This window comes from Variovorax stachyos (genome assembly GCF_051400855.1).
Taxonomy (GTDB): domain Bacteria; phylum Pseudomonadota; class Gammaproteobacteria; order Burkholderiales; family Burkholderiaceae_C; genus Variovorax.
The window spans coordinates 217,081-272,758 of sequence record NZ_JBLFFN010000005.1 but is presented as its reverse complement, the minus strand read 5'-3'; the positions used below and the strand labels follow the sequence as shown (position 1 = coordinate 272,758).

The window sequence follows — 55,678 nt, the reverse complement described above, 5'->3', positions numbered from 1 at the left end:
GCGCGCACGATCTCGGTGGCATAGGCGCCGCAGTTCACCGACATGCCGATCAGCGCGGCCTCCACCGGATCGAGCCGCACCCCGATCGAGGGAAGCCCGAAGTAGATGAGGAACAGCTGGATCAGGAAGGGCGTGTTGCGGATCGACTCCACGTACACCGATGCGGGCCAGTGCAGCCAGGCTCGGTGCGACGTGCGAGCCAACGCGCAGAGGATGCCGATCAGCAGCCCGATGCAGATCGTCGCCACCGACAGGCCGATGGTGAGCTTCGCGCCTTCCGCCAGCCGCGGGAGCGCAGTCCATACCGAACCGAACTGGAATGTGTAGTCCATCGAGCTCAGGACGTCGGATAGCGCGAGAAGAAGTCCGGACCTGCGTCCGCCAGTTCCACACCTGCCGAGAACGCCTTGCATGCGGTCCACGGGGTGCCGTGCTGCTCCAGCAGCCGGTGCAGGCTTTGCGCGTAGGGAATGCCGTCGCGGTGGATGCCTTCCCGCATGGCGGTCCAGTCCGGAAAGGTCGACTCGAAGATCTGCCACCAGATCGCGCGCCCGGCCAGATAGCCGCTGGCGCCCGCGCGAACCGCGTGCGTCACGATGCGCCGGAACGGCTCCATGCCGGCACCGGCCGAAAGCATCACCCACGGGCGATCGAGCGTGCGGCCCAGTTCGTCGAACCAATGCTGGCAAGCCGCGGATTCGCTGCCGTCGGGGTCGGGCACCGCGTTCGCGGCGATCGGGCTTTCCATCTTGAAGATATCGATGCCGTAGCGCTCGTCGCGGAACTCGCGGGCCGTTTCGATCACCATCTCCGGGCGCTTGCCGGCGTCCTCCTCGTAGCGGGCGGACGAGCCTTCGCTGCCGAGCGGATAGAGCAGCGGCTCGAGCAGGAAGGCGATGTCGTGCCTGCGGCAGTCGCGGCCGACCTGCTCCACCAGCGCACGCTGGTGCGCCTTCACGGCCTCGCTCGCATCCGGGCGCCACCACAGCATGAGCTTCACGCCGTCGGCACCGAGGCGCTTGATCTTCTCGACCGACCAGTCGGGGTACGCAAAGGTCTTGCGGCCGCCCGGCGTTTCCTCGCTGTCCCATTGCTCGTAGGTCAGCAGCAGGCCGCGCCTCGGATCGAGCTGCAGGGCCGCGTAGGGATAGGCATAGCCCGGGTCCAGCAGCATCGCGGTCGACCAGGGCGACAGCGTTTCGATCAACACCCGCTTGGCCTGACCGACATCTTCGAAGGATGCGGCAGCTACGCCTCGCCGGCCCCGCACCAGCGCCTCGACGCCCGGCCGCTGGTCGACGGCGGTCATCATGAAGAAGCCACGCTCGTCGGCGAGGCGCCGCATCGACCACAACTTGCCGGCGGAGATTTGCATGGGACCTTCGGTGGAATGTTTATGTCACCGAGAAGGTTATCGGAATTTTCATTTCAGGCCGATGCGCGCTTACCCAGTTGCCATCTCCCGCAAATTGCCCTATGCGCTGCGACGGCCGATAGGCGCATGCAGCGCCATCAGTTCAGCCACCCAGTCGATGAACACGCGCAGCTTGGCGCTGACATGCCGGTTCGGCGGGAACGCCACGTACAAGGGCATCGGGTCGAGGCGCCAGTGCTCGAACAGGCGTACCAGCTCGCCCGACGCCACGTGCGCCTTGGCCATGTAGTCCGGCAGCCAGAGGACACCCAGGCCGGCCAGGCCGGCCGCGAGGTAGGCATTGCCGTCGTCGACCGCGAACGCGTAGCGGCCTTGCACCTCGACGCGCTCGCCGCCGCCATGCATGGCGTAAGGAAAGGTCCTGCCGGTGCGCGCCCACAGGAAGCCAACGATGCGGTGATGCGTGTCTTCGAGATCCCGCGGGTGCGAGGGCGTGCCCGCGCGTTCCAGGTAGCTCGGCGCCGCGTAGACCCCGAGTTGCAGATCGCCGATGCGGCGCGCCACGAGCGATGGGTCGGTGAGCTCACCGCCGCGCACGACGCAGTCCACGTTCTCGCCGATGACATCCACCGTGCGGTCGCTCACGCCCATGTCGAGCTGGATGTCCGGGTAGCGCCCGTGGAACGCAGGCAAGGCCGGCACCAGGATCATGCGAGCCAACGGGCTGGGCACGTCGACCCGCAGCCGGCCCCGCGGCGACGCCGAGGCGGCGGACAGGCTGGTCTCGGCATCGTCCATGTCGGCAAGGAGGCGCAGCACGCGCTCGTAGTAGGCCGCGCCGTCGGCCGTGACGTTGACCTTGCGCGTGGTCCGATTGAGCAGCTTGACGCGCAGGCGCGTCTCCAGCTGCTGCACCAGTTGCGTCACGCTGGTCTTGCTCATCCGAAGCGTCTCGGCCGCCTTGGTGAAACTGCGCGCCTCCACCACGCGAGCGAATGCCTGCATCGCATCGAAACGGTCCATCTCTGCTCCTGTGCCCGGAAGATTGTTTGGGGATCGCAAAAAGTGATTATTGGTGCCGCCCGTTTATCCGGGCCGCACGAATGCCTAGAGTCCTCACATCGTCCACACCGGGTCGGCTTCGACCCCTTTCAGGAAAGCACCCATGACCCAGCGCAACGTCGTCTTCCCACCCGGGCGCCAGGCCCTCTATGAAAAGAATCGCTATTCGCCGGCGATCAAGTCCAATGGCTTGCTGTTCGTTTCGGGGCAGGTCGGCAGCAGAGAGGACGGCTCGCCCGAGCCCCACCTGGAGGCGCAAGTCAGGCTCGCATTTGGCAACCTGAACGCAATCCTGAAGGCAGCAGGCTGCACCTTCGACGACGTGATCGACGTCACCGTCTTCATGGTCGACCCCCAATCGAAGTTCGAAACCATCTGGAAGGTGGTGCCGGAGTATTGGGGCAACGCACCACACCCGACGCTGACGGCCGTCGGCGTGACGTGGCTCTACGGCTTCGACTTCGAGATCAAGGTGGTGGCGAAGCTTCCGGAGACCAGCGCCGGCTGATCGGCGCCTCGCCCCCGGCTCACTGGAGTACCTTCGCCTTCGGCTGCGGTGCTATGAGCCTTCGGAGCGGCCGGTGCGACTCATGCCGGCGCCCGGCCCAGGCGAACGAGCGCGTCGCGCGCCAGCGCACCGCTTCGTCCGCGTTCGAGCGGGCGTCCCAGCACACGTACAGGCGATAGGTCGGCAACTCGAAGGGCAGCGGCATCGCCTCCAGGAGCTGGGCGTAGCGGCTCGCCACCCGCTGCGGGAAAACCGCGACGGCATCGGTGCTCGCCAGCAGGTCCGTCATCTGGCTGAAGGTGATGGCAGCCTGCACGTGGCGGGCGAGACCCCGGCGCGCCAAGGCCTGGTCGATGGTGTCGTCGAGCACCGAGCGGCTTTGCCCCAGCACCACGTGCGGCATGGCGCAGAAGGCTTCGAGGTCCATGCCGCCCGTGTAGCGCGGATGGCCGCGGCGCGCCACGGCCACGTAGGCGTCCTCGTAGAGCAGCTCGGATTCGACCCCCGCGGCCGGCGCCATGCGCGGCAACAGGCCGAGGTCGATGTCGCCCCTGCGCAGCCTCTCGGGCGACTGGCTGTAGTCGGCGAGCTCCCACGCCAGCCGGATGTGCGAGCCGCAGGCGGCGAGCTCGCGGCACAGGAGAGGCAGCATGCCCCGGCTGCTGTGATCGCTGCCGGCAATGCGCAGGATGCGCTCCGACTTCGCGGGATCGAAGGCGCCGTCCGCGCTCAGCAGTCCCTGCAGGTCCACCAGCACCGCCTCCACGCGCGGCGCCAGCGCCAGGGCACGCGGCGTGGGCACCACGCCGTGCGCGGTGCGGGTGAAAAGCGGGTCGTCGAAGGTCTCGCGCAGGCGCTTGAGGGACGCGCTGACCGCCGGCTGGCTGAGGAAGAGGCGGGAGGCCGCGCGGGAAACGCTGCGCTCGCGCAGCAGGGCGTCGAAGGTCCGAAGCATCGCGAGATCGACGCCGCGGATATCAGGGCGGCCCATATCAGTTATCCAAACGTTCGAATTGATCCGGCGCAAGGGGGCTCCTATCGTAGGGCACCCCACAAGATGAAGGAGACAACCATGTTCGCCTGCACCCGCCGAAGCGGCTTCCGCGCGCACCGGCGCGCCTGCGTCACCGGTCTTGTCGCGCTCGCGGTGGCGGCTGCCGCGCCGATGGCCTCGGCCCAGGCGCAGGCCGCCTTCCCGGCCAAGGTGATCCGCATCGTGCCCTTCGGCACCGCCGGCGGGCCGATCGACGTGATCGCGCGCACCTACGCCGAGAAGCTGCAGCAGCGCTGGGGCCAGAGCGTGATCGTGGAGCCCCGGCCCGGCGCGAGCGGGATCCTCGCGGCCGACGCCGTGGCCAAGGCGCCGCCCGACGGCCACACGGTGTTGTTCACGCTCCCGCTGACCCACATCAACAACGCGATCCTGCAGTCCAGGCTGCCCTACGACCCCGTCAAGGACTTCGAGCCGATCTCGCAGCTGGCCACCGGCGGGCCGATGCTGGTGGCGCGCGCCGACGCGCCGTACTCGAACCTGAAGGAGTTCGTCGCGCATGCGAAGCAGCATCCCGGCCTGACCTACGGCACCTGGGGCAATGGGTCGCAGGCGCACCTGATGGGCGAACTGCCGAAGCGACAGAGCAGCATTTCCCTGACGCACGTCGCGTACAAGGCGGAAGCCGCGGCGCACAACGACATGATCGGCGGCGTGCTCGACTTCGCCTGGGCCAACCCCGCCACGGCACGCACGCAATCCCAGGCCGGCCGCATGAAGGTGCTGGGCATCGCCGGCAGCCGGCGCGTGTCGACCTTGCCGAACGTGCCGACCTTCGCCGAGCAGGGCTTCGCCGGCTTCGACCTCGACAGCTGGATCGGTGTGTACGCCCCGGCGAAGACGCCATTGCCCGTCATCGAGCAATGGACGCAGGCCCTGCGCGAGATCACGCGCATGCCCGACGTGCAGGCCAGGCTGAGCGGCTTCGGCTTCGAGCCGCTCGGCAACACGCCGGCCGAATTCAAGGCCAGCTACCAGGCCGACTTTCCGCGGGTGGCCGAGCTGATCAAGGCCGCGGGCGTGACCGCCGAATGAACACGCAAGGAGCATCGATGAATTCCACGACCACCGAGGAGGTGATCCCCATCGCCGTCGACACGGGCACTGCCTACGGCCGCAAGCCGGGCACCCACAACCCGGCGCTGACCGAGGTCGGCCCCGGCACGCCGATGGGCGAACTGCTGCGCCGCTACTGGCACCCGATCGGGCTGGCCAGCGACGCCGCCGAAACCCCGCGCAAGCTGCGGGTGCTGGGCGAGGACCTGATCCGCTTTCGCGACAAGAGTGGCCGGCCGGGGCTGTCCATCCCCACTGCGCGCACCGCGGCAGCTCGCTGTACTACGGGCGCGTGGAAGAGCGCGGCATCCGCTGCTGCTACCACGGCTGGCTGTTCGACGTGGAGGGCCATTGCCTGGAGCAGCCCTGCGAACCCGAACTGGGGCGCACGCGCGAGCGCATCCGCCAGCCCTGGTACCCGGTGCAGGAGCGCTACGGACTGGTCTGGGCCTACATGGGACCGCCGGAGAAGAAGCCGGTGCTGCCGCGCTACGAGGCCCTGGAAGACCTGGACGCCGGCGAGCTTCTCGAAGCCAACGACGCCAGCATCGGCGGCGGCGGGCCGCAGGTCATCCCCTGCAACTGGCTGCAGCACTACGAGAACCTGGTCGATCCCTTCCACGTGGTGGTGCTGCACTCGAGCTTCAGCGGCACCCAGTTCGTGGAGCAGATGGCGCAGATGCCGGAGGTCAGCTGGGACACGGTCGAGCTGGGCGTGCGCACGACCTCCGTGCGGCAGCTGCCCGACGGCAAGGTGTTCCGGCGCATCAGCCAGGCCGCGATCCCGATGCTGCGCGTGATCCCGAGCCCGCGCGTCGGCCGCTACGGCCGCGTCGAATCGCTGGGCTGGATCCTGCCGATCGACGACCACAGCTTCCGCATCTTCGTGGTGGGCCGCGTGCGCGAGCGGGGCGAGCTCTCGCGCATGAACGGCAAGCTGTGGGAGGAGCTCACCGAAGAAGAGCACCAGCGCATGCCGGGCGACTACGAGGCGATGGTGAGCCAGGGTGCCATCGCGCGGCATTCGGAGGAGCACCTGGCGACGTCCGATCGCGGCATCGTGATGCTGCGCCGCTACCTGAAGGCGCAACTGGAGCGTCTGGAGGCCGGCGAGGACCCGGCCGGCGTGAGCTTCGACGAAGACGCGCCGCCTGTGGTGTTCGACGCCGGCAACTATCTCGAGGATCGCTGAGGCGCCGAGGATTCAGGGAATCCACATGCTCACCGACGGCTCCGTCAGCCCGGCCGGCGTACCGTTCGGCAGCGTGAGCAACTCGTAGTTCAGCGTGTAGACATTGCGCCAGTAGTCGACGGTGAGCCGCGCGGCATTCACGTTTGGCGTGTGGGAGATCGGCTGGTTGCCGCTTTGGTTGGGGTGATAGATGTCCAGCCGGTAGCTGAACGAGTTGGCGTTGTACGAGAGCACATACAAATAGCCCGTGTACTCCACCGCGAGATCGAGATACTGCCAGCCCTGCACCGGATCGGTGGCTCCCAGGGTCAGGCTGTAGGGAGAGGTGCCGGCACCGGTTTGCGCCGGAAAGTGGCGCACCGGGTTGCCGCCGAGATCGAAGGCCTGGATGCGGTTGTTGCCCGACTCGAGCACCAGGATCACGCCGTCGGTGGACACGGCAGCCGCCACCGGCTCGTTCATGAGCCCGGGGCGCGAGCCCTTGCCGCTCTGGACCTGGGCCAGCGCCAGCCGCTGCGCATCGGCGTCGGTCAGCGACGCCGGCGGAATGCGAAGAGTCTCGATCTGGTGGCGTGTTCGATTGATGCTCACCAGGAAGCCGGCCGGGTGCAGCAACAAGCCGTCCGAAGCAAAGTTCAGCGCGCCCCAGGCCCGGCCCGAGAGCGGGCTGACGAACACCGGCTGCTTCTGATCGAGCATCACCTGTCGCACCATCGGTGCGTCGGGATTCGTCGTGTCGAGGTAGAAGTTGTGCGTGCCTTGCGCCAGCAGGCTGTAGGCCACCCTCACCCCATGGCCACCGATGCCGCAACTGCCGTTCGCATACCCGGCTTGCGCGCTTGAGCCGTCCGCATTCAGGTTGGCCATCTGATCGAGTTGCCCCACGACATTGCCGATGCAGCTCGGCGCGATCTGCGGATCGAGATTCTGCGACTCCCACGCATAGCCGAGATAGCTCGGCGCGTTCGGGCCGGTCCCCTGGCGCACGGTGATGCTGCGAAAGCCACAGGCGGTGCCGCCGCCACCGCAGGTGGTGTTGCCCTGGTTGGCGGTCGGCGCCGCGGCCGCCGCCCACAGATGGTGGCCGTTGGCATCCAGCGTGGTTTTCTGCTGGTGCTGGTACTGCGTATTCGCATTGATCGGATAGCGGATCTGGTCGATGCGGATGGTCGGCGCCGTATTGGCGTCGTTCGCGACCAGGCCGGTCGAGCCCTTGGCGAGCAGGATGTCGGGTATGCCCGGCAAGCTGCTTTCGCGCACGAAGGCCACGGAGACGTTGACGTTGCCGCCGAGCGGAACGCCCTTGAAGGAGACCACCGGCACCGTCGGCGGCGGGTGCTGCGGCAGGTCGAAGGACTGCAGGTAGGGCGTGCCGCTGTCGAACATGGCGGTCACCGTGTAGCGGGTGGCCCCCTCGGGGAAGGTCGGGTCACCCTCGGCCCTGAGGATCGAGACGTTCAGGTCGTGCGTGAACACGAGGTCGTCCACGTAGGTCCACGGCGCCACCGCGAGCGCGACGTCGGTCTCCAGCACGTTGGCCACTCCGATGGCCACCGAGATCGCCTGCATGATCTGCCCGACCACCGGGATCGAGTCCTCGGCGACCGCCTCGGTGAGCGCGCCCACCACGAATTCCACCAGCGCCTTGATGTTCTCGGTGGCGACCCGGGTGATGAGGACCTTGGCGAGGATCAGCGCCTGCGATCCCCAGAAGCCGGCCGTATCGATCTGCTGAGACAGCGGTGCCCCGTTGTTGATGGCGTTGCTCAGCATCTGCACGAGCTCGAGCGAGAGCGCCCGCGCCACCGGGACCACGACGATCTTGTACATGGCGGGGACCACAGGTCCGGCCCCCACGGCCGCCAGCATCATCGTCAAGCCATAGTTGACGATGCCGGTCATCACGGCACCGGGCACGGTGGTGTCCGCGTAGACATTGCCGCTCTGCAGCGACAGGGTGCTCGAGAGGACGCGCACCGTGTCCGCCTTCTGCGGCACCTCGAACACGACCTGGAAGCTGCCCGGAATGACCGGGATCGCGAGCACGGTGAAGGTCGGGCCGACCAGCGACACGAACATGGCCGTGGCCGTGTCGCCCTGCTTGTCGTGGCCGCTGATGATGGAACCCTGCTCGTACTCGGGGACGTCCTTCAGCGTGAGCACCGCTGCGTTCTGCAGGAACTGCAGCCAGACCCCCCGGAACTCGAGGAACCAGTTGGTGAATGTCAGCGTCACCTTCGTGCCCGACCCCGAGGCCGCGGCGCTCGCCGACACCTTGAAGGCGACCTGGCCGTTCTGCTGCTTGAGCACCATCTTGACCGCCCCGGCGATGGGCGCGAGCCGCCCGGGGCTCTGGTCGACGGAGGTCTGGCCGTCATGGCGCATCCACATCGTGCCGGTCAGGCGCAGGTCCAGCGGCTCGCTGGGCGCGAGGCTCGTCGCGTCCATCCCGAGTTGGACATCGTCCCTGGCGCCAGCGGTCGCGCCGAAGGCGCCAGCCTTGGCGAGGGGCGCCAGGTCAGGGTTCAGGCTGGGCAGGTACTGGATGCGGCCTGCGTGCTGTCCGTTCTTGTTGCGAAGCGGTACGCCATCGTCCCCGAGGACCGGCACCAGCGTGGCCCAGCCGCTCGGCTTGCTGCCCGGCTGCTGCGGCAGCGCAGGCCCGTACTGCGGGCTGGCCAGCATCAGACCGAGGTTGTAGACGTTGATGTCGAGATCCACATGGTTGGAGTGGATCGTGTGGGCCGCACCGGCGTCGAGCGACATCAGGTCCGGCTGAAAGCCCACCATGGTGGAGGCCTGGCTGACCGGATCGAGCAGCACGCGTTCGTCGCGCAGGTCCTGCTCCGTGAGCGACGCCGGCGCACCGTAGCGCCTGCGCTTGGCCGACATGGGCAGCGGCCCGCTCGGCGTGGACTGCCGCGCTGCCGCATAGGCGCGCGCGGCCCCTGACGGCGGGATGTACAGCTGCACCGACGACATGGACCAGGTGCCGCTGTCCGGGCCGCCGAAGTCGCTGCTGACGTAGCACACCGTCGTGACGCCGTTCGCGAAGGTGGCGGAGTCGACGTGGTGGGTGATCTGGTCGTCCGGCACCACGCGCAGGAAGGCGTTGGACTGTCGTGCCCGCCGCAGCACATGAGGCTGGTCCGCGACCGGCGTCAGCGCAATGCGCTGCCCGCCGCCGGTCAGGTAATAGGTCTTTCCGGCGTGCGCTTCGTGCGAGAGGTTGAAGAACAGGGTTGCGCTGTGCTTGCCGGTCGACGAGCCCAGGCTGCTGGCGGGTGTCATCCACGGCGCGCCATCTCCGCCGCCGCCGCATCCGGCGAGCAGCGGCGGCAGGCCGAGGCCCAGCCCAAGGCCTACTCCTTGCGTCAGGAAGCTGCGGCGGTTGACGGTGCCGGGATGGCCGGCGATTTCGATCCGCTCGTCTGTCATGGCGTTCTCCTCATGCGATGAGGCGGATCGGCCCAGTTCGGATCCGGCTTGGTGCAAGTGGGCGGGTTGCCGCCTGCCTTGTCGTAGGTGGCGTCCAAGGCGTACCAGCCGGGCACCGGCGTGTTGGCGCTCATGGCGATGCCGCTCTTCCAGTACGCGATCGACCCGGGCGTGCTGCCGTCGCCGCAGACGGCCGAATTGCCGTTCGGGCACGTCATCACCGCGGTGGACGGCACGGCGGAAAGGCTGTTGTAGCTCGCGAGCACGCACGGACTGGCGGTGGTGCCCTGCCATCCCCGGAAGCGTGTGTAGTCGGCAGGGAGCTGCAGGAGCAGGTCGTTGCCGGTGCGGCTCGAACCGGGGGTACCGAGATCGACGAAGGCATCGAGGAAGACGGCGTTGACGAGGTTGGCCGTGGAATCGAAAGTGGTGCCCTGCAACGCTGCCTTGGTGAAGCTCGGCGCCGCACCGCCGTTGAACTGGAAGCGAACGCCGGTGAAGCTCGCGCCGGTGAGGATCGCCGAGCCGAACTGCGTGCCGTTGACGATGGTCGTGCCGGTGAAATCGACACCGTACAGGTAGGCGTTCGAGAAATTGGCCCCGGTCAAATCGGCGCCTGACGCCGTCGCGCAGGCGCAGGTGAAGCCCTTCGCGCGGCAGCTCGTGTGGCAAGGGATCTGCGGCGTTGCGCCGCCGAACGTACCGTAGAAGGCGGTGAACTGGAACGACGCACCCTGCAGGTCCGCATTGGCGAGATTGACATCGCGCAGGTGGGCGCCGTCGAACACGGCCGCGCCCTCGATCGGTGGTGTCGCGGCCGTGTTGGCCTGCAGCGAAGAGCCCGCAAGACTGGAGTTGCTCAGGTTGGCATTGGTGAACTGCGCGCCGTACAACTGGGCGTGGCTCATGTCGACGTTGCGAATGCTCGCGTTGTTGAACTTGGCCCCGCCGAGGCGCGACATCTGAGTGGGTGAAGCACCCGCCAGACCGGTGGCGTTGTCGAGCGTGGCCCCTTGAAAGCTCGCGCGCTCGAGCACCGCGCCGGTCCATTTGCTGCCGGTCAGGTCGAGCCCGTCGAAGATCACGCCTGAATAGATGCCGCCGGAGAAGTCGTGCGCGGACTGCAGCGCGCCGACGCATGCGGCGATGCTGGCATTCGTAAGGTCGAGCTGGTCCCACTGGGCCACGAATTCGCAGTTCATCGTGGCGTTGTGGAACTTCGTGCGGCAGTTCTGGTTGGTGGCGATGTTCAGCGGCTGGTCGCCGAAGATCGCGTTGCCCGTGTCCAGGTGCGTGTTGGAGAAGTCGGCGCACGCGAGATTGGCGTGGGTCAGGTAGGTCGGGCCGTCGAAGCGCGCGCCGGCGAAGACGGCACCGCTCAGGTTCGCAAAGCTGAAGTCGTTGGGAAAGGTGGCATTGCCGCTGTCCCCGAACACCGCGTTGTCGAAGCGGGCGCCGGTGAGATCGGTCTTGATGAAGACGACGGCCGTGAGTGTTGCGCCCTGGAAGTTGGCGCCGCTCAGGTCGAGGCCGGTGAAGCTGCAGCGGGTCAGCGTCAGGCCGTTGTAGTCATGGGCGCCCGCCACCAGGCTGGCCGGACAGGCACCCGCGGTGGGTGCCTGGGCGGAACCCGGCGTGCCTGCGACGGTGGCCGTCAGCGCCAGCACGATGGCGGCGAGCCGCTTTGCGAGGGTGCCGGGAACAACAATCATGAGTGACCGAGCTTTCGCCTAGCGCGCGCCGACGGCGGCACCCTGGTCGAGGTTGACGATGCGTGCAGCGCCACCCCCCACACCCGAGCCGCCCGGCGCGCCGGTGCAGTTCGGGTTGACGCCGCCGTCACTCGGACCGCCGCCCAAGCCGGGCGTGCCGGCATAGATGCCGCTGCTGCTGTCGGGTACTGGCGATGCGCCGCGCAGGGCGATGCCGATCGACGGGCCGCCATTGCCGCCCGCGCCACCACTTCCGGCACCACCGGCGCCGCCCGCGCCGCCCGGCCCGCCGCTCCCCGGCGCAAAGGTCGTGTGGCAGGTTCCCTTCACGTCGAAATACTTTGAGCCGTCCACCATCCCGGCACCCCCGCTGCCGCCGGGTCCGCCCAAGCCGCCCCGCCCTCCGGGGCCGCCGTCGCCTCCCGGCCCGGGCACCAGGCTGTTGGCGCTTGCGACCTGCGTCACCGCCGAATCGACCAGCAGCAAGGCGATGGACGCGCCGCCCTGCTGTCCGCCCGCACCGCCCGTGCCGCCACAGCCGCCGCCACCGCCGCCGCCGCCCGGCAGCCCGTCCCGGTCGTCGCCGTCCCAGGTGGAGAAGCCGCCGGCGCCGCCTCCGCCGCCGCCCGCGCCGACGCTCCCGGTCGCCCCCGCACCGCCAGTCCCCGGTATCCAAGCCGTGCCCTGAGCTCCGGGCGCGCCCCACACCAGGCTGCTCGCGGTGCCACCCTGCGTGCTGCAGGCGCCAGGCTGCGCAGTGCCGCCGGTGTTTCCGGTGCCGGGATTCTCCAGGCCCGTATCGCCCACGGCCGCCACTTCGGCGCTATAGCAACTGCATCCGATCCCCCCCGGATTCCCACCCCCGCCGCCGATGGCAGCGCCGCTGTTCTGCCCGACTAGGCCCAGGCTGTCAGACACGTTCTGGGCGTTCTGGTCGCATCTGCAACGGCCAATGCATTGGAAGCTGTCATAGACGTTGCTCGCGGCGCCGGCACCGCCGTCACCCACGCCAGCCGGTGGAGGGTTGGAAGGACACGCGGCGCCCGGCATGCCGCGGCAGGTCGCGCATGTCGGCGCGAAGCCCGGGCCGCCCGCCAGCCCGTTCGAGCTCGCGCCGGTCGCGCCCTGGCCGCCCCGGCCGGCCACGAGCACGGAGTTGGCGAGGACCAGGCCCCGGCTCCCGCTGACGGCCATGGCGATGCTCGGGCTGCCGCTCGCGGCTTCGTCCCTGCCGATGACCACCAGCCCCTGCACCGTGGTGGCCGACTGGATCCCCGAGGCCACGATCACCGGGCTGCCGGCGGTGCCGGTGGGGCTGGCCTGGATGACGGTGCGGTACTTGCGGTCCGGCTCGCCGCCGAAACGGCAGCTGCCGTAGACGCTGACGCCTTCCTTGAGTTCGATGGGGGTGGTGGGGGCAGGGGTGGTGGGGGCATAGAGCCCATGACGCATCAGCACGGCACAGCCTTCCGAAGTGCAGCGCTGGATGCCCTGCTGCACGCTCTTGCAGGTGGCCGTGATGGTCGTGCCGCAGTCCGGGTCCTCGGTGCCCTGGGGCGACACGTAGATGGCAGTGCGCACGCCGGACAGGTCGGCGCCGCTGCACACGGCAGCGCCGGGCGCGGCATGGAAGAACGCGTGCGGATGCCCCGTACCGAGCGCGCCCGGAGATGAGGGCATCGCACCGTTGCCGGACCCGCTGCCGCCGCCGCAACCACCGGCAGCGAGGACGCTCAGGCCGATCAGCACGCCTGCAAGACGCCCTGGCCACTGGCGGCGAACCGGCATGGCAGGTGCTCGGAGCAGGCAGCGCATGGACGTCTGCTACCGAGCCGACTCGCCGGACGGCGCATAGAGGGCGCCGATCAGCGCCGCGGCAATCGTGGTGGCTGGCGCACGCCCGTCCGCGGCCGGCGCCGAGTTGGCCCAGACCACGACCGTGATGCCGCGCTTGGGGTCGTGTCCCGCAAAGGTGTTGTACCCGGGCAGTTCACCGGTGTGGCCATACAGCTCGCCGAATTTCGCCAGGTGCCAGCCGTAGCCCGGCGAAGCCGGGTCGGACGGATCGATGAGCCGCACGCTTGCCAGCCGCCCGGCCTGCATGACCGGACCGAGGAGGCGGCCCTCGACCATCGCCGTGATGATCGTGACCAGGTCGTTGGCCGTCGAAATGCCCGCGCCGGCCGCCCATGCCCACGAGGGATTCGCATCGGTCTGGTCGCCCGGCGCCAGCGTGCCGGCCCGCGCGGCCGCCACCATCTCGGGCGGCAAGGGCTCCCGGGTCTGGACATTGGTGCCGTACATGTAGCCGCGGGAATACGGCGGGGGAATCGCATTGGACGTGATCGGCGGAAACGACGTGTCCCGCAGGCCCAGCGGCGTCCACAGCCGGTCGCGCAGGATGTCCGCGAGCGGCTTCCCACCGTCCAGCTTCTGCGCAATGAGGCCTAACAGGACGGAGTTGGTGTTGGAGTAATGAAATCCCTCGGGATACGGCGGCTGCGCAAACGCGAGCGCCAGCAACTCCTGCTGCGTCCACACCTTCTGCGGCTCGCTGTCGAGCGTCTGGTCGAGCACGAGCAGCTCGGTGTAGTTGAAAAGGCGGCTTCGCATCGTGAGCAGCGCCTCGATCGTGATGTTGTCGCCGTTCGGCACGCCGGGCCAGTGTTTCGAGACCGGGTCGGTCAGCGCGAGCTTGCCTTCTTGCGCCTGCTGGAGGATGACCGTTCCGACCCACGACTTCGTGACCGAGCCCACGCGGATCTTCTGGTCGTAGGCCGTGGGCGTCGTGCCCTTGTAGCTGGTGACGCCGTACGTGGTGCCGAAGCTGCCGCGCGGCGTCTTGACGATGGCCACCACGCCGGGGAGCTGCATGTCCTTCGCAAGCGCTTCGACCGTGCTCTTGAGGGCTGCCTCGTCGAGTGCCTGCAGCCCAGCGCTGCCGCCGCTCCCATTGCCTGCGTAGCCTCCGCCGCCGCCGCCGCAACTCACCAGCATCGGTGCCGCCAGGAGCAGGCTTGCCGCCAGGAGGGCGCCACGAAGGTCGACGTGTTGTGCCGAACGCCGCAAGAACGGCCGGCCGCGAACGAGGCTCGCTGTCAAGCTCATCGAACTCTCCTTGTCGAAGGCAAGACAGAGGAGGCGTCGGCACGAAATTCATGCCGATGCGCGGAACCGTCCAGCACGCCGCTTTGGCGCGAGCTTAGCCAGCTTCTGGCGCTTTGACCATATGCCTGTCGGGAGTCATTCGTGCGAAGCGACCCAGTCCCAGACGCGCCCGGGCGCCTCGACCATCACGTTGTGGCCATGCGGGCCGAGGTCGGAGGCACCCGGATCGAGCGAGCGGGTCTGCGCCATCGTCACCAATGCGTCGTCGCGCCCGCGGCCGAGATGGACCGGGCAGCGAGCCAGCGCCACCAGGTCGGACATCGGCGGCTTGCCGACGCCATGGGCTCGAGGATCCATCGCGAGGCACCAGCCATCCGTCTCGCCCCGGACGCCGCGGGCAATGACGGGTGCCGCTGCGTCGGCGATCCCGGCAAGGCCCGAGACCTTCAGGTATCTGTCCCACGCCTCTTCTTCCGTGGCAAAGCGCCTGGCGGGCTGGGATGCCAGCGTCTCCATGCGCCGGAGTTCGTCGTCGCTCCACCCGAGCTTGATGCCCGCGCCGAAGACCCGATGCGGCGCGACGCCGAACCAGCCTGTGGCCAGGGCCAGCGCGATCACGCCGCCCAGCGAATGCCCAAGGACCACCAGCCGGCCCGAGGGATCGACATGCGGCAGCACGGCACGCGCCACGGATGCGGCGTACTGCCCGATGGCATAGGAATCCTGACGATCGGATCGGCCGTGGCCAGGCAGGTCCATCACGACCCAGCGGCCGGGCCAGCGCGCGTTGGCCATCGCGCACATGGGCGACCAAACGGCCCCGGTCGCGCCCATCCCGTGCAGCAAGAGGAGCAGGTCGGGGCCTTCGCCGCCTTGTTCCATGTACATGTCCAGCGCCTTCGTCTCATCTTCGATGGGGCGAGATTACCCGAGCTGCCACGTCGCGCGCAGCGCCCCCGGAGACTCATCCGGCCTTGCCGCGCGCGCCCTTCTTGCGGCCGTCCGTGCGCGAAGCCTCTGCGGCCGGCGAGGCACTGCCCGCATTCGCCCGGTCGAGCCACAGCAGCGCGTCGACGTGCGACATGAAGCGATGGAGGTACTCCGGCGACAGCTCGCGCATCAAGGTGAGCGCGCGATGCACCAGCTGGTGCGAATTGAGCGGGCCGGCGTTCTCCGGCACGGCGGCCAGCGCCTGCGTGAGCCGCCGGTCGGCGCTGAGCCGCGACCAGGTGCTCCTGAAGTAGCCGAGGGTTTTCAGCTCGCCAGGCGCGGCAGGAAGACCTGGCACCGCCTCACCCGCCGACGGGGCTTCTCCCTCCGGCGCCGCATGCCGGGCGATGTGGTCGAGGAGGCCCGCGAGCGGACTCGCGTCAGGTGGATCGTCCCGCTTCAAGGCGGCCGGAGCGACCGGTGCGTCCCGCCTCTTCTCGAGATCCTCGCCATAGGCCGCCAGCAATTGCAGCAGCTTGTCGTCCAGGATGCGCCGCGCTTCGCCATGGTGGGTGGCCGCGCGCCGGGCCAGGGCCTCGATGAAGCCGAAGCGCACGGGATCGAGGCGGTCATCGCCACGCTCGCGCCAGGCCCCGAGGGTTGCGCCGGGCTCGATGGCCGGAGCCTCGGGCGCCATGCCGCCTACGGACGTTTCGCTGCCAGTCACGGCTTCACGCCGGCACCGGGCTGCCGGGGCGTCGGCGCCATTTCCACGCGCCGGTTCCTGGACCGTCCGTCGGCATCGGCATTCGACGCGACCGCCTGCTCCGAACCGAATGCCGCGGCAAACACCGAGCCCGAAGGAATGCCCTCCTCGATCAGCGCGCGTGTCACGGTCAAGGCCCGCTGGGCGGAGAGCTCCCAGTTGTCGGCGAAGCGGCGATTGCCATCGCGCAGTTGGCGGTCGTCCGTGAAGCCGCTCACCATCAGCACTTCGTCACGGGCCTGGAGATAAGTAGCCAGCGGTGTGCTCAGGCTCTTCAGCAGTTGCCGTCCCTCGGGCTGCAGTTCCGCGGAGCTCGACGCGAACAGCACGCTGCCGCTGATGCCGATGCGCCCGTTGCTGAGCGTCACCCGACCCGCCGCCAGCGGGACCGCGAGGGCTTTCTCGAGGGCCTGCAGCCGCTGTGCCTGCGCCTCGCGCTTCTTGATCTCGGCCTGCAGCTGGGTCGAGAGTTCCAGCTGCATGCCGATTGCAAACACGAGGATCAGCACGAAGGCGCCCAGCAGCGCCGACATCAGATCGCCGAACACCGCCCAGACCGGCACGCTCGGCTCCAGGCCGGCGTCGAGCTCCTCGCGCATCACGCTTCGCTGCCCACGGCTGCCCGGCTGGCGGCGAGCTGCTGCAGGTCTTCGACGATCTGCTTCTGCGACATGATGCTCAGGTCGATGACCTCCCTCGCCTGCGCCACGTAGTAGGCCAGCTGCTCGTCGCTGCGCGCAATGGACTTGCCGAGGGTGGCTTCGATGCGCTGCAGGTGACCGACGAGCTTGTCGTTCGACTGGCTGAAGAGCTGCACGGCGAGGCCGAAGGCTTCGCCCAGGCTCGCCACCTCGACGGCACTGCCGGTGAGCTGGGCCGCGACCTCGGCCATCTTGCCGGCTTCCGCATCGACCTTCTCGGTGAAGCGGGTGCCGACGCGGTCGAGCAGATCGGCCGAGGCAGCGACCAGCGCATCGATGGCTGAACGCTGCTCCGCGGAGGCATGGTTCACAGTGTCGAGCAGGGTCGCGAGCGTTTCAAGGATGCGGCTGCGTTCTTCCAGCATTTCGTTGTCGCGCGCCATGCCTTCGGAAAGCTTCTGGCGCAGCTCGCCGATGACCTCGGCGGCGGCGCGCGGGGCTTCCGAGGCGGCTTGCACGAGCTGCGTGATCTCTGCGATGGTGCGGCTGGCCTGTGCTTCGGCCCGCTCGGAGATGTCGCGGGCGGTCTCTGCCAACGTCGTGCAGATTGCTTGCTGCTGGCCTTCGGCGCGGGCGCCTGCCTGCTGCCATTCGTGCTGGAGCGACACGGCCATGGCCTGGAGCGCATCCGTCCAGGCTGCCAGGCGTTGTTCGTCGCGCGAGGCCACCTCCGCCCGCAGCGCCACATGGGCCTGATCCACCGTGCGCAGTAGCGAAGCCGAGTGTTGCTCGAAGGTGGCCGCGGCGGCGGTCAAAGCCTGCTGCGTGTCGCCCGACAGCCGCTCGCTGGCGCGCTCCTGCTGGGCGAGCGCATCGCGCCAGTTTTGCGACACGCTGCTTACCGTGGTCTCCAGGCGGGCAGACACGCTCTCCACCAGGGAGGCCGAACGCTGCTCGAAGGTCTGGGCGAACTGGTCGAAGGTGCCGCGCAGATCCTGCGACAACGCCTCGCTGTCGCGGCGATGCCCGGCGAGTGCGTCCTGCCACAGCCCGGCCATCGTGTCGGTGGTGGTTTCGAGGCGCGTCGACAGGCCGTCCAGTTGCCGCTGCACGCTGTGCTCGATGGTGCCGTGCAGCGCGGCAGCCTCGCGTACGATCCCGGCCATGGCGGCTTCGACGACGGGCTGGAAGGTGGCGCCGGCCACGCGGGCGCTTTCGGTGAGGCTTTCGTTCAGCGAACGGCCGACCGACGAAGCGAGTTCCGCATACGCGGCCTCGGCCTTGCCGTGGAAGCTGTCCTGGCTGGAGATGAGCCGCTCGCTCAAGGCCTGGCTCTGCCGTTCCATCATCGCCATCATGGCCTGCAGCCGGTCGACCAGTTCGGGCATCCCGTGGACCTGTTGCTGCAGCAGCTTGAAGGACTCCTCGCGCTGATGGGCCCGCGACCAGGGGCGCAGGGCGGTCGCGATCCGGGTGTCGAGCATCTGGCCGGCCTGCAGGCGCTCGCGCCGGCACAGGGCCGAGGCGAGGCCCAGCATCGCGGACGCTGCGACGCCTGCGACCGAGGTGCCGAAGGCCAGGCCCAGACCCTTGACAGGCGCCGACAGCGAGGCGCGGATGGCCTGCAGGTCCGTCGCGCCCTCCAGCGCCGCGCCGGTGCCGTTCAGCGTGACGACCATGCCCAGGAAGGTGCCCAGCATGCCGAGCAGCACCAGCAGGCCGGCGAGGTACGGCGTCAGGGCCGGTCCGGGCAGGCCGACGCGCTCGCCCTCGATGCGCAGGCGTACGGCGTTGCGCAGGGACGGATGCAACTGCTCGAGCCATGGGCCCAGGCTCGGAGGCGCATCGGGCAGGTCCGCCACGGCACGTTCCAGGGTCGACGTGGCCTGCTGGAAGCGGTGCAGCTCCAGCGCGCCAATCAGGTAGAACGCGCCGACGAGCAGCGTGATCGCCAGGGCGAGCGGACTCGATCCGATGTACCCGGCGCCGACCCAGCACACGGCGGCCAGCCCGACGAAGAAAACGAAGTAGTGAAGTGATCTGTTCATGAGCTCTTGCGAAGGGCCTCGAGCAGCCCTTCGACCGGTTCCAATCGAATATCCAGTTCGGCGAGCAGCACGGCTTGCATGTCCTTGCGGAACACGTCCTGCCACGCCACCTGCGGCACCCCGCCCTCGGGCTCGTCCGGCACCGCCTGGTGCGCCTGCCGCAACCGCCTGAAATGCTTTTCCAGCAGTCCGGGCACCGTTGCGAGCAGCCTGTATTCCTGCGCGCTCAAGGCCTGCTCCATCACGGCGTCCAGGGCGGCGAGCTGCGCCATCGCTGGCGACCGGGCCGCCAGGCTCGCCCGCAGGCGCTCGCGCAAAGGGCCGATGGCCATTTCCATCGTCTGCTGCCTGGCGACATAGCGCCTGCGGTAAGGCGAGAAGTCGGCGGCCTTGCCCGGGTTGTCCGGGTTGTCCGGGCTGTCCGGGTTGCCCGGCTGCTCCTTCTCGGCGGCGAGCAGCGCGCTGTCGTCGGCAATGGCCTTCGCCAGCACGCCGCGCAGGCGAACGCACTCGTCTTCTTCGCTTGAGCCTCGAGCAGTGCGAAGGCCGGCCGGCACCACCGCCGGACTGCCGTTCAGCACCCCGGACAGCGAGATCGCATCCGTCCAGCCGAGCCACTGGCTCAGCCGATCGGCGAAGGCATGCCTGGACTCTGGAACGTCGATGTCGGCCAATCGGGCGAGCAAGCGAGTGAGCGCCGAGCCGGTGAAAGCTGTGCGCGTTGAGACTTGCGCCATACCGCCGGATGAAAAACCCGGCAGTCTACACGGCTCGCACGTCGGGGCCGGCCCGCGCCGCCTGCGTCACGGCGTCCCAGAAGCGCTCCGCGGCCCTGGGGAGCTTGCCCGGCGTGCGGAACAGGCGGATTTCGAGCGCCACGTTCCACCGGCCCTCCCCGACCGGCAGGAGCGCGCCGTCAGCGAGTTCGGCCTGGATCAGGCTGGCAGGCAGCCAGGCGATGCCGCGGGCTTCGAGCGCCATGGTCTTGAGCACCGTCGCCAGGTGCGCCGTCAGGACCACCTGTGTCGCCAGCTCCTCGAGCCTGGCGCCCAGCACGGCACGCACGATACGGCCCAGCCCGGACTCGGTGCTGTAGGCGAGCAAGGGGACGCGCGCCGAAGCCGTGCCGCGCAGCGAATGGGACGGCCGACGCCGTTCGCCGGCCGCGCAGACCGGGATCAGTACGTCGGCGCCGACCACGCACGAGGGAAATCCGCCGCCCTCCAGCCGTCCGGGCGCCTGGGCATGCCCGTGGCACAGCAGGAATTGCGTGCGTCCCTGCAGCATGAGGGCCTCGCATTGCTGCATCACGTCGGACACCAGTTGCATCGGCCCGGCCGGCGCACCCGATTCGAGCCCGCGCAGCCACGCGGGCATGAAGGTCAGCGACAAGGCGTGCGTCGCGGCGATCCGCAAGGTGGCCGAGCTCGCATCGGCGACGGCGCGCGCCTCGTCGGGCAGGCGCGCCACGCGCGAAAGCAGCTCCTGCGCGAGGGAGCGGAACCATTCGCCGGGTTCGGTGAGCGTCGCTGGATGGGTGGTGCGATCGATCAGCACGACGCCGAGCCACTCCTCGAGCGCGCGAATGCGCCGGCTGAAGGCAGGCTGGGTCATGTGCCGCTCTTCGGCGGCGCGCGAAAAGTTGCCCGTGGCAGCCAGGGCGAGGAAGTCTTCGAGCCACAGGAAGTTCATCGGCGGTGCTTTGGCGGCATACAAGAAGAGAAAACGGGCATTGGCCTTCGGCGCGTCGGGCAACGACCATTGGGACACTCGCAAGCGCCTGCCGGCGCGCCAGGATTTTCAACCCAGGAGACATCATGCCGACCATCCAGAACTACCGCGGGATCATTCCCGCCATCGCCTGCCCGTTCACGCGCGACTTCCGCATCGACGAGGCAGAGCTGCGGCGGCATGCATCCTGGCTTGCGCAGCAGCGCGGCGTGGTGGCGGTGATGACCAACGGCCACACGGGCGAGGTGTTCTCGCTGACGGCGAAGGAGCGTGCCGAGGTCACCCGCATCGTCGCCAGCGAGCTCGAGGGCCGTCTGCCGGTGATCTCCTCGATCGTCTGCGAAGGCCTCCTCGAAGCCAAGGAGCACGCCAGCATGGCGCGCGACGCCGGCGCTCGCGCGCTGGATGTCATGCCGCCGCACCATTGGCTGCGCTTCGGCTTCCGCGCCGGACATGTCATCGACTACTTCGAGGCGATCTCCGAAGCGGGCCTGGACTTGGTGGCCCACGTGTACCCGGCCTGGACGCGCGCCGCGTATTCGTCCGCCACGCTGGCGGAACTCGCAAAGCTGCCGTACGTGCAGGCCTTCAAGGTCGGCCAGCGCGACATGAACAAGTACGCCAGCGACATCAAGGCGATTCGCGAGGCCGATGCCTCCAAGTCGATCCTGACCTGCCACGACGAGTACCTGCTGGCCACCATGGTGCAAGGCGTGGATGGCGCGCTGGTCGGTTTCGCGACCTTCATTCCCAGCCTCATCAACGACCTGTGGGAAGCGGTGAAGGCCGGCGACCTGAGGAAGGCGATGAAGGTGCAGGCCCTGATCACGCCGCTGAAGGACGCGGTGTACGGCGGCGGCGAGCCCACGGGCGAGGCCCATGCGCGCATGAAGGCGGGGATGTACCTGGCCGGCGTGATCAAGGACCCGACGGCGCGGCCGCCGACCGAAGCACCGAGCGAGGCCGAAATGCAGGCCCTGCGCGCGGCGCTCGACAACGCCGGCCTGCTGCCGCGCTGAGGAGGACCGCCATGCAACGCAGGACTCTCGCGCATTGCGCGCTCTCCGCCGTGCTGCTCGGCCTGGCCGGCAGCGCCGGGGCCCAAGCCTGGCCCGCCAAGCCCATCACGATGGTCATTCCCTTCCCGCCCGGCGGCACGCTCGACACCGTGGGTCGCATGCTGGCGCAGAAGCTCGGCGAGCAGCTGGGCCAGAGCGTGGTCGTCGACAACCGCGCGGGCGCCGGCGGTGCCATCGGCTCCGCAGCGGTGGCCCGCGCCGCTCCCGACGGCTACACGCTGCTGTTCAGCCCCTCGACCTTCACGACCACGCCGATGGTGGTCAAGTCCACCCCCTACGACGTCAACAAGGACTTCCAGCCGGTCGCGCTGGTCGCGAAGGCGCCGCTCTCGATCGCGGTCAACAAGAACCTGCCGGTGAACGACCTCAAGGGGCTGATCGCGCACGCGAAGTCCAACCCGGGCAAGCTCAGTTTCGCCATCGGTTCATCGGCCTCCGCCGGCCACCTGTCGACCGAGCTGCTCAAGCGCGCCAGCGGCATCGACTACCTGGTCGTGCCGTACAAGGGCTCGGGCCCCGCCTACCAGGACCTGATCGGCGGCCAGATCGACGGCTTCGTCGATCCGGTGCTGGGCTCGGCCCAGTACGCGAAGAGCGGCATGCTGAAGGTGCTGGCCGTGACCTCGAAGTCGCGCATCCCGAGCATGCCCGACACGCCGACGGTCGGCGAGACGCTGCCGGGCTACGAGTTCTACAGCTGGTACGGCCTGTGGGCGCCGGCGAAGATGCCGCAGGAGATCGCGCAGCGCCTGAACGCCGAGGTCAACAAGGCGGTGAACGCGCCCGACTTCAAGGACAAGCTCACCGTCCAGGGCCTGCTGCTCACGCCGGGCAGCATCGCGGATTTCGCCGCCTTCCAGAAGGAGGACATGGCCCGCTCGGCCAAGATCATTTCCGAGGCGAGCATCCGTGCCGAATAGCCCGCACGCACTGGTGACCGGCAGCAGCTCCGGCATCGGCCTCGCCATCGCGCAGCATCTGCTGACGGGCGGGTGGCGGGTCACGGGCTTCGACCGCGCGGCGCCGACGATCACGGACCCTGCGTTCGCGGGCGTCGAGGTCGACCTCTCGAGCGCGGCGGCGACCGACGAGGCGGCGCGGCGGGTGCAAGGCATCACGGCCGTCGTCCACGCGGCCGGCGTGCTGCGCGTCGGCGCCGTTGGCAGCCTCGACCTCGCCGACGGCGAACTGATGTGGCGGCTGCATGTCGATGCGGCCACGCGCATCGCCAACGTGCTGCTTCCGGCGATGGCGCAAGCCGGGCAAGGCCGCGTCGTGCTCGTGGGAAGCCGTGTCGCGCAGGGCAAGGCCGGCCGCAGCCAGTACGCCGCCTCGAAGGCTGCACTGGTGGCGCTGGCGCGCAGCTGGGCCGCGGAAGTGGCCGCACGCGGCGTCACTGTCAACGTGGTGTCGCCGGCGGCGACGCAGACCGCGATGACCTGCGACCCCTCGCGCGCCGCGCAAGCGCCCGTGCTGCCACCCATCGGCCGCCTCATCCGGCCGGACGAGGTCGCAGCGCTCGTCGCCTTTCTCCTTTCACCACAGGCCGGCGCCATCACCGGCCAGGACATCCAGATCTGCGGCGGCTCCTCGCTGCCGCGCTAACCCTCGAGTGCCACCATGAAGATCATCGACATCAAGGAAGAGACCAAGCCCATCAGGTCGAACATCCGCAACGCCTACATCGATTTCTCGAAGATGACCCTGAGCCTCGTCGCCGTGGTCACCGACGTGATCCGCGACGGCAAGCCGGTGGTGGGCTACGGATTCAACTCGAACGGCCGCTACGGCCAGGGCTCGCTGATCCGCGAGCGCTTCCGCCCGCGCATCCTGGAGGCCGAGCCGGCCTCGCTGGTCGACGACGACCGCGACAACCTCGATCCCCACAGAATCTGGGCCACCATGATGACCAACGAGAAGCCCGGCGGACACGGGGAGCGCTCGGTCGCGGTCGGCACGATCGACATGGCGGTGTGGGATGCGGTGGCGAAGATCGAGCAGAAGCCGCTCTACCAGCTGCTCGCCGAGCGCTACGGCACCGGCAAGCCGAACCGCAAGGTCTTCGTCTACGCCGCCGGCGGCTACTACTGGCCGGGCCAGGGCCTGGAGGGCCTCGAGCGCGAGATGCGCAGCTACCTGGACCGCGGCTACTCGGTCGTCAAGAAGAAGATCGGCGGCGCCTCGCTGGCCGAGGACTGCAAGCGCATCGAAGCGGTGCTCAGGCTGCTCGGGCCGGGCCAGAAGCTGGCGGTGGACGCCAATGGCCGCTTCGATCTGAAGACCGCCGTCGAGTACGCGAAGGCGCTGTCGGCGTACGACCTGTTCTGGTACGAGGAGGCTGGCGATCCGCTGGACTACGCGCTGCAGGCCGAGCTCGCCGAGCACTACAGCGGCCCGATGGCCACCGGCGAGAACCTGTTCTCGATGCAGGATGCGCGCAACCTGATCCGCTACGGCGGCATGCGCCCGGATCGCGACTACCTGCAGTTCGATTGCGCGCTCAGCTATGGCCTGGTCGAGTACCTGCGCACGCTGGACATGCTGAAGGACAACGGCTGGTCGCCCTCGCGCTGCGTGCCGCATGGCGGCCACCAGATGTCGCTGGCGATCGCGGCCGGGCTGGGGCTGGGCGGCAACGAGTCCTACCCCGACCTGTTCCAGCCCTACGGCGGCTTTCCGGACGGGGTCAAGGTCGACAACAGCCATGTCGTGCTGCCCGAACTGCCGGGCATCGGCTTCGAGGGCAAGGCGGACCTCTATGCGGAGATGAAGCAGCTGGCGTCCTGAAGAAGCCGAGGCGCCGGAGCGCCATCAGTCGGCTGCCACGGACCGTTCAGCCGGCATCGGATTTGGATGACAACAGGTGCACGCCAACGGGCGCATCGTCGAGTCCCCTTCACTCGCGAGGTGATGTCATGCTCGACCACCCTGGATCCGGAAAAGCGCTGCGCCGCATCGGTGCGCAGGTCGCGATGGCGCTTGGCGCCCTGGCCGCCCTGCCCGCCGCGGCGGAGCCCATCTTCAAGTGCGGCAAGGCCTACACCAACGTGCCAGCCGACGCCCGGGCCGCGAAGGCGCGCTCGGGCGACTGCGTGCTGGTCGAGACCAGCAGCCAGCCCAAGGGAAAGAGCGAGAACATCTCGCTCGATGGGTCGAGGTCGATCACCGTTCCGATCGGCCAGGACGGCCGCTTCTGGATTCGCGGCACGGTCAACGGCTTTCCGGTCCAGTTCGCGATCGATCGCGCAGCAACGGTCAACACCGGAGTCGCGGTGAGCGAGGACTTCGCGGCGCGGGCGAACCTGATCGGCGGTGCCCCCGCCTATATCCAGACCGCCGGGGCTGGCACGGACGCGCGCCGCATCGAACGCGTGCCCATGACCTTCGGGCCCTTCCGGGTGCCGCAGGCGACCGTCGTGGTCGGCCAGCACCTCGGCAGCAAGTCGACGGACGCCGTGCTCGGCCCGGAACTGCTCTCGCTCTTCGACGTGACGGCGAATGACCGCGAGCTGACGATCGTCGGCAAGTAGGCTCAGCCGCCGGCGATCCGGCTCACCAGCGCCTTGGTGAAGGCCGCGGTCCCGGCGCTGCCGCCCAGGTCACCGGTGCGCACCTTGTCGATGTTCAGGGTCTCGTCGATGGCCTTGCGCAGGCGCGTTGCCAGCTCCGGCAGCCGGCAGTGGTCGAGCATCAAGGCGGCAGCCAGCAGCAGTGCGGTCGGGTTCGCGATGCCCTTGCCCGCGATGTCCGGCGCGGAACCGTGCACGGCCTCGAAGATGGCTGCTTCGGCGCCGATGTTGGCGCCGGGTGCCATGCCCAGGCCACCCACGAGACCCGCGACCAGGTCGGACAGGATGTCGCCGAAGAGGTTGGTCGTGACCAGCATGTCGAACTGCCAAGGGTTGAGCACCAGCTTCATCGCGCAGGCGTCGATGATGACCGTGTCGAGCTCGAACTTGCCCTTGTACTTGCGCTCGTAGAGGTCGAGGCCGGTCTCCAGGAAAAGGCCGGTCAGCGCCTTCATGATGTTGGCCTTGTGCACGAGCGTGACCTTCTTGCGGCCGGTCGCGACGGCGGTGTCGAAGGCGAACTCCAGCAGGCGGCGGCTGCCCTGGCGCGTGTTGATGCCGGTGGCCATTGCCACCGCGTGGGGATCGCCGTCGATCGGTACGTAGTGCTCGTGGCCGATGTACAGGCCCTCGAGGTTCTCGCGGACGACCACGAGGTCGATGTTGTCGAAGCGGCCGCCTGGGATGATGGTGCGTGCCGGGCGCAGGTTGGCGTAGAGCTTGAACTCCTCGCGCAGCCGCACGTTGGAGGAACGGTAGCCGCCGCCGGATGGCGTCTCCAGCGGCCCCTTCAGGGCTAGGCGGGTGCGGCGGATGCTGTCGAGCGTGGCCGCTGGCAGCGGGTCGTCCGCCTGCTGCACGCCGGCGAGCCCGGCAATCTGGCGATCCCAAGCGAAGGGCGCCTTCAGGGCGTCGAGGGCGGCGAGCGTCGCATCGACGATCTCGGGGCCGATGCCGTCCCCGGCGATCAGGGTTGCGGGAATGACATCGGACATAAGGTGACTCCAGGAAGTGGGAACGCGCTCGACGAGAGCGCCGCGAAGGGCAGGATTATGAGCGGACAATCCGGGGCTCTTCACCTTCGAGCGAGCCGCCGCCAGCCCCATGGGCCGCACGGCCGTTCCGAAGGCGAATAGCAACGCAGCCGAAGGCGAAGGTACTCCAATGACCCGACTTGACGACCCCCTCCACGATGCCGAGATCGGCTCCCGCGACAGCACGCTCGATACCACCCGCATCGACGACGTGCGCATCGGCGCCGTCCGCCCCTTGATCACGCCCGCGCTGCTGCAGGAGCGCGTGCCGGTGCGCGACAACACGCTCGCGCTGGTGGAGGCCAGCCGCGCCGCGATCGCAGACGTGCTGCACGGCCGCGACGACCGGCTTGTAGTGGTCGTCGGGCCCTGCTCGATCCACGACCACGAGCAAGCGCTCGAATACGGCCACCGGCTGAAGGCCGTCGCCGACGAGCTGCACGGCGCCCTGCTGATCGTGATGCGCACCTACTTCGAGAAGCCGCGTACCACGGTGGGCTGGAAGGGCTACATCAACGACCCGCACCTGGACGGCAGCTTCGCGATCAACGAAGGGCTGGAGCGCGCGCGGCGCCTGCTGCTGGCGTTGACGACGATGGGCCTGCCGACCGGCACGGAGTTCCTCGACCTGCTGAGCCCGCAGTTCATCGCCGACCTGATCTCCTGGGGCGCGATCGGCGCACGGACGACGGAGAGCCAGAGCCACCGTCAGCTGGCCTCGGGGCTGAGCTGCCCGGTGGGCTTCAAGAACGGCACCGACGGCAGCATCCGGGTGGCTGCCGACGCGATCCTCGCCGCGCGGGCGCCGCATGCCTTCATGGGCATGACGAAGATGGGCATGGCCGCCATCTTCGAGACCCGCGGCAACGACGACTGCCACGTCATCCTGCGCGGCGGCAAGACACCCAACTACGCGGCCGCCGACGTGGCAGCGACCTGCGAGGTGCTGCGCGGGCTGGGCCTGCGCGAGCAGGTGATGATCGATCTGTCCCACGGCAACAGCAGCAAGCAGCACCGGCGCCAGGTCGAAGTGGCGGACGATGTGGCAGCGCAGATCGCGGGCGGCGAACGCCGCATCTCCGGCGTGATGATCGAAAGCCACCTGGAGGAAGGCCGGCAGGACCTGGTGCCAGGCGTGCCGCTGAAGCACGGCGTGTCGATCACCGACGCGTGCATCGGCTTTGCGCGGACGGTGCCAATGTTGCAGAAACTCGCGGAGGCGGTGCGCAAGCGGCGGGCTTGTCGATAATTCGCCTCGATGAAGCCCTTCGTCTTCCGTCGGGCACCAATGCCCCGCCGAGCTCCTCATGAAACGAACTTCCAAAGGCGATTCCCCGTTCTCACTTGAAAGGCAGGGCTGGTCCAAGACCTTCCAGGGCATGGCGCTGTCGCAGCAAACGGTCGGGGTCTGGTTTGCCCACTACCTCAACGAGAACAAGCTCGCGGCCGTGCTGGAACTCCTGATTGCCATGAAGCGCCAATCCGTCGTTGTGTTGGACCTGAGCACTCAGACCGTCAACCCGCAAGGAATGGCGTGCCTGGCCAGGCTGCTCAAAGAACACAAGGCGATCCTGGAGGAGCACCACATCCAAGGCATCGATCTGAGCGCAGGGCGGGCCGATGAGATCGGATGCGTGCTGGACGCACTGTGTGAGCCCGGCGCTCAGGCTTCCGCTTCGCTCGCCGAGCTCAAGCTCTCGCGCTGTGGCCTGCAAGCCGATCGCCTGCCCACATTGGTGACACTGCTGGCCCAACGTCCCTGTCTGCGAACCCTCGATCTGTCGGACAACCCCGGACTGTTCAGCGGTCCGCAAGATCTGGCGGATTTTTTACAAGCCATCAAGGGGCATGGCGGGCTGGAGCAGCTCATCTTGCCGGAGCAAGTGCTGCCGTTCTTCGAACAGGAGGTGATCAGCGGCGCAACGATGCCGCTGTGGCGTGCCTTCTCCGCTGTCATGACGTCGATGCCCAAGCTCGAGAGCCTGTCTCCGACGGACGCGCGCATCCAGGACATGCTCGCCCGCAAACCGATTGCGGATTGCATCAATTTACAGAATGAGCACAAGTTCAAGGCGCTGGTGGCCACGCAACCGCATGCCCTGGACCTCAGGTACCAGACGTACATGGACGCCCCCTTTGCCAAGCTCTCAATGATGACGACTCGAAGGTAAAGATTGCACCCGTACATTCGGACTCTGGTTGCAGCTTTGAGCCGCGGTCCCTGATGGGATGAGCTGGTTGACGCCTCGATCGCTTACACGCACTTTGTGTGCCTCGTCCGGCGCGGGCTGTGCCAACCACGGTCTGACCTGTCTTGCCATCACTTCATGATCGCCTGAGCAATCGGTGGTCGTTCTCCCTGAGTGTTGATGCCGGTGCGACGTTCTAGACCGGTGCTATCTGGCGCACATAGCCGGCATCGAAGTGGCGATCGTGCGCCAGAAGCGCCCATACGATCCGGGCGTTCTTGTTCGCCAGCGCCACTGCTGCCACGTTCTTGTTGCGCCGGTTAACCACGGCGGCAATCCATCCACATGACTCAACCTTTTGGCTGACTCGATAGATCACCGAGCGTGCGCCATGTATCAGCAGCGTTCGAAGGTAGGTGTCGCCTCGCTTGCTCATGCCCAGCAGGCTGGCTTTGCCGCCCGAGGAATGCTGTTTCGGTACAAGTCCCAGCCACGCTGCAACCTGGCGACCGCTATCGAAGTTTTTGGCGTCGCCGATCGACGCGACCAGCGCGCTGGCGGTGATCGGCCCGATCCCCGGAACCTGAGCAAGCTTGCGACCGAGCTCACTGCCGCGGTGCCAAGCCTGGATCTTCCCCTCGAGTTCCTCGACCTGACGATCCAGTTCCTTGAGGTGATCGAGCAAGCGTTGCACCAGCAGCCGAAACGCGCCGGGCAGTTCGTTGGCAGCGTCTTCGATCAGCCCCGGAACACGCGTGGCGATGTAGCCGATGCCCTGCGGGATGATGATGCCGAACTCGCCAAGCAGGCCGCGAATCTGGTTGGCTTGCGCCGTGCGCGCCTTGACGAAGCCTTGGCGTACGCGGTGGAGGGCCAGCACCGCTTGCTGCTCGACATTCTTTACCGGCACAAAGCGCATGTTGGGCCGCCCAACAGCCTCGCAGATGGCTTCCGCATCGGCGGCATCGTTCTTGTTAGTCTTGACGTACGGCTTGACGAACTGCGGCGCCATCAGCCGCACGGTATGACCCATCGCCACGAGCTTGCGCGCCCAGTGGTGGGCACTGCTGCACGCTTCGATGCCGATGACGCACGGAGGGAGGTTGACGAAGAACATGGCCATCTGATCGCGCCGGAGCTGCTTTCTCAGCACGGCCTTGCCATGCTCATCGACCCCGTGCACCTGGAACACGTTCTTTGCCAAGTCAATGCCGATAGTCGTAATCTTCATGGTGGACGCCCCTCTCGGTTCAAGTGGTTGGTGACACTTCCACTCTGGCACGTTGATGCCGCCACGGGTGGGGGCGTCCATCCCATTGCTTACCGAGGCCGGGCTGAACTTCCTGGCCGCCCTGATCGAGAAGCAGCCCACCCTGTTGGGCACCCTCATCACGCGCATCGACCTGGGACATGCCACCCTGAGCGGCATCAGCGTTCTGCTGGATGCGCTGATCAAGGCCGGTGAGCAAGGCGCCAGGCTCGAGGAACTGAATCTGTCGTACCTCAAATTTCCAAGGGTCCACAAGGATGGCTCCGCCAAGTTGGTGCGCTTGGGAGCCACGCACATCCAGACGCTTTGTCGTCTGGTCAAGGGGCTGCCCCACTTGAAACGCTTGGGCCTGGGCGACCACCCCCTGGACCAAGCCTTGCCCGAATTGGCGCCGGCGGTTGCAAGTTCGAACATTGTTGAGTGGGACCTGCAGTCCTGCGGCTTGACGCCGGCCCCTCTGCTGGCCAACAAGGCTTGGCTGAACCCACCCGGGCGCGAATTGGCAATCAACCTGTCCGACAACTTGGCGTTGGCAAGAGCCAACAGGACAGACCAACTCGAACTGCTCGAAACCTTCGCTCACCAAGCCTCGCGTCAACAGATGCTGCCTCATGCCACGCTGGATTGGGCAGCAGTCGTGATAAATGCAGACGATGTCAGAGGACTGGTCGATCTGTTGAACAAGCACCCCGCCGTGCTGCGCGAACTGCGGTGCATCGACCTGAGTGGCGCGCGGCTTGAGGTGGACACCTTGAAGACATTGCTGCAGGTGCTGATGGAGCAGCAGGGCGGCGGCGTGAGGGTGCTGGATCTGTCGAGCACCCGGCTCAGAATCAACGATGAGTGGGAGCCCATTCCTTCTGCCGACTTCCCTCTTCTGGGACAGACGGTGCAGGCCTGCCCTGCGCTGCGTGTCCTTCGCTTGGCCCGGCAGACGGGGCCGTACGATCTGCGTAAGCAGCGAGGCGAGGCCAAGCGCCTGGGAAAATCAATGTGGGATCGGCATTCAAGGACGCCGCAGACGGATTTCAGCCGATTCATGGCGGGCGTGGGCAGCAGCGGTATCACCCACATCGACCTGTCTGAATGCCAGCTATGCGATGACGACTTGAGGAACGTGCGGGAGTTGCGGTTGCCTAAAAAACAGTACCAATATTCCCAACATGCAACATTCGAACCCCGTCCTGCTGAAGAAGAAAAATTCGCTCACATCTTCGATGCGGTGAATGCCCATGCCTGCATCGAGGTGCTAAGCCCTATTTCGGACAACGGGGGCTTGTGGCAGCCAATTCGCGAGAAGCTGAGTGCCAATGCCGCGCGGCGACAGGCCGAAGAGAACCGCCTGATGGAACTTCCACTCGTCCTTAGCGCCTATGACGTTCCAAAAGAAGTGGTCGGCAAAATCATGAATTACGCAATGAGGCTCTGAGTCGAACAGGGCTGGACTTCCGCGAACCGAGCGGCTTTTCGGGACACCACGCCGGATCGCCCTCTAGCGAATCAACTCCAACACATCCTTGAAGCGCGGGTGCTCGGCCGTGCGCACCCACTCGAAGCCGACCATCTCGGTGGTCACCAGCTCGGCGCCGGCACCGGCCAGGCGATCGAAGGCCGCATCGCGGTTGCGCTCGGTGCGGGAGCCGCAGGCGTCGGTGACGACCCACACCTCGAACTCGTCCTCGAGCAGGTCCAGCGCGGTCTGGAGCAGGCACACGTGGGCCTCGCAGCCGGCGATCACGATCGTGTTTCGCTCCTCGGCGGGCTGCTGCGCCTTCTGAAGATGTTTGGGCAGGCTGCGTGCATTGCCCTGCGGCGCCTTGGCCGGCGCGCGCAACCAGTCGGCCAGGCCCTCTTCCACGCCGCTGAAATGCATCTTGGGCAAGGTGCGCTGGCACAGGGCGCGCAGCTCGGCCACGTTCTCGCCCAGCTTCGACGGGTTCTCCTCGGTACCGAAGACCGGAACCTCCAGCAGGCGTGCCATGCGGCCCAGCCGCACCGCATTCGCGAGCACGGCCTGCGCCTCGAAGATGGCGGGCATGAGGCGCTGCTGGTAGTCGACCAGGACCAATTGGGATTGCGAGGCGTCGAGCAGCATGGGAGCAAATCTTTCGGGAAGCAGCAGAGGGTGGGAAAGCTTCGGACCGTACCACCGAACGGCCGGCCTGATCGGGCTCGCGTGCTTCGCCGGCCGTCGCGGTGGGCCGCGACGGGCATCGGGTTGCCGAACCGACTCAGTCAGGCAGCAGGCGGATGAGCTTGCCGTCGGATTGGTCGGTCAGCACGTAGAGGAGGCCATCCGGCCCCTGCTTGACGTCCCGGATGCGGGCTCGGCTATCCAGCAGGCGGTGCTCCGCCACGACCTTGCCGTCGCGCAGCTCGATGCGATCGAGGTAGCCGAACTTGAGCGAGCCCACGAACAGGTTGCCCTTCCACGCCGCGCCGTAGCGATCGCTGGTCAGGAAGGCCATGCCCGAAGGCGCGATCGAGGGCACCCAGTAATGCAGCGGCTGCTCCATGCCCTCCTTGCGCGTGATGCCCTCCCCGATCTTGCCGCCGCCGTAGTTCTCGCCGTAGGTGATCACCGGCCAGCCGTAGTTGCGGCCCGGCGCGGGAATGTTGATCTCGTCACCGCCCTGGGCGCCGTGCTCGTGCATCCACAGCTTGCCGTCCGGCGCCAGTGCCGCGCCCTGTCCGTTGCGGTGCCCGTAGCTCCAGATCTCGGGCAACGCGCCGGGCCGGCCCACGAAGGGGTTGTCCGCGGGCGCCGCGCCGTCCTTGGAAATACGCACCAGCTTGCCGATGTGGTTGTCGAGCGCCTGGGCGTCGTCCTTGCGGCCGAAGCGATCGCCCAGGGTCAGGAACAGGGTGCCGTCCTTGGCTTCGACGATGCGGCAGCCGAAGTGGGCGCGGCTGGCGACCTTGGGGCGCTGGCTGAAGATGATGCGCAGGTTGTCGAGGCGGTTGCCGTCCGCCGAGAGCTGCGCGCGCCCCAGCGCCGTGCCGTTCGCCGAACCGCCTGCTTCGGGCTCGGAGAAGCAGAAATAGAAGGTGCGGTTCTTTTCGAAGTCCGAATCCGCCAGCACGTCCAGCAAGCCGCCCTGGCCACCGGAAGCCACCGTTGGGACGCCTGCCAACGGCGCGCCCAGCTTCCCGTCGGCTTCCACCACCCGCATGCGACCGGCCTTCTCGGTCACGAGGAAGCGGCCGCCCGGAAGAAAGGCCACGCCCCAGGGATTTTCCAGGCCGGAAGCGACGACCTGCGGCCGCGGTGCCGCCGCGGCCGTACCCGCGGCGGCAGCCAAAGCGCCCGTGATCAGAAGCGTGATCCGCAAGAACGATGCGTACATGGGAACCCTTTCGAACTCAGTACTAGAAAAAATTCGTACAACGGCGGGTCATCAATTCAAAACTTTTGGATTACAGCCTCGTAAAAACTTATCCCGCATAACTTGAACTTTACAATTCACGCCATTTCGATTTCAAGAAAGCCCATTTGCGACAATAGGTTACAGGCATAATCGCGAATTCGCATGAAATTGACACCGGTTTTTGTCGTCCATATCCTACGCGCCATGCGATTTTTCCTCTTGCCCGCCTGCCTCCTGATTGCTTTCGCGGCCCATGCCGTGCCGCAACAGGACCAGCCCGAAGAACTGGAAGCGATGGTGACCGACAAGGGCGTCATCAGCCAGCTCCACCAAGTCCGGCAGACCGTGGTGGCTCGCACCTCCGACCTCGTCGTGACGGCCATTGGATTCCTCGGCGTCCCCTATCGCCGCGGCGGCAACACGGCTGAGACCGGGTTCGACTGCAGCGGCTTCGTCCGCGCCATGTACAACCAGACGGTGGGCCATCTGCTGCCGCGCCGCGCCGAAGAGCAGGCCGCCGCCACGCAGAAGATCGACCGCAACGACCTCAAGCCGGGCGACCTGGTGTTCTTCAACACCATGCGCCGAGCCTTCAGCCATGTCGGCATCTATGTCGGCGACGGCAAGTTCATCCACGCGCCGCGGACCGGCGCCGAAGTGCGCGTCGAAAGCATGAACGGCAGCTATTGGCAGCGCCGCTTCAACGGCGCGCGGCGCGTGCTGTCCACGCAGGACGAGGCCAAGGCCGGCAGCGGCGACTGAGCGCCTCGGGCACCACATGAAAAACCCGCCGCTGGCGGGTTTTTTGTTGCTGCGCTCCCAGGCCCCGCCTAGCTGCTGCGCTTGACCGGCGGCAGGTCGGTGCAGCTGCCGTGCGCCGCTTCCGCGGCGAGGCCGATGCTTTCGCCCAGCGTCGGGTGCGGATGGATCGTCTTGCCGATGTCGACGGCATCCGCGCCCATCTCGATCGCCAGGGCGATCTCGCCGATCATGTCGCCGGCATGGGTGCCGACGATGCCGCCGCCGACGATCCGGTGCGACTCCTTGTCGAACAGCAGCTTGGTGAAGCCTTCGTCACGGCCGTTGGCGATTGCACGGCCCGAGGCGGTCCAGGGGAACAGGCCCTTCTCGACCTGCACGCCCTCTGCCTTGGCCTGGTCCTCGGTCAGGCCGACCCAGGCCACCTCGGGGTCGGTGTAGGCCACGCTCGGGATCACGCGGGCGTTGAAGGCAGCGCTCGCGAGTTCCTTGTCGCCCTTCTGCTCGCCGGCGATCACCTCGGCCGCCACATGCGCCTCGTGCACCGCCTTGTGCTCCAGCATGGGCTGGCCCACGATGTCGCCGACGGCAAAGATGTGCGGCACGTTGGTGCGCATCTGGATGTCGACCGGAATGAAGCCGCGGTCGCTGACGGCCACGCCGGCCTTCTCGGCGCCGATCTTCTTGCCGTTGGGGCTGCGGCCCACGGCCTGGAGCACCACGTCGTAGAGCTGCGGTTTCTTCGGCGCCTGCTCTCCTTCGAACATCACGCGGATGCCTTCCTTGGTCGCCTCGGCGCCGACCGTCTTGGTCTTGAGCATGATGTTGTCGAAGCGCGGCGCATTGAGCTTCTGCCAGACCTTGACCAGGTCGCGATCGGCGCCGGTCATCAGGCCGTCGAGCATCTCGACCACGTCGAGCCGCGCGCCCAGCGTCGAATACACCGAGCCCATCTCGAGGCCGATGATCCCGCCGCCGAGGATCAGCATGCGCTTGGGCTCGAAGCCCAGTTCCAGCGCGCCCGTGGAGTCGACGATCCGCGGGTCCTTGGGCATGAAGGGCAGGTGCACGGCCTGCGAGCCGGCCGCGATGATGCAGTGGCGGAACTTGACGGTCTTTGCGCTGCCGGTGGCGTCCTTGCCGTCGCCCGAGGTTTCCTGCACCTTGGCGTGGTACGGATCGACGAACTCGCCGATGCCGCGCACGGTGGTCACCTTGCGCATCTTGGCCATCGCGGCGAGGCCGCCGGTGAGCTTGCCGACAACCTTGTTCTTGCGTGCCAGCAGCTTGGCGCGGTCGATGACAGGGTCGTTGTAGGCGACGCCGAAGTCGGCGAAATGCTTGACCTCGTCGATCACCGCAGCGACATGCAGCAGCGCCTTAGAAGGAATGCAGCCGACGTTGAGGCAGACGCCGCCGAGGGTCGCGTAGCGCTCGACCAGCACCACCTTGAGCCCGAGGTCCGCCGCGCGGAAGGCGGCCGAATAGCCGCCGGGGCCGGCGCCCAGCACCAGCAGATCGCATTCGAGATCGACCGCACCGGTGTAGCTGCCTGCAGGCGCCGGGGCCGGTGGCGGCGCAGCGGCCTTGGGTGCCGATGCGGCCGGCGCTGCCGCCGGTGCAGGCGAAGCGGGCGCGGCTGCCGGCGCGGCAGCGCCCGCCTCCGCTGCATCCACCGTCAGCACGACCGAGCCTTCGCTCACCTTGTCGCCCACCTTCACCGCCACCGACTTGACGACGCCGGCATGCGAGGACGGGATCTCCATCGATGCCTTGTCGGACTCGACGGTGATCAGCGACTGCTCGACCTTGATGCTGTCGCCCGGCTTGACGAGCACCTCGATGACCGCGACCTCCGCGAAATCGCCGATGTCCGGAACCTTGACTTGCACTTCGCTCATGGTCGGCACCTCAGAGAAGGACACGGCGGAAGTCCGCGAGGACCTGACCGAGGTAGGCGTTGAAGCGCGCCGCGGATGCGCCGTCGATCACGCGGTGGTCGTAGGAGAGCGACAGCGGCAGGGTCAGCCGCGGCACGAACTGCTTGCCGTCCCACACGGGCTTCATCGCGCTCTTGGAGAGGCCCAGGATCGCGACCTCCGGCGCGTTGATGATCGGCGTGAAATGCGTGCCGCCGATGCCGCCCAGCGAGCTGATGGAGAAGCAGCCGCCCGTCATGTCGGCCGCGCCGAGCTTGCCGTCGCGCGCCTTCTTGGCGAGTTCGCCCATCTCCTGGCTGATCTGCAGCACGCCTTTCTTGTCGGCGTCCTTGAGCACCGGAACGACCAGCCCGTTGGGCGTGTCGGCGGCAAAGCCGATGTGGAAATACTGCTTGTAGACGAGCTGGTCGCCGTCGAGGCTGGTGTTGAATTCGGGAAACTTCTTCAGGGCCGAGACCACGGCCTTGATCACGAAGGCCAGCATGGTCACCTTGACGCCGGACTTCTCGTTCTCCTTGTTGGTCGAGACGCGGAAGGCCTCGAGCTCGGTGATGTCCGCCTCGTCGTTGTTGGTGACGTGCGGGATCATGACCCAGTTGCGGTGCAGGTTGGCGCCGCTGATCTTCTTGATGCGCGACAGGTCCTTGCGCTCGACCTGGCCGAACTTGGTGAAGTCGACCTTGGGCCAGGGCAGCAGGCCCAGCGCTTCGCCACCGCCGGCCGGCGCCTTGGCCGCGGCGGCCTTGGTGCTGGCCGCGCCGCTCATCACCGCACGGGTGAAGTTCTGCACGTCCTCCTGGGTGATGCGGCCCTTGAGGCCGCTGCCCTTGACCTCCTCGAGCGGCACGCCGAGCTCGCGCGCGAACTTGCGCACCGAAGGGGAAGCATGGGGGAGCTTGCCGCTGGGCGCCGCGGTCGGGTCGTGCGCGGGCGCAGTTGCCGGCGCGGGCGAAGCGGCCTGCGCTGCGGAAGGTGCCGCGGCGGGAGCACTCGCAGGTGCGCTCGCCGGTGCGCTCGCCGCTGCCGGCGCAGGCGCTGCGGGCGCGGTGCCGCCCGCGGAACCTTCGAGGATCGCGACCAGATCACCCACGTTGACCTTGTCGCCGACCTTGACCTTGAGCTCCTTCAGTACGCCGGCCGCGGATGACGGGATCTCCATCGAGGCCTTGTCCGACTCGACCGTGATGAGCGACTGCTCTTCCTTGATCGTGTCGCCGGGTTTCACCAGCACCTCGATGACGGCGACGTCCTTGAAGTCGCCGATGTCGGGCACCTTGACTTCCACCGGCCCGGCCGCCGCGGCGGGAGCGGCCGCAGCGGGCGCCGGTGCGGCGGCCGCAGGCGCGGGTGCCGCTGCCGGCGCGGGGGCAGCCGCGGCGCCCTCGCCTTCCAGCACCAGCACGACCGAGCCTTCGCTGACCTTGCTGCCGACGCCGACCTTGAGTTCCTTCACCACGCCGCCCGCGCTCGAGGGGATCTCCATCGATGCCTTGTCCGACTCCACCGTGATCAGCGACTGCTCGGGCTTCACCGCGTCGCCGACCTTCACCAGCACTTCGATCACTGCGACTTCATCGAAATCGCCGATATCCGGCACCTTCACTTCCACTATTGCCATGTCGTGTCTCCCGCCCTAGAGGCGCAGATGGTTGTTGCTTGTTGTTTACGCGTAGAGCGGGTTGATCTTGTCGGCGTCGATGCCGTACTTCTTGATTGCCTCCGCCACCTTGGCGGCCGGGACCGCGCCGTCGTCGGCCAGCGCCTTGAGCGCGGCCAGCACGATGTAGTGGCGGTTGACCTCGAAGTGCTCGCGCAGCTTGTTGCGGAAGTCGCTGCGGCCGAAGCCGTCGGTGCCCAGCACGCAGTAGGTGCGGCCCTTCGGGATGAAGGGTCGGATCTGCTCGGCGTAGGCCTTCATGTAGTCGGTCGACGCGACCACCGGGCCGGCCGTCTTGGACAGCTGTTCGGTCACGAAGGGCACGCGCGGCGTCTCGGCCGGGTGCAGCAGGTTCCAGCGGTCGGCGTCCTGGCCGTCGCGCGTGAGCTCGTTGAAGCTCGGGCAGCTCCACACCGAGGCGGCCACGCCCCACTCCTGCGCCAGCAGCTCCTGCGCCGCGATGCTCTCGCGCAGGATGGTGCCGCTGCCGAGCAGCTGCACGGCCGGCGCTTCCTTGCCCTTGGCAGCCTTGACCTCGGGCGCCTGCTTGCACAGGTACATGCCCTTGATGATCTGCTCCTCGGTGCCGGGCTGCAGGCCGGGCATCGCGTAGTTCTCGTTGAGCAGGGTCAGGTAGTAGTAGACGTTGTCCTGCTTCTCCACCATGCGCTTCAGGCCGTGATGCAGGATCACGCCGACCTCGTGCGCGAAGGTCGGGTCGTAGCTCACGCAGTTCGGGATCGTGTTGGCGAGGATGTGGCTGTGGCCGTCCTCGTGCTGCAGGCCCTCGCCGTTGAGCGTGGTGCGCCCCGAGGTGCCGCCCAGCAGGAAGCCGCGCGCCTGCATGTCGCCCGCGGCCCAGGCCAGGTCGCCGATGCGCTGGAATCCGAACATCGAGTAGTACACATAGAAGGGCACCATGATGCGGTTGTTGGTGCTGTACGAGGTGGCCGCCGCGATCCAGCTCGACATGCCGCCCGCCTCGTTGATGCCTTCCTGCAGGATCTGGCCCGCCTTGTCCTCCTTGTAGTACATGACCTGGTCCTTGTCGACCGGGGTGTACTGCTGGCCATCGGGGTTGTAGATGCCGACCTGGCGGAACAGGCCTTCCATGCCGAAGGTGCGCGCCTCGTCGACCAGGATCGGCACCACGCGCGGTCCCAGCGCCTTGTCGCGCAGCAGCTGCGTCAGGAAGCGCACGTAGGCTTGGGTGGTGGAGATCTCGCGGCCCTCGGCCGTGGGCTCGAGCACAGCCTTGAAGGTGTCCAGCGAAGGCACGGCGAAGCTCTCGTCGGCCTTGGTGCGGCGATGCGGCAGGTAGCCGCCCAGCGCCTTGCGGCGCTCGTGCAAGTACTTCATTTCCGGCGTGTCGTCGGCCGGCTTGTAGAAGGGAAGGTCGCTGACCTGGCTGTCGGGGATCGGAATATTGAAGCGGTCCCGGAAGGCCTTGATGTCCTCGTCGCCGAGCTTCTTGGTCTGGTGGACCGTGTTCTTGCCCTCGCCGATCTTGCCCATGCCGAAGCCCTTGACGGTCTTGATCAGCAGCACGGTCGGCTGGCCGGTGTGCTTGACGGCTGCTGCGAAAGCCGCATAGACCTTCTGCGAATCATGGCCGCCGCGGCGCAACTGCCAGATGTCGTCATCGCTCATCTTGGCGACCATCTCCAGGGTGCGCGGATCGCGGCCGAAGAAGTGCTTGCGCACGTAGGCGCCGTCGTTGGCCTTGAACGACTGGTAGTCGCCGTCGTTCGTCTCCATCATGATCTTGCGCAGCGCGCCGTCCTTGTCGCGCGCCAGCAGCGGGTCCCAGTTGCTGCCCCACAGCAGCTTGATCACGTTCCAGCCGGAGCCGCGGAACTCGCCCTCCAGTTCCTGGACGATCTTGCCGTTGCCGCGCACCGGGCCGTCGAGGCGCTGCAGGTTGCAGTTGATGACGAAGATCAGGTTGTCGAGGCGCTCGCGCGCCGCCAGGCTGATGGCGCCCAGCGACTCGACCTCGTCCATTTCGCCGTCGCCGCAGAACACCCAGACCTTGCGGTTCTCGGTGTTGGCGATGCCGCGGGCATGCAGGTACTTGAGGAAACGCGCCTGGTAGATCGCCATCAGCGGGCCGAGGCCCATCGAGACGGTGGGGAACTGCCAGAACTCGGGCATCAGCTTCGGATGGGGGTAGCTCGACAGCCCCTTGCCGTCGACCTCCTGGCGGAAGTTGAGCAGTTGCTCTTCGGTCAGGCGGCCTTCGAGGTAGGCGCGGGCATAGATGCCGGGCGAGACGTGGCCCTGGATGTACAGGCAGTCGCCGCCGTGGTTCTCGCTCTCGGCATGCCAGAAGTGGTTGAAGCCGGCGCCGAACATGTTGGCCAGCGACGCGAAGGAGCCGATGTGCCCGCCCAGGTCACCCCCCTCGGGCGGATGGTGCCGGTTGGCCTTCACCACCATGGCCATCGCGTTCCAGCGCATGTAGGCGCGCAGGCGCTCCTCGATCTCGAGGTTGCCGGGGCAGCGCTCCTCCTGGTCCGGCTCGATGGTGTTGACGTAGGCCGTGTTGGCGGAAAAGGGCTTGTCGATGCTGTGCTGGCGTGCGTGCTCCAGCAGCTGCTCGAGCAGGAAGTGCGCGCGATCGGGCCCCTCGCTTTCGATCACGGCGGACAGGGCGTCCATCCACTCGCGGGTTTCCTGGGCGTCAGTGTCGTTCGCAGCGGAACCGAAGCGGTTCTCGGGAATTGCCGACATGCTTGTCTCCTTTTTTGAGGGGTGTGGCTGGGTAATTTAGTGCCGGATCCGGCAGCGCGCGGGAGTTTCTCACAGAAATATCGCAATTTCAAATAGTGCTTGTCGTTTTCTTAATGCGAAATTCATGGGATTTCATAAGTGGAGAACTGAACACTCCCGGCCCCATTCCAAGCCATGTCACTGCAACCCCTGCCACGCCCGTCGAGGGCCTTCCCCTACACTCGCGCGATGCCCTTCTCCTCCCCGATCGCGGTGGCGCGCAGCGCCGTCAAGGCGTCGCCGCTGTCCTGGTGGCGGCGCTGGTGGCGCCGGCAGACGCCGGTGCTGCAGGACGCGGTGGCGATGCTGGCGCCGCTGGCGGCGGTGCTGCTGTTCCTGGCCGCCATCGTCTCGGCCTTCTGGTATCTCCGGGCGGAGGAGTTGGAGCGCGAGCAGGAGTCGGTGAAGCGCGACGTCGAGTACGCCCAGCAGCGCGTGCGCCTGCGCCTGCTGGAGCGGCAGGAGCAGCTGATGCGGCTTGCGCGCGACGCATCCAATCGCGAGATCGACGCGACCGAGTTCGCGAGCCGGGCGGAATCGCTGGTCAGTCAGTTCCCCGAGCTGCAGGCAATCAGCTGGATCGACGACCGGCGCCGCTTCAAGGCCGGCTACGCCGCGCCCAGCGTCCACCCGGCACAGCAGCACGCCGTGGGCGACGTGCTGCGGCCGGGCGACATCGAAAGCAACTATGCATTGGCGCGCGAGCTGCGCCAGCCGGTGTTCTCGCAACCGGTGGCGGGCAGCGATCCGACGGCGATGCTGCAATTGCACATCCCCTTCTTCGACCAGGGCCTGTTCGCCGGCGAGGTGCTGGGCGAATTTTCGATCGACGGCATCCTGCGCTACGGCATGCCCTCGGAAGTGTCGGCGCGCTATGCGGTGTCGCTGCTCGACGCCAAGGGCGGGCTGATCGCCGGCAACACGGTCGCCAGCCCGCGGGAGGCCGAAACCCGCCTGCTGCCCTGGAGCGAGCAGACCAACGAGTACGAGGTGCCGGTGTCGCCGGTGGGCAATGCGCTGGTGCTGCGGGCGCAGGCCTACCGCACTTCGCAGGGCGTGGTCGGCAACGGGCTGTTCTGGCTGGTGGGCGCACTCAGCGTGCTCACGAGCTGGATGCTGATCGGCACCTGGCGCCACACACGGCGGCGCCTGCAGGCCCAGCAAGCGCTGGTGGCCGAGACCAACTTCCGGCGCGCCATGGAAAACTCCATGCTCACCGGCATGCGCGTGCTCGATCTCGAGGGCCGCATCACCTACGTCAACGCGGCCTTCTGTGCGATGACCGGCTGGGACGAAAGCGAGCTGGTCGGCCAGACGCCGCCCTTCCCCTACTGGCTGGAATCCGACCGCGAAATCATGAACGAGCGGCTCGAGGAAGAGCTGCACGGCCGCGCCCTGCCCGGCGGCTTCCAGGTGCGCGTCAAGCGCAAGAACGGCACCGTGTTCAACGCGCGGCTCTACGTCTCGCCGCTGATCGACGCGCGCGGCCACCAGACCGGCTGGATGACCTCCATGACCGACATCACCGAGCCGACCCGCATCCGCGAGCAGCTCTCGGCCTCGTACGAGCGCTTCACGACCGTGCTCGAAGCGCTGGACGCCTCGGTGTCGGTGGCGCCGCTCGGCAGCGAGGAGCTGCTGTTCGCCAACAAGCTGTACCGGCTCTGGTTCGGCTCCGACACCGTGGGCCACCTGGGCATGGTGGCGCAGGCGGGCGTGCCGGCCTCCCATGCGCACGACGATGCGCTCGACGACGTCGACCCCTTTGCCGGCCTGCCGATCGACCAGCTGACCACGGCGCAGCCGGCCAACAACGAGATCTTCGTGCCCGAGCTGGGCAAGTGGCTGGAGGTGCGCTCGCGCTACCTGACCTGGGTCGACGGCCGCCTGGCACAGTTGGTGATCGCGACCGACATCACGCCACGCCGAATGGCCGAGGACCTGTCGGCCGCGCAGGCCGACCGCGCGCAGGCCGCCAGCCGCCTCATCACGATGGGCGAGATGGCCTCCAGCGTGGCCCACGAGCTCAACCAGCCACTCACCGCGATCACCAATTACTGCAACGGGATGATGTCGCGCATCCGCGGCCAGCAGATCGATTCCGATGCTCTGCTGGCGGCGCTGGACAAGACCGCCAAGCAGGCGCAGCGGGCCGGCCAGATCATCCAGCGCATACGCTCCTTCGTGAAGCGCAGCGAGCCCAACCGCACGCCGGCCGAGGTCTCGACCATGGTGAGCGAGGCGGTCGAGCTCGCCGGCATCGAGCTCAGGCGCCGAAACGTGCGCCTCAATCACTATGTGGCGGCCCGGCTGCCGGTGGTGCGGGTCGATCCGATCCTGATCGAGCAGGTGATGGTGAATTTGCTGAAGAACGCGGCAGAGTCCATCGACCTGGCCGACCGGCCCCTGGCGCGACGCAGTGTCGAGCTTCGCGTGCTGCCCAAGACCATCGACGGCCAGAACGCCATCGAGTTCTCGGTGCAGGACACCGGCATGGGACTGGCACCGGAAGTGATGGACCGGCTTTACGAGGCCTTCTTCTCCACCAAGCCCGAGGGCATGGGCATCGGGCTCAACCTTTGCCGCACCATCGTCGAGTCGCACCGCGGCCGGATGCGGGCGGAGAACATCTACAATGGCCAGGACGTGGTCGGATGCCGTTTTTCCTTCTGGATTCCGGTGTTCGACGCTATTGATTCCGTAGCAAGCAACGAGGCGAAAGTACCCGCATGAGTTTGATTCCGAAGAAGGGCACGGTCTATGTCGTCGACGACGACGAAGCAGTCCGCGACTCGTTGCAGTGGCTGCTCGAAGGCAAGGACTACCGCGTTCGCTGCTTCGATTCGGCCGAGTCCTTCCTCTCGCGCTACGACCCACGCGAGGTCGCTTGCCTGATCGTCGACATCCGCATGGCGGGCATGTCGGGCATCGAGCTGCAGGACCGCCTGATCGAACGCCGCTCTCCGCTTCCCATCGTCGTCATCACCGGCCACGGCGACGTGCCGATGGCAGTCGACAGCATGAAGAAGGGCGCGATGGATTTCATCCAGAAGCCCTTCAACGACGAGGCCCTGGTGGCACTGGTCGAACGCATGCTCGAACACGCGCGCGGCGCCTTCGCGCAACACCAGCAGTCGGCCAGCCGCGACGCGCTGCTGTCCAAGCTGACCGGCCGCGAAGCCCAGGTGCTCGAGCGCATCGTGGCCGGCCGGCTCAACAAGCAGATCGCCGACGACCTGGGCATCAGCATCAAGACCGTCGAGGCGCACCGCGCCAACATCATGGAAAAGCTCAACGCCAACACGGTGGCCGATCTGCTCAAGATTGCCCTGGGTCAGGCAGCCCCGGCGAAAGCCTGACGGCCATTGCATCCATAGCCACAATCAAATCGACGCCTGCGCAAGCGGGCGTTTTTACTTGGAGAATCGAAAAACGATGACAGCTCAACTGATCGACGGCAACGCCCTCGCCGCGCGCACCCGGGCCGATGTCTCGCGCCGGGTGCAGGCGCTCAAGGCGCGCGGCGTCACGCCGGGCCTTGCCGTGATCCTGGTGGGCGAGGACCCGGCCAGCCAGGTCTACGTGCGCCACAAGGTCAAGGACAGCGAGGAAGCCGGCCTGCAGTCCGTGCTGGAGCGACATCCGGCCACGCTGTCCGAGGCCGAGCTGCTGGCGCGCATCGATGCGCTCAACAAGGACCCGGCCATCCACGGCATCCTGGTGCAGCTGCCCCTGCCCAAGCACATCGATGCGGCCCGCGTCATCGAATCGATCTCGCCCGCCAAGGACGTGGACGGCTTCCACGTCGCGAGCGCCGGGGCGCTGGTGACGGGCCAACCTGGCTTCTGGCCATGCACGCCCTACGGCTGCATGAAGATGCTGGAGTCCATCGGCTACGAGCTGCGGGGCAAGCACGCCGTGGTGATCGGCCGCAGCAACATCGTGGGCAAGCCGATGGCCCTGATGCTGCTGGCCAAGAGCGCAACCGTGACCATCTGCCACAGCGCAACGCAGGACCTGGGCCTTTTCACGCGCCAGGCCGACGTGGTGGTCGCCGCGGTGGGCAAGCGCAATGTGCTCACGGCGGACATGGTCAAGCCGGGCGCCGTGATCATCGACGTGGGCATGAACCGCAATGACGAGGGCAAGCTCTGCGGCGACGTCGACTTCGCGGCGGTGCGTGAAGTGGCCGGCTGGATCACGCCGGTGCCGGGTGGCGTCGGTCCCATGACCCGCGCGATGCTGCTCGTCAACACCCTGGAAGCGGCCGAGCGCACTTGAACTCCCCCGAACCGACCGCCAACTGCTTCAGACCATGACCAATCCGCTCCTCGACTTTCGCGATCTCCCCCTGTTCGACCAGATCAAGCCCGAGCATGTAGCCCCCGCGGTCGACGTGCTGCTGGCCGAGGCAGAGGCGGCCCTGCAAACGGTCACGGCGCCCGAATTCCCGTCCGACTGGAACGCGATCGCCAAAGTGCTGGACGTCGCTTCGGAGCGCTTCAGCCGCGCGTGGGGCGCGGTGGGCCACCTCAATGCGGTGGCCGACACGCCCGAGCTGCGCGCAGCCTACAACGAAGCCATGCCGCGCGTCACCGCCTTCTGGACGCGCCTGGGCTCGGATGAGCGGCTCTACGCCAAGTACAAGGCCATCGACCCTGCCACATTGAACACGGAACAGCGCCAGGCGCATCGCAACGCGGTGCGCAACTTCGTACTCGGCGGCGCCGAGCTGCAGGGCGAGGCCAAGAAGCGCTTCGCCGAAATCCAGGAACGCCAGGCCGAGCTGAGCCAGAAGTTCAGCGAGAACGCGCTGGACGCCACCGACGCCTTCGCCTACTACGCGCAGCTCGGAGAGCTCGACGGACTGCCGGAGGACGTGATCAGCGCCGCGCGCGCCGCGGCCGATGCCGAAGGCAAGGAGGGCTACAAGCTGACGCTGAAGATGCCCTCCTATCTCCCGGTCATGCAGTTCGCCAAGAGCAGCGCACTGCGCGAGAAGCTCTACCGCGCCTACGTCACCCGGGCCAGCGAGTTCGGCGACCCGGCGCTCGACAACACCGAGCTGATCCGCGAAATCCTCGCGTTGCGCCAGGAAGAAGCAAAGCTCCTGGGCTACCCCAATTTCGGCGAACTCTCGATCGTGCCCAAGATGGCCGAGTCGGCCGACCAGGTCATCAAGTTCCTGCGCGACCTCGCCACCAAGGCCCGGCCTTTCGGCGAGCGCGACCTGGCCGACCTGCGGGTCTTCGCCTCGCAGCAGCTTTCGATCGACGATCCCCAGCCCTGGGATTGGAGCTACATCGGCGAGAAGCTCAAGGAAGCGCGCTATGCCTTCAGCGAGCAAGAGGTGAAGCAGTACTTCCCGGCACCGAAGGTGATGGCCGGCTTGTTCAAGATCGTCGAGACCTTGTTCGAGGTCTCGATCCGCCGTGACAGCGCGCCGGTCTGGCATCCCAGCGTCGAGTTCTACCGCATCGAGCGAGGCGGCCAGAAAGTCGGCCAGTTCTACCTCGATCCTTCGGCCCGCGCTGCCAAGCGCGGCGGCGCCTGGATGGACGACGTGCGGGCCCGCTGGCTGCGCCCGGACACGGGCACGCTGCAAACGCCGGTGGCGCAGCTGGTCTGCAATTTCGCCGAGGGCGTCGACGGCAAGCCGCCACTGCTCACGCACGACGACGTGACCACGCTGTTTCACGAGTTCGGCCACGGACTGCACCACATGCTCACGCAGGTGAACGAGCGCGATGTCTCCGGCATCAGCGGCGTCGAATGGGATGCAGTCGAACTCCCCAGCCAGTTCATGGAGAACTTCTGCTGGGAGTGGGAGGTGCTCGCACACATGACGGCGCACGTCGACACCGGCGAGCCGCTGCCGCGCGCGCTGTTCGACAAGATGATCGCGGCCAAGAACTTCCAGAGCGGGCTGCAGACGCTGCGCCAGATCGAGTTCTCGCTCTTCGACATGCTGCTGCATACCGAGTACGACGCCGCCACCGCCCAGCCGGGCGACGTGATGGCCCTGCTCGGCAAGGTGCGCGCCGAGGTCGCGGTGATGCCGTCGCCGCCCTTCAGCCGCACGCCCAACACCTTCAGCCACATCTTCTCGGGCGGCTATGCGGCCGGCTACTACAGCTACAAGTGGGCCGAGGTGCTGAGCGCCGACGCCTACGCGGCCTTCGAGGAAACCGCTGGCGCCGATGGCCAGCCGAGCATCGAGACCGGCAGGCGCTACCGCGAGGCCATCCTCGAGGCCGGCGGCAGCCGCACCGCGATGGAGTCCTTCAAGGCCTTCCGCGGCCGCGAGCCGCAGCTCGACGCACTGCTGCGCCACCAGGGGATGACGGCGGCCCAGCCGGCCTGAGCCGGCCCTCCGCCTCGCCTGCCCGCCCGGCCTGAGATACTCCGCGACGTCGGATCACGAAAGCCAAAGCCACCCATGAAGCTTCACCCACGTCTCGCGGGCTCCGCTCTCCTGCTGCTGCTTGCCGCCGGTGCGGCGCTGGCGCAGCCCGTCTATCGCCATGTCGACAAGAACGGCAAGGTCACCTTCTCCGATCAGCCACCTGCGGCCGACAGCCAGGCGGCGGTGCCGCGCGGCGGCGCCGGCAGTGCCGGGCCGGCCCTCCCGTACGAACTGCGGCAGGTGGCGCAGCGCTACCCCGTCACGATCTACACCGGCGAGGAATGCAGCCCCTGTGCGGCAGGCCGTTCACTGCTGGTGACGCGCGGCATTCCCTTCGAGGAACGCACCGTCAAGACCAACGAGGACGTCGAAGCGTTGCAGCGGCTTAGCGGACAGGCCTCGCTGCCGCTGCTTACCATCGGCTCGCAGCAGCTCAAGGGCTTCTCGGATGCCCAGTGGTCGCAATACCTCGACGCGGCCGGCTACCCCAAGAGCGCCCAGCTGCCGGCCGGCTACCGCAATCCACCGGCTCAGCCCTTGGTCGCCGTGCAGGCGGCGCCCACTGCGCCCGCGACGCCTGTTGCCGCACCCGCCCCGGCACCAGCGCCAGCGCCCGCCGTGCCGAGCGGGCCGACGCCGAGCAACCCGGCGGGCATCAAGTTCTGATTTCCGGCTGCTGCGCTCAGTCGAAGCGCAGCGTCTGAACGCCGGACGCCGTGCCCAGGAGGCAGACATTGGCGCGTTGGTGCGCGAAGACGCCGACGGTCACCACGCCAGGCCATTGATTCACTTCCGACTCGAAGCCTAACGGATCGGTGATCCGCAGGCCCGTCACGTCGATGATGTGCTGGCCGTTGTCGGTGACGAGCGGCGCACCGTTCTTCTCACGCACCTGGGCCACGCCGCCGAGGCGGGCGAACTGGCGGATCACGCGCCGCGCGGCCATCGGGATCACCTCCACGGGCAGCGGGAAGGCGCCGAGGGTGTTCACGCGCTTGGAGGCGTCGGCGATGCAGATGAAGCGCCTGGATTGCGCCGCGACGATCTTCTCGCGCGTCAGCGCGGCGCCGCCGCCCTTGATCATGTAGCCGCGCCCGTCGATCTCGTCGGCGCCGTCGATGTAGACGGCCAGCTCCTCGACCTCGTTGCTGTCGAATACCGGGATGCCCAATGCGAGCAGGCGCTCGGTCGATGCGAGCGAACTGGACACCGCGCCGCGGATGTCGTCCTTGATGGTGGCCAATGCCTCGATGAACTTGTTGACCGTCGAGCCGGTGCCGATGCCGACGATGTCTCCTCTGCCCACGTGGGCGAGTGCGGCGCGGCCGACCTGCGCCTTCTGCTCATCCTGGGACGGCGCCGGAGCGGAAGCGGGAGAATTCATCGGGGACAATCCTTGGGCTGACGAAGCCTTCAATTATCCGATGTCCCTGCTGCTGCCCTCCTCGCTTTACACGCTCGCCCGACCTTTCCTCTTTGGTTTCGACCCCGAGCATGCTCACGAGCTGACGCTCGATGCGCTGGCGCGCACGCAGAACACGCCTCTTGCCTATGCCTACGCCGCGCCCCGGGTGGACGATCGGTTGACGCTGGCCGGCCTGCGTTTTCCGAACCGCATCGGATTGGCGGCGGGACTCGACAAGAACGCCCGCTGCATCGACGCATTCGCTGCCATGGGCTTCGGCTTCGTCGAGGTCGGCACGGTCACACCGAAGGCGCAGCAGGGCAACCCCAAGCCGCGCATGTTCAGGCTGCCGCAGCGCGACGCTCTCATCAACAGGCTTGGGTTCAACAACGAAGGCCTGGACGCCTTCATCGCCAATGTGCAGCGCGCACGCTTCCGGCGCAATGCCGGCAAGGCGCCGATGCTGCTGGGCCTCAACATCGGCAAGAACGCCGCAACGCCCATCGACCGCGCAGTGGACGACTACCTGGTGTGCCTTGACGGCGTGTACCCGCATGCCGACTACGTGACGATCAACATCTCGAGCCCCAACACCGCCAACCTTCGCTCGCTGCAGAGCGACGAGGCGCTCGATGCGCTGCTCGGCGCCGTAGCCGACAAGCGCGAGGCGCTGGCTCAACGGCACGGCAAGCGGGTACCGCTGTTCGTGAAGATCGCGCCGGATCTTGAAGAAGCGCAGGTCCAGGTGATTGCCGCCACGCTGCGCCGCCACGGCATGGATGGCGTGATCGCTACCAACACCACGCTGGCACGCGAGGCTGTCGCCGGCTTGCCGCACGCGGACGAAGCGGGCGGCCTTTCAGGCGCGCCGGTGCGGGAGGCGAGCAATCGGGTGATCGCCCAGCTGCGATCGGCCCTGGGCGCCGATTTCCCGATCATCGGTGTCGGCGGGGTGCTCAGCGGCGCCGATGCCGAGGCCAAGATCGCGGCCGGCGCCGACCTCGTGCAGATCTACACCGGCCTGATCTACAAGGGGCCTGCGCTCGTACGCGAGGCAGCCCAGGCGCTGCTGCGCCGCCGCAGCCGCTGAGCGGCAGCGCTCAGCGCATTCGCCACAGCACGGGAACGATCACCGCCGCCCATCGCAGCAGGCGGCTCGGGCCGATCACCACGGCAGCGGCGACAGCCACCGCGCCGGTCGCTACCGGGTGCTCGCGTGCAATCCGCAGCGCAGCAGCGCTGGCAGGCTCGTCGGCGGGCGCTGCCTCGGCGGCCTTCGGCGCTGCACCCTCGAGCGTCGCGATCCGCTCACGCTGGCGCGCGATGCGTGCCAGCAGTTCCTCGCGGGTGAGAGGCCCCGGCTCGCGCGCAGGCTCCTCGTCCTCATCGCCCAGATGGAAATGCGCCTGCACCCACTCCCAGTCGCGTTCGAACTCGCGGCGGGCCGGTTCGAAGGCGGTCGATGCTCGCCGCAGCGTGCTCATCAGCGCCACGACCGCCACCAGCCACAACGCGATCCACACGCCAGCCACCGCCCATGCAGCCGGGACGCGGTTCGGCGTCTCCCAGAAATGCACCACGACCGCGACCGACAGCAGTGCCACTGTCACGGTCGTGAGCCCGATCACCGCGATCACGAGGGCCAGCACCAGCCGCAGTCGCTGTCGCTCCTCGTCCCAGGCCAGCTTCAGCAGCTTCGCACGGTCTTCGGCCGCCAGGGCGCCCTCGCCGGCGGCGATGCGCAGCCGGCGCAAACGCCTATCCAGCCCGAGCAGGGACAGCAGTCTCATGAATGCAGCCCCCACACGCCGGACTGTTCGCGCTCAGCGGCGGCCAAGCAGCAGGCCCACCAGCACGCCCACCGCCAGGGCGGCGCCGGCGATCTGCCAGGGCTCGTCGTGCGCGTAGGCGTTGGCCGTGCTGGCCGCCTCGCGCGCTTTCTTGGCCGCAAGCTTGCTCTTCTCGGCGGCAAGTTCACGCGCGATCGCCAACTTGCTGTCGATGCGCTGACGCAGGGCCTTGATGTGCGGCAAAGCGTCGAGTTCCTTGCTGGAGAGCACGCCGCGGACGTCGCTGGCAATGTCTTCCGCCACGGCATTCGCTGCCGCGTCGAGGTTGGAGGATGCAGTCATTGAAATCTTCCCTCTGTGATTCCCACCGGCACCGCGCCGGCGACTTCACGCCGGACGGCGGCGTGGCATCCCATGGTACATGCCCTCATGGGCCTAGGGCAGCAAAGCCGCCACATGGCTCCCGATCGCAAGACTGCTGGTGAGCCCCGGCGACTCGATGCCGAAGAGGTTGACCAGCCCCGCGACGCCGTGCGCCGCGGGCCCTTCGATCAGGAAATCTCGGGCCGGCTCCCCAGGGCCGGAGATCTTGGGCCGGATGCCGGCATAGCCCGGAACGAGTGCACCATCGGCCAGGGCCGGCCAGTACTTGCGCACCTCGGCATAGAAGCCGTCGCCGCGCCGCGGATCGACCACCAGATTGCCGGGGGAGTCGACCCACTCGACATCCGGGCCGAACTTGGCCTGGCCGCCGAGATCGAGGGTCAGATGCACACCCAACCCGGCTGCCTCGGGCACGGGGTAGATCAGGCGACTGAAGGGCGCACGACCGGCCAGCGTGAAGTAGTTGCCTTTGGCGAAGTAGGCCGGCGGGACGGCGCTCGCGGGCAGCCCCTCGAAGCGCCGCGCCAGCGCCGGTGCGCCCAGGCCGGCAGCATTGACGACGCTGCGGCAGCGCAGCGCGGTGCCGTCCTCCGCGACGAGGACGATGGCGCCCTCGCCGCATTGCGCGCGAGCCACGGTCGATTTGAGCGCCAACATGCCGCCAGCGCTCTCAAGATCGCCTTGCAAGCTCAGCATCAACGCATGGCTGTCGACGATGCCCGTGCTCGGCGAATGCAGCGCGGCGACGCACTCCAGTTGCGGCTCCATCGCACGCGCCTGCTCGCGCGTCAGCATGACCAGGTCGTGAACGCCGTTGGCGGCCGCCTTGGCGGCGATCAGTCTCAGCTCGGGGACCTGCGCAGGCGTCGTGGCCACGATCAGCTTTCCGCAGCGGCGATGCGGCAGTTCCCGCTGCGCCAGGTACTCGTAGAGCATTTGCTTGCCCTCGACGCACAGGCGCGCCTTGAGCGAGCCCTCGGGGTAGTAGATGCCGGCGTGGATCACCTCGCTGTTGCGTGAACTCGTGCCGGTGCCGATGGCGCCTTCGGCTTCCAGCACGATGACCTCGCGGCCTGCGAGGGCGAGTGCCCGGGCGACCGCCAAGCCCACTACACCGGCGCCGATGACGGCGCAATCGAATTCGTCCATGCCGCGAGCTTAGCCGGCCCCGGCACTCACTTCGGCTGGGTTGAGAAGGGCTTCTCCGGATCGGCTGGCTCGGGCGGCGTGGCGGGGCCCTCGTCGGGCTCGACCGGCAGCTCCGGCACATCGGGCGGGTCCGAGGTGATGGGCGGCGGAAGATCGGGGCTGGTAGCCATGGCCTTTCTCCTTTCAGCGCCGTTGTACGAAGAGTCGAGGCGCCAGGCAAGCGGTGCGAAGCCGCAGTGTGCGTCGGTACCGGCCGACAGCCAGCAGGAACGAGAAGGAGAATGGAATTTGGTGGGCGGTGGAGGCTTCGAACCTCCGACCCCAGCAGTGTGAATGCTGTGCTCTACCCCTGAGCTAACCGCCCCTCCCGATACGACGACGGCAACTTGCGTGTCGCACCGAGTGGATTCTTGCAGCGCCGCTTGGCGCGAAGCCTGCGATTATGCCACAGCATTTTCGGCCGCTTGCCGAAAAATCGTCCGACCATTGCTGGCCTTGTCGAGCTGCAGCAGGAGCTCTTCGTGCGCCGCGAGTTCGTGATCCGCAGCCGTCAGCACCGGCAGGATGAAGCTGCGCAAGTCGACCATCACCACCGCGCCCTGCACCGGCTCGTTGGCCACGACGTCGATGAGCAGCGCGTCCTGGCCGCGCGTCAGGTTGATATAGACGTCGGCCAGCAGCTGCGCGTCGAGCTTGGCGCCGTGGAAGGTTCGGTTCGAGCGGTCGACGCCGAAGCGGTCGCACAGCGCGTCGAGCGAATTGCGCTTGCCCGGGTAAACAGCCTTGGCCAACGCCAGCGTATCGGTCACATCGCCGACGAAGCTGCGCAGCGGGGGCAGCCCGGCGAGCTCGAACTCCTTGTTGAGGAAGCCGACGTCGAAGGCCGCGTTGTGGATGATCAGCTCGGCATCGCGCAAGTACTCGACGATGTCGTTCGCCAGCGTCGCGAACTTGGGCTTGTCCCGCAGGAAATCGGTCGTCAGCCCGTGTACCTTGAGCGCGTCCTCGTGGCTCTCGCGCTCCGGATTGAAGTAGATGTGCAGGTCGTTGCCGGTGAGCTTGCGATTGAACAGCTCCACGCACCCCAGTTCGATGACGCGGTCGCCGTTCTCGGCCGAAAGGCCCGTGGTTTCGGTGTCGAGAACGATTTGGCGCGTCATCAGTGGTTTTCTTTGGCGTGATTGATCGAGTACTTGGGAATCTCGACCGTGAGGTCGGTCTGGGCGAGTATCGCCTGGCAACTGAGCCGCGATTGCGGCTCCAGACCCCAGGCACGATCGAGCAGGTCTTCCTCGCCCTCCTCCGATTCGTTGAGCGATTCGAAGCCCTTGCGCACGATCACGTGGCAGGTGGTGCAAGCGCAGCTCATCTCGCAGGCATGCTCGATGTTGATGTGATTCTCGAGCAGTGCCTCGCAGATCGAGGTGCCGGCAGGCGCGGTGATCTCGGCGCCCTCGGGGCAGTACTCGGCGTGGGGAAGGATCTTGATCGTGGGCATTGAGGCTTCTAGAGGGATTCGATCTGCCGGCCTGCGAGAGCGCGCGCAATGCCCGCATTCATGCGCTCCGCTGCGAAGGCTTCGGTGCCGTCGGCCAGGGCCTGGGTCGCGGCTTCGATGGTGGCGGCGTCATCCGCCGAGCGCGCCGAGCGCAACGCGCTCATCAACCTCTCGATGGCCTCGCGGCTCTCGGCATCGAGCAGATCGCCATCGGCATCGAGTGCGCTCTGCGTCGCCAGCAGCATGCGGTCGGCGTCCACGCGCGCCTCGACCAGCGCGCGCGCCTGCATGTCCTGCTGCGCTGTAGAGAAGCTGTCCTGAAGCATGGTTGCGATCTGGTCGTCGGAGAGGCCGTAGGAGGGCTTGACCGTCACGCTCGCCTCCACGCCGCTGCCCTGCTCCCGGGCACTGACGCTGAGCAGACCATCGGCATCGACGGTGAAGGTGACGCGGATGCGTGCGGCCCCGGCGGCCATCGGCGGGATGCCGCGCAGCTCGAAGCGCGCGAGACTGCGGCAATCCGAGACCAGGTCGCGCTCGCCCTGCACCACGTGCAGCGCCAGCGCAGTCTGCCCGTCCTGGTAGGTCGTGAAGTCCTGCGCCATCGCGGTCGGGATGGTCTGGTTGCGCGGCACGATGCGCTCGACCAGTCCGCCCATGGTCTCGATGCCGAGCGACAGCGGAATCACGTCGAGCAGGAGCAGATCGTCCGTGCCGCCATTGCCCGCCAGCTGGTTTGCCTGGATCGCGGCGCCCAGCGCGACGACCTCGTCGGGGTTCAGGTTGGTCAGCGCGTCGCGGCCGAAGAACTCGGCCACGGCGCGCCGTATTTGCGGCATGCGGGTCGCGCCACCGACCAGCACGATGCCCTGCAGGTCGGCTGGTTGCAGCCGGGCGTCGCGCAGCGCCTTGCGCACCGCGGCGATAGTGCGTGCGGTCAGGCTCGCAGTCGCGGCTTCGAACTGCGCGCGCGAGACCTCCCACAGCAGGTCGCCGCCAGCCAGCGCGGCCGAGAAGGTGGCTGTATTTGAGTCGGACAGGGCTTCCTTCGTGGCCCGTGCGGCAACGAGCAGTGCGGCCTTGTCAGCATCGCCTCGGACCTCGAACCCGGACTGCGCTATCGCGAAATCCGCAAGCGCGTGGTCATAGTCGTCCCCGCCGAGCGCCGAATCCCCGCCAGTGGCAATGACCTCGAATACGCCTTGCGTCAGCCGCAGGATCGAGATGTCGAAGGTGCCGCCACCGAGGTCGTAGACCGCATAGACGCCCTCGCTCGCGTTGTCCAGGCCATAGGCGATCGCGGCCGCCGTCGGCTCGCTGATCAGGCGCAGCAGGTTGATGCCGGCGAGCTGGGCCGCATCCTTGGTGGCTTGGCGCTGGCCTTCATCGAAGTAGGCTGGCACCGTGATCACGGCGCCGTAGAGCTCGTCGTCGAAGGTGTCCTCGGCGCGGTAACGCAGGGTCGCGAGGATTTCAGCGCTCACTTCGACCGGCGACTTGGGACCCGCCGCCGTCTGCACCTGGACCATGCCTGCATCGCCGGCCAGCCGGTACGCCATGGCCTCGCGGTTCGCGACGTCCTGCACACCGCGCCCCATCAGGCGCTTCACCGAGGTAATGACGTTGGACGGATCGGCCGCGCGCGCGGCCAGCGCCTCGAAGCCGATCTGGCGGCGGTTCTTGTCCAGGTAACGCACGGCCGAGGGGAGGAGGACGCGACCCTCGGCGTCGGGCAGGCACTCGGCCACGCCGTTGCGCACGGCAGCCACCAGCGAATGAGTGGTCCCGAGGTCGATACCGACCGCGATGCGCCGCCGGTGCGGATCGGGCGCCTGACCAGGTTCTGAAATCTGCAGCAATGCCATGGCGCTATTGTCCCAACGCTTCGGACTTGGCCTCGATGTCCTCAGCAAAGCGCTCGATGAACATGAGGGTTCTCACCTGCTTCGCGGCCTCGGCATGGTCGCCCTTTTCGTCGATCAGCCAGTCCAGCGAGGACAGCGCGCGGGCGCGTGCGGCATCGACCTCCGCGCGCAGCTTGTCGAAGGCGGCGGCGTCTCCCGCCTCGTCGAGCTCCTCGCGCCATTCCATCTGCTGCATCAGGAAATCGGGCGGCATGGCCGTGTTCTTCTCGGCATCGATGGGATGGCCGTTCAGCGCGCACAGGTAGCTCGCCCGCTTGATCGGGTCCTTCAGCCGCTGGTAGGCCTCGTTGATGCGCACCGACCACTGCATGGCCACGCGCTGCGCCGCAGCGCCCTGGGCTGCGAAGCGGTCGGGGTGCGCCTCGCGCTGCAGTTCCTTCCACCGTGCGTCGAGCGCGGCGCGGTCCTGCGCAAAGCTCGCCGGCACAGCGAAGAGTTCGAAATCGGTGTCGTTCAGGTTCATGGCGTCAAAAAGCCGCCAGCCCATGACCGGGTGGTGGCGGCTTGGACGGAAAGCGGTGGAAAGTCAGATACGGAAGCTTTCGCCGCAGCCGCAGCGGTCACGCTCGTTCGGGTTGTTGAACTTGAAACCCTCGTTCAGCCCCTCGCGCACGAAGTCGAGCTGCGTGCCGTCGATGTAAGCGAGGCTCTTGGGGTCGACCAGCACTTTCACGCCATGGTCCTCGAAGACCACGTCCTCGGGCGCCATCTCGTCCACGTACTCGAGCTTGTAGGCCAGGCCCGAGCAGCCCGTGGTCTTGACGCCCAGCCGCACGCCCACCCCCTTGCCTCGCTTGCCGAGGTAGCGGGTGACATGGCGCGCGGCGGCTTCGGTCAGGGTCACGGCCATGTCAGTGAGCGGCTTC

50 protein-coding genes and 1 tRNA gene (2 of these 51 running past the window's edge) are annotated in these 55,678 nt (G+C 67.5%); 18 read left to right on the top strand and 33 right to left on the bottom strand.

Annotated features, from left to right (window positions below; translation table 11 throughout):
• From ACMGEZ_RS11710 to ACMGEZ_RS11700, 3 genes are all read right to left on the bottom strand, one after another.
• Positions 1-332, bottom strand: partial view of an amino acid ABC transporter permease gene (locus tag ACMGEZ_RS11710; RefSeq protein WP_436822434.1) — the 5' end (the start) only. The gene continues 340 nt to the left of window position 1, outside the view; 332 of the gene's 672 nt are visible here — the first part of the coding sequence; it begins with the start codon at positions 330-332; its stop codon lies off the left edge, out of view.
• A gap of 5 nt (positions 333-337) precedes the next feature.
• Positions 338-1,375, bottom strand: a complete 1,038-nt coding sequence (locus ACMGEZ_RS11705; RefSeq protein ID WP_436822433.1) for a tagatose 1,6-diphosphate aldolase — start codon at positions 1,373-1,375, stop codon at positions 338-340.
• Positions 1,376-1,474: 99 nt separating this feature from the next.
• Positions 1,475-2,398 (bottom strand): LysR family transcriptional regulator, encoded by a 924-nt coding sequence (locus ACMGEZ_RS11700; protein ID WP_436822432.1) that lies wholly within the window; start codon positions 2,396-2,398, stop codon positions 1,475-1,477.
• A gap of 142 nt (positions 2,399-2,540) precedes the next feature.
• Between ACMGEZ_RS11700 and ACMGEZ_RS11695 the strand changes: the two genes are divergently transcribed.
• Complete coding sequence (locus tag ACMGEZ_RS11695) at positions 2,541-2,945, top strand: RidA family protein (protein WP_436822431.1); 405 nt, start codon at positions 2,541-2,543, stop codon at positions 2,943-2,945.
• A gap of 19 nt (positions 2,946-2,964) precedes the next feature.
• Here the strand turns inward: ACMGEZ_RS11695 and ACMGEZ_RS11690 are convergent, their stop codons facing one another.
• Positions 2,965-3,936 carry a LysR family transcriptional regulator gene (locus ACMGEZ_RS11690; RefSeq protein WP_436822430.1) on the bottom strand — a complete coding sequence of 324 codons (972 nt, stop codon included), beginning with the start codon at positions 3,934-3,936 and terminating at the stop codon, positions 2,965-2,967.
• Positions 3,937-4,017: 81 nt separating this feature from the next.
• Between ACMGEZ_RS11690 and ACMGEZ_RS11685 the strand changes: the two genes are divergently transcribed.
• Positions 4,018-5,031: a Bug family tripartite tricarboxylate transporter substrate binding protein gene (locus ACMGEZ_RS11685; RefSeq protein WP_436822429.1), complete on the top strand. Its 1,014-nt coding sequence runs from the start codon at positions 4,018-4,020 to the stop codon at positions 5,029-5,031.
• 313 nt (positions 5,032-5,344) lie between these two features.
• The gene (locus ACMGEZ_RS11680) at positions 5,345-6,244 is read left to right on the top strand and encodes an aromatic ring-hydroxylating dioxygenase subunit alpha (protein WP_436822428.1); all 900 of its coding nucleotides are present in this window, start codon (positions 5,345-5,347) and stop codon (positions 6,242-6,244) included.
• A gap of 12 nt (positions 6,245-6,256) precedes the next feature.
• Here ACMGEZ_RS11680 and ACMGEZ_RS11675 read toward each other — a convergent pair whose 3' ends face one another.
• The 10 genes from ACMGEZ_RS11675 to ACMGEZ_RS11630 all read right to left on the bottom strand — a co-directional run bounded on the left by ACMGEZ_RS11675 (position 6,257) and on the right by ACMGEZ_RS11630 (position 20,579).
• Positions 6,257-9,682 carry an NHL repeat-containing protein gene (locus ACMGEZ_RS11675; protein ID WP_436822427.1) on the bottom strand — a complete coding sequence of 1,142 codons (3,426 nt, stop codon included), beginning with the start codon at positions 9,680-9,682 and terminating at the stop codon, positions 6,257-6,259.
• Positions 9,679-11,394 (bottom strand): pentapeptide repeat-containing protein, encoded by a 1,716-nt coding sequence (locus ACMGEZ_RS11670; RefSeq protein ID WP_436822426.1) that lies wholly within the window; start codon positions 11,392-11,394, stop codon positions 9,679-9,681. Before ACMGEZ_RS11670 ends, ACMGEZ_RS11675 begins: the two co-directional genes overlap by 4 nt.
• A gap of 18 nt (positions 11,395-11,412) precedes the next feature.
• Positions 11,413-13,182 carry a hypothetical protein gene (locus ACMGEZ_RS11665; protein WP_436822425.1) on the bottom strand — a complete coding sequence of 590 codons (1,770 nt, stop codon included), beginning with the start codon at positions 13,180-13,182 and terminating at the stop codon, positions 11,413-11,415.
• Positions 13,183-13,218: 36 nt separating this feature from the next.
• Positions 13,219-14,502 (bottom strand): serine hydrolase domain-containing protein, encoded by a 1,284-nt coding sequence (locus ACMGEZ_RS11660; protein ID WP_436822424.1) that lies wholly within the window; start codon positions 14,500-14,502, stop codon positions 13,219-13,221.
• 135 nt (positions 14,503-14,637) lie between these two features.
• The gene (locus ACMGEZ_RS11655) at positions 14,638-15,390 is read right to left on the bottom strand and encodes an alpha/beta fold hydrolase (RefSeq protein WP_436822423.1); all 753 of its coding nucleotides are present in this window, start codon (positions 15,388-15,390) and stop codon (positions 14,638-14,640) included.
• 76 nt (positions 15,391-15,466) lie between these two features.
• Entirely contained in the window at positions 15,467-16,159 is a 693-nt protein-coding gene (locus tag ACMGEZ_RS11650) for a DUF2894 domain-containing protein (RefSeq protein ID WP_436822422.1), read from the bottom strand.
• A complete protein-coding gene (locus tag ACMGEZ_RS11645; RefSeq protein WP_436822421.1) occupies positions 16,156-16,797 on the bottom strand; it encodes an OmpA family protein in 642 nt (213 codons plus the stop codon). Before ACMGEZ_RS11645 ends, ACMGEZ_RS11650 begins: the two co-directional genes overlap by 4 nt.
• A complete protein-coding gene (locus ACMGEZ_RS11640; RefSeq protein WP_436822420.1) occupies positions 16,797-18,887 on the bottom strand; it encodes a DUF802 domain-containing protein in 2,091 nt (696 codons plus the stop codon). The genes ACMGEZ_RS11645 and ACMGEZ_RS11640 overlap by 1 nt, the downstream gene beginning before the upstream one ends.
• Complete coding sequence (locus ACMGEZ_RS11635) at positions 18,884-19,624, bottom strand: DUF3348 domain-containing protein (protein WP_436822419.1); 741 nt, start codon at positions 19,622-19,624, stop codon at positions 18,884-18,886. The genes ACMGEZ_RS11640 and ACMGEZ_RS11635 overlap by 4 nt, the downstream gene beginning before the upstream one ends.
• Positions 19,625-19,649: 25 nt before the next feature.
• Positions 19,650-20,579 carry a LysR family transcriptional regulator gene (locus ACMGEZ_RS11630; protein ID WP_436822418.1) on the bottom strand — a complete coding sequence of 310 codons (930 nt, stop codon included), beginning with the start codon at positions 20,577-20,579 and terminating at the stop codon, positions 19,650-19,652.
• 125 nt (positions 20,580-20,704) lie between these two features.
• Between ACMGEZ_RS11630 and ACMGEZ_RS11625 the strand changes: the two genes are divergently transcribed.
• The 5 genes from ACMGEZ_RS11625 to ACMGEZ_RS11605 all read left to right on the top strand — a co-directional run bounded on the left by ACMGEZ_RS11625 (position 20,705) and on the right by ACMGEZ_RS11605 (position 25,227).
• Complete coding sequence (locus ACMGEZ_RS11625) at positions 20,705-21,637, top strand: dihydrodipicolinate synthase family protein (protein WP_436822417.1); 933 nt, start codon at positions 20,705-20,707, stop codon at positions 21,635-21,637.
• Positions 21,638-21,648: 11 nt separating this feature from the next.
• Positions 21,649-22,617: a Bug family tripartite tricarboxylate transporter substrate binding protein gene (locus ACMGEZ_RS11620; protein WP_436822416.1), complete on the top strand. Its 969-nt coding sequence runs from the start codon at positions 21,649-21,651 to the stop codon at positions 22,615-22,617.
• The gene (locus ACMGEZ_RS11615; RefSeq protein WP_436822415.1) at positions 22,607-23,302 is read left to right on the top strand and encodes an SDR family NAD(P)-dependent oxidoreductase; all 696 of its coding nucleotides are present in this window, start codon (positions 22,607-22,609) and stop codon (positions 23,300-23,302) included. Before ACMGEZ_RS11620 ends, ACMGEZ_RS11615 begins: the two co-directional genes overlap by 11 nt.
• 15 nt (positions 23,303-23,317) lie before the next feature.
• A complete protein-coding gene (locus ACMGEZ_RS11610) occupies positions 23,318-24,484 on the top strand; it encodes a mandelate racemase/muconate lactonizing enzyme family protein (RefSeq protein ID WP_436822414.1) in 1,167 nt (388 codons plus the stop codon).
• A 128-nt stretch (positions 24,485-24,612) separates the two neighbouring features.
• Positions 24,613-25,227, top strand: coding sequence for an aspartyl protease family protein (locus ACMGEZ_RS11605; RefSeq protein WP_436822413.1), 615 nt, complete (start codon positions 24,613-24,615; stop codon positions 25,225-25,227).
• Between the two features lie 2 nt (positions 25,228-25,229).
• On the opposite strand, the gene ACMGEZ_RS11600 is transcribed toward ACMGEZ_RS11605, so the two are convergent.
• Positions 25,230-26,261 carry an isocitrate/isopropylmalate dehydrogenase family protein gene (locus ACMGEZ_RS11600; RefSeq protein WP_436822412.1) on the bottom strand — a complete coding sequence of 344 codons (1,032 nt, stop codon included), beginning with the start codon at positions 26,259-26,261 and terminating at the stop codon, positions 25,230-25,232.
• Between the two features lie 169 nt (positions 26,262-26,430).
• Between ACMGEZ_RS11600 and ACMGEZ_RS11595 the strand changes: the two genes are divergently transcribed.
• Both ACMGEZ_RS11595 and ACMGEZ_RS11590 read left to right on the top strand, forming a co-directional pair.
• Entirely contained in the window at positions 26,431-27,549 is a 1,119-nt protein-coding gene (locus ACMGEZ_RS11595; protein ID WP_436822411.1) for a 3-deoxy-7-phosphoheptulonate synthase, read from the top strand.
• 58 nt (positions 27,550-27,607) lie between these two features.
• A complete protein-coding gene (locus ACMGEZ_RS11590) occupies positions 27,608-28,471 on the top strand; it encodes a leucine-rich repeat domain-containing protein (RefSeq protein ID WP_436822410.1) in 864 nt (287 codons plus the stop codon).
• Positions 28,472-28,685: 214 nt separating this feature from the next.
• Here ACMGEZ_RS11590 and ACMGEZ_RS11585 read toward each other — a convergent pair whose 3' ends face one another.
• Complete coding sequence (locus ACMGEZ_RS11585) at positions 28,686-29,720, bottom strand: IS110 family RNA-guided transposase (RefSeq protein WP_436822409.1); 1,035 nt, start codon at positions 29,718-29,720, stop codon at positions 28,686-28,688.
• 85 nt (positions 29,721-29,805) lie between these two features.
• Between ACMGEZ_RS11585 and ACMGEZ_RS11580 the strand changes: the two genes are divergently transcribed.
• Positions 29,806-31,188: a hypothetical protein gene (locus tag ACMGEZ_RS11580; RefSeq protein WP_436822408.1), complete on the top strand. Its 1,383-nt coding sequence runs from the start codon at positions 29,806-29,808 to the stop codon at positions 31,186-31,188.
• A gap of 63 nt (positions 31,189-31,251) precedes the next feature.
• Here the strand turns inward: ACMGEZ_RS11580 and ACMGEZ_RS11575 are convergent, their stop codons facing one another.
• Positions 31,252-31,854 carry an isochorismatase family protein gene (locus ACMGEZ_RS11575; protein WP_436822407.1) on the bottom strand — a complete coding sequence of 201 codons (603 nt, stop codon included), beginning with the start codon at positions 31,852-31,854 and terminating at the stop codon, positions 31,252-31,254.
• 136 nt (positions 31,855-31,990) lie between these two features.
• The gene (locus ACMGEZ_RS11570; protein ID WP_436822406.1) at positions 31,991-33,106 is read right to left on the bottom strand and encodes a PQQ-dependent sugar dehydrogenase; all 1,116 of its coding nucleotides are present in this window, start codon (positions 33,104-33,106) and stop codon (positions 31,991-31,993) included.
• Positions 33,107-33,331: 225 nt separating this feature from the next.
• Here ACMGEZ_RS11570 and ACMGEZ_RS11565 point away from each other — a divergent pair, with 225 nt between their 5' ends.
• A complete protein-coding gene (locus tag ACMGEZ_RS11565; RefSeq protein ID WP_436822405.1) occupies positions 33,332-33,889 on the top strand; it encodes a C40 family peptidase in 558 nt (185 codons plus the stop codon).
• A gap of 68 nt (positions 33,890-33,957) precedes the next feature.
• On the opposite strand, the gene lpdA is transcribed toward ACMGEZ_RS11565, so the two are convergent.
• From lpdA to aceE, 3 genes are read right to left on the bottom strand one after another with little or no spacing between them, the layout of a single operon-like run.
• The gene (lpdA, locus tag ACMGEZ_RS11560; protein ID WP_436822404.1) at positions 33,958-35,787 is read right to left on the bottom strand and encodes a dihydrolipoyl dehydrogenase; all 1,830 of its coding nucleotides are present in this window, start codon (positions 35,785-35,787) and stop codon (positions 33,958-33,960) included.
• Between the two features lie 10 nt (positions 35,788-35,797).
• The gene (gene aceF, locus ACMGEZ_RS11555; RefSeq protein ID WP_436822403.1) at positions 35,798-37,444 is read right to left on the bottom strand and encodes a dihydrolipoyllysine-residue acetyltransferase; all 1,647 of its coding nucleotides are present in this window, start codon (positions 37,442-37,444) and stop codon (positions 35,798-35,800) included.
• Positions 37,445-37,489: 45 nt separating this feature from the next.
• Positions 37,490-40,216: a pyruvate dehydrogenase (acetyl-transferring), homodimeric type gene (gene aceE, locus ACMGEZ_RS11550; RefSeq protein ID WP_436822402.1), complete on the bottom strand. Its 2,727-nt coding sequence runs from the start codon at positions 40,214-40,216 to the stop codon at positions 37,490-37,492.
• 228 nt (positions 40,217-40,444) lie between these two features.
• Between aceE and ACMGEZ_RS11545 the strand changes: the two genes are divergently transcribed.
• From ACMGEZ_RS11545 to ACMGEZ_RS11525, 5 genes are all read left to right on the top strand, one after another.
• Positions 40,445-42,988 (top strand): PAS domain-containing sensor histidine kinase, encoded by a 2,544-nt coding sequence (locus ACMGEZ_RS11545; RefSeq protein WP_436822401.1) that lies wholly within the window; start codon positions 40,445-40,447, stop codon positions 42,986-42,988.
• Positions 42,985-43,614: a response regulator transcription factor gene (locus ACMGEZ_RS11540; RefSeq protein ID WP_068672826.1), complete on the top strand. Its 630-nt coding sequence runs from the start codon at positions 42,985-42,987 to the stop codon at positions 43,612-43,614. Before ACMGEZ_RS11545 ends, ACMGEZ_RS11540 begins: the two co-directional genes overlap by 4 nt.
• Positions 43,615-43,690: 76 nt before the next feature.
• Entirely contained in the window at positions 43,691-44,536 is an 846-nt protein-coding gene (gene folD / locus ACMGEZ_RS11535; protein WP_436822400.1) for a bifunctional methylenetetrahydrofolate dehydrogenase/methenyltetrahydrofolate cyclohydrolase FolD, read from the top strand.
• A 34-nt stretch (positions 44,537-44,570) separates the two neighbouring features.
• Positions 44,571-46,619 (top strand): M3 family metallopeptidase, encoded by a 2,049-nt coding sequence (locus ACMGEZ_RS11530; RefSeq protein ID WP_436822399.1) that lies wholly within the window; start codon positions 44,571-44,573, stop codon positions 46,617-46,619.
• Positions 46,620-46,694: 75 nt separating this feature from the next.
• Entirely contained in the window at positions 46,695-47,327 is a 633-nt protein-coding gene (locus ACMGEZ_RS11525; protein ID WP_436822398.1) for a DUF4124 domain-containing protein, read from the top strand.
• Between the two features lie 16 nt (positions 47,328-47,343).
• Here the strand turns inward: ACMGEZ_RS11525 and rpiA are convergent, their stop codons facing one another.
• On the bottom strand, positions 47,344-48,045 hold the full coding sequence (rpiA, locus tag ACMGEZ_RS11520) for a ribose-5-phosphate isomerase RpiA (RefSeq protein ID WP_436822397.1): 702 nt from the start codon (positions 48,043-48,045) through the stop codon (positions 47,344-47,346).
• Positions 48,046-48,085: 40 nt separating this feature from the next.
• On the opposite strand from rpiA, the gene ACMGEZ_RS11515 reads away from it, so the two are divergent.
• A complete protein-coding gene (locus ACMGEZ_RS11515) occupies positions 48,086-49,156 on the top strand; it encodes a quinone-dependent dihydroorotate dehydrogenase (protein WP_436822396.1) in 1,071 nt (356 codons plus the stop codon).
• Between the two features lie 10 nt (positions 49,157-49,166).
• On the opposite strand, the gene ACMGEZ_RS11510 is transcribed toward ACMGEZ_RS11515, so the two are convergent.
• The 11 genes from ACMGEZ_RS11510 to iscU form a co-directional block, all read right to left on the bottom strand.
• Positions 49,167-49,856, bottom strand: a complete 690-nt coding sequence (locus ACMGEZ_RS11510) for a phage holin family protein (RefSeq protein WP_436822395.1) — start codon at positions 49,854-49,856, stop codon at positions 49,167-49,169.
• Positions 49,857-49,889: 33 nt separating this feature from the next.
• Positions 49,890-50,198: a glycine zipper domain-containing protein gene (locus ACMGEZ_RS11505; protein WP_436822394.1), complete on the bottom strand. Its 309-nt coding sequence runs from the start codon at positions 50,196-50,198 to the stop codon at positions 49,890-49,892.
• 93 nt (positions 50,199-50,291) lie between these two features.
• Positions 50,292-51,389 (bottom strand): NAD(P)/FAD-dependent oxidoreductase, encoded by a 1,098-nt coding sequence (locus ACMGEZ_RS11500; protein WP_436822393.1) that lies wholly within the window; start codon positions 51,387-51,389, stop codon positions 50,292-50,294.
• A gap of 26 nt (positions 51,390-51,415) precedes the next feature.
• On the bottom strand, positions 51,416-51,559 hold the full coding sequence (locus ACMGEZ_RS11495; RefSeq protein WP_436822392.1) for a stereocilin: 144 nt from the start codon (positions 51,557-51,559) through the stop codon (positions 51,416-51,418).
• 119 nt (positions 51,560-51,678) lie between these two features.
• Positions 51,679-51,753: transfer RNA gene (locus tag ACMGEZ_RS11490), tRNA-Val, on the bottom strand.
• Between the two features lie 76 nt (positions 51,754-51,829).
• Positions 51,830-52,549 (bottom strand): DNA polymerase III subunit epsilon, encoded by a 720-nt coding sequence (dnaQ, locus tag ACMGEZ_RS11485; protein ID WP_436822391.1) that lies wholly within the window; start codon positions 52,547-52,549, stop codon positions 51,830-51,832.
• Entirely contained in the window at positions 52,549-52,887 is a 339-nt protein-coding gene (gene fdx, locus ACMGEZ_RS11480) for an ISC system 2Fe-2S type ferredoxin (RefSeq protein ID WP_436822390.1), read from the bottom strand. The genes dnaQ and fdx overlap by 1 nt, the downstream gene beginning before the upstream one ends.
• An 8-nt stretch (positions 52,888-52,895) precedes the next feature.
• Positions 52,896-54,752 (bottom strand): Fe-S protein assembly chaperone HscA, encoded by a 1,857-nt coding sequence (gene hscA / locus ACMGEZ_RS11475; protein WP_436822389.1) that lies wholly within the window; start codon positions 54,750-54,752, stop codon positions 52,896-52,898.
• 4 nt (positions 54,753-54,756) lie between these two features.
• A complete protein-coding gene (gene hscB / locus ACMGEZ_RS11470; protein ID WP_436822388.1) occupies positions 54,757-55,275 on the bottom strand; it encodes a Fe-S protein assembly co-chaperone HscB in 519 nt (172 codons plus the stop codon).
• A 63-nt stretch (positions 55,276-55,338) separates the two neighbouring features.
• Positions 55,339-55,662 (bottom strand): iron-sulfur cluster assembly protein IscA, encoded by a 324-nt coding sequence (gene iscA / locus ACMGEZ_RS11465; protein WP_086923481.1) that lies wholly within the window; start codon positions 55,660-55,662, stop codon positions 55,339-55,341.
• Position 55,663: 1 nt separating this feature from the next.
• Positions 55,664-55,678, bottom strand: partial view of a Fe-S cluster assembly scaffold IscU gene (gene iscU, locus ACMGEZ_RS11460; RefSeq protein ID WP_436822387.1) — the 3' end only. 402 nt of this gene lie beyond the right edge of the window; 15 of the gene's 417 nt are visible here — the last part of the coding sequence; its start codon lies beyond the right edge, outside the window; its stop codon occupies positions 55,664-55,666.

What these genes read in the sequence shown, in the direction of transcription:
- ACMGEZ_RS11600 (WP_436822412.1), bottom strand. Translation starts at nt 26,261, where the DNA reads ATGTCCGATGTCATTCCCGCAACCCTGATCGCCGGGGACGGCATCGGC.
- hscB (WP_436822388.1), bottom strand. Translation starts at nt 55,275, where the DNA reads ATGAACCTGAACGACACCGATTTCGAACTCTTCGCTGTGCCGGCGAGC.
- ACMGEZ_RS11660 (WP_436822424.1), bottom strand. Translation starts at nt 14,502, where the DNA reads ATGAGCTTGACAGCGAGCCTCGTTCGCGGCCGGCCGTTCTTGCGGCGT.
- ACMGEZ_RS11670 (WP_436822426.1), bottom strand. Translation starts at nt 11,394, where the DNA reads ATGATTGTTGTTCCCGGCACCCTCGCAAAGCGGCTCGCCGCCATCGTG.
- ACMGEZ_RS11690 (WP_436822430.1), bottom strand. Translation starts at nt 3,936, where the DNA reads ATGGGCCGCCCTGATATCCGCGGCGTCGATCTCGCGATGCTTCGGACC.
- aceE (WP_436822402.1), bottom strand. Translation starts at nt 40,216, where the DNA reads ATGTCGGCAATTCCCGAGAACCGCTTCGGTTCCGCTGCGAACGACACT.
- ACMGEZ_RS11620 (WP_436822416.1), top strand. Translation starts at nt 21,649, where the DNA reads ATGCAACGCAGGACTCTCGCGCATTGCGCGCTCTCCGCCGTGCTGCTC.
- ACMGEZ_RS11540 (WP_068672826.1), top strand. Translation starts at nt 42,985, where the DNA reads ATGAGTTTGATTCCGAAGAAGGGCACGGTCTATGTCGTCGACGACGAC.
- ACMGEZ_RS11545 (WP_436822401.1), top strand. Translation starts at nt 40,445, where the DNA reads ATGCCCTTCTCCTCCCCGATCGCGGTGGCGCGCAGCGCCGTCAAGGCG.
- ACMGEZ_RS11610 (WP_436822414.1), top strand. Translation starts at nt 23,318, where the DNA reads ATGAAGATCATCGACATCAAGGAAGAGACCAAGCCCATCAGGTCGAAC.
- ACMGEZ_RS11630 (WP_436822418.1), bottom strand. Translation starts at nt 20,579, where the DNA reads ATGAACTTCCTGTGGCTCGAAGACTTCCTCGCCCTGGCTGCCACGGGC.
- ACMGEZ_RS11585 (WP_436822409.1), bottom strand. Translation starts at nt 29,720, where the DNA reads ATGAAGATTACGACTATCGGCATTGACTTGGCAAAGAACGTGTTCCAG.
- ACMGEZ_RS11705 (WP_436822433.1), bottom strand. Translation starts at nt 1,375, where the DNA reads ATGCAAATCTCCGCCGGCAAGTTGTGGTCGATGCGGCGCCTCGCCGAC.
- ACMGEZ_RS11635 (WP_436822419.1), bottom strand. Translation starts at nt 19,624, where the DNA reads ATGGCGCAAGTCTCAACGCGCACAGCTTTCACCGGCTCGGCGCTCACT.
- lpdA (WP_436822404.1), bottom strand. Translation starts at nt 35,787, where the DNA reads ATGAGCGAAGTGCAAGTCAAGGTTCCGGACATCGGCGATTTCGCGGAG.
- ACMGEZ_RS11665 (WP_436822425.1), bottom strand. Translation starts at nt 13,182, where the DNA reads ATGCCGGTTCGCCGCCAGTGGCCAGGGCGTCTTGCAGGCGTGCTGATC.
- ACMGEZ_RS11575 (WP_436822407.1), bottom strand. Translation starts at nt 31,854, where the DNA reads ATGCTGCTCGACGCCTCGCAATCCCAATTGGTCCTGGTCGACTACCAG.
- rpiA (WP_436822397.1), bottom strand. Translation starts at nt 48,045, where the DNA reads ATGAATTCTCCCGCTTCCGCTCCGGCGCCGTCCCAGGATGAGCAGAAG.
- ACMGEZ_RS11700 (WP_436822432.1), bottom strand. Translation starts at nt 2,398, where the DNA reads ATGGACCGTTTCGATGCGATGCAGGCATTCGCTCGCGTGGTGGAGGCG.
- ACMGEZ_RS11625 (WP_436822417.1), top strand. Translation starts at nt 20,705, where the DNA reads ATGCCGACCATCCAGAACTACCGCGGGATCATTCCCGCCATCGCCTGC.
- ACMGEZ_RS11505 (WP_436822394.1), bottom strand. Translation starts at nt 50,198, where the DNA reads ATGACTGCATCCTCCAACCTCGACGCGGCAGCGAATGCCGTGGCGGAA.
- ACMGEZ_RS11685 (WP_436822429.1), top strand. Translation starts at nt 4,018, where the DNA reads ATGTTCGCCTGCACCCGCCGAAGCGGCTTCCGCGCGCACCGGCGCGCC.
- ACMGEZ_RS11565 (WP_436822405.1), top strand. Translation starts at nt 33,332, where the DNA reads ATGCGATTTTTCCTCTTGCCCGCCTGCCTCCTGATTGCTTTCGCGGCC.
- ACMGEZ_RS11695 (WP_436822431.1), top strand. Translation starts at nt 2,541, where the DNA reads ATGACCCAGCGCAACGTCGTCTTCCCACCCGGGCGCCAGGCCCTCTAT.
- ACMGEZ_RS11645 (WP_436822421.1), bottom strand. Translation starts at nt 16,797, where the DNA reads ATGCGCGAGGAGCTCGACGCCGGCCTGGAGCCGAGCGTGCCGGTCTGG.
- ACMGEZ_RS11510 (WP_436822395.1), bottom strand. Translation starts at nt 49,856, where the DNA reads ATGAGACTGCTGTCCCTGCTCGGGCTGGATAGGCGTTTGCGCCGGCTG.
- ACMGEZ_RS11515 (WP_436822396.1), top strand. Translation starts at nt 48,086, where the DNA reads ATGTCCCTGCTGCTGCCCTCCTCGCTTTACACGCTCGCCCGACCTTTC.
- folD (WP_436822400.1), top strand. Translation starts at nt 43,691, where the DNA reads ATGACAGCTCAACTGATCGACGGCAACGCCCTCGCCGCGCGCACCCGG.
- ACMGEZ_RS11655 (WP_436822423.1), bottom strand. Translation starts at nt 15,390, where the DNA reads ATGTACATGGAACAAGGCGGCGAAGGCCCCGACCTGCTCCTCTTGCTG.
- ACMGEZ_RS11570 (WP_436822406.1), bottom strand. Translation starts at nt 33,106, where the DNA reads ATGTACGCATCGTTCTTGCGGATCACGCTTCTGATCACGGGCGCTTTG.
- ACMGEZ_RS11595 (WP_436822411.1), top strand. Translation starts at nt 26,431, where the DNA reads ATGACCCGACTTGACGACCCCCTCCACGATGCCGAGATCGGCTCCCGC.
- ACMGEZ_RS11605 (WP_436822413.1), top strand. Translation starts at nt 24,613, where the DNA reads ATGCTCGACCACCCTGGATCCGGAAAAGCGCTGCGCCGCATCGGTGCG.
- ACMGEZ_RS11495 (WP_436822392.1), bottom strand. Translation starts at nt 51,559, where the DNA reads ATGGCTACCAGCCCCGATCTTCCGCCGCCCATCACCTCGGACCCGCCC.
- dnaQ (WP_436822391.1), bottom strand. Translation starts at nt 52,549, where the DNA reads ATGACGCGCCAAATCGTTCTCGACACCGAAACCACGGGCCTTTCGGCC.
- aceF (WP_436822403.1), bottom strand. Translation starts at nt 37,444, where the DNA reads ATGGCAATAGTGGAAGTGAAGGTGCCGGATATCGGCGATTTCGATGAA.
- ACMGEZ_RS11675 (WP_436822427.1), bottom strand. Translation starts at nt 9,682, where the DNA reads ATGACAGACGAGCGGATCGAAATCGCCGGCCATCCCGGCACCGTCAAC.
- ACMGEZ_RS11640 (WP_436822420.1), bottom strand. Translation starts at nt 18,887, where the DNA reads ATGAACAGATCACTTCACTACTTCGTTTTCTTCGTCGGGCTGGCCGCC.
- ACMGEZ_RS11530 (WP_436822399.1), top strand. Translation starts at nt 44,571, where the DNA reads ATGACCAATCCGCTCCTCGACTTTCGCGATCTCCCCCTGTTCGACCAG.
- ACMGEZ_RS11500 (WP_436822393.1), bottom strand. Translation starts at nt 51,389, where the DNA reads ATGGACGAATTCGATTGCGCCGTCATCGGCGCCGGTGTAGTGGGCTTG.
- fdx (WP_436822390.1), bottom strand. Translation starts at nt 52,887, where the DNA reads ATGCCCACGATCAAGATCCTTCCCCACGCCGAGTACTGCCCCGAGGGC.
- hscA (WP_436822389.1), bottom strand. Translation starts at nt 54,752, where the DNA reads ATGGCATTGCTGCAGATTTCAGAACCTGGTCAGGCGCCCGATCCGCAC.
- ACMGEZ_RS11525 (WP_436822398.1), top strand. Translation starts at nt 46,695, where the DNA reads ATGAAGCTTCACCCACGTCTCGCGGGCTCCGCTCTCCTGCTGCTGCTT.
- ACMGEZ_RS11590 (WP_436822410.1), top strand. Translation starts at nt 27,608, where the DNA reads ATGAAACGAACTTCCAAAGGCGATTCCCCGTTCTCACTTGAAAGGCAG.
- iscA (WP_086923481.1), bottom strand. Translation starts at nt 55,662, where the DNA reads ATGGCCGTGACCCTGACCGAAGCCGCCGCGCGCCATGTCACCCGCTAC.